Here is a 54,296-nt window from a genome sequence, read left to right as displayed (position 1 = left end):
TGATGTCGATGCTGTTTATGTTCTGCGGCTTTGCGGCCACAGCCGAGCAGGTGGTGATTGCCGCTTTGGGGGATTCGCTGACCCATGGCTATGGGCTGCCTGAGCAGGATGGTTTTGTGCCTCAGCTGAACCGGTGGCTACAGGCGCAGGGCGCGGATGTGCGCTTGATCAACGCTGGTGTGTCTGGGGACACCACCGCAGGCGGTGCGGCGCGGGTGGACTGGACCCTAACACCAGAAGTGGACGGGATGATCGTGGCGCTTGGTGGCAATGATCTGCTGCGGGGGATCGACCCGGCAGTGTCGCGCACCAATCTTGAGGCGATCGTCAAAGCGGCAGGCGCAGCGGATGTCGAAGTTCTGCTGATCGGGATGCAGGCGCCGGGGAATTATGGCGCCGACTATAAAGAGGCGTTTGATGCCATCTACCCGGATCTGGCAGAGACTTATGAAGCCACCTACGCCCCCAGCTTCTTCACCGGCCTGACCGCTGAGGGCGATCCGGACGCCGCCCGCCGCTATATGCAGCCGGACGGCATTCACCCAAATGCAGAAGGGGTCGCCATGATCGTCGAAAATCTGGGACCTTACGTACTGGAGCTTATCGTTGCGGCCCAGAAGTGATCAGACGACGGTCACGACAGTGCCAATCGGCACACGTTCATAAAGGTCGATTACGTGTTCGTTCATCATGCGGATGCAGCCGTTTGAAACCGCGTGACCAATGGTCTGCGGCTGCGTGGTGCCGTGAATGCGGAAATAGGTGTCGACGCCATTCTGGAACAGGTACAGCGCCCGCGCGCCCAACGGGTTGTCGCCGCCCCCGGGCTGGACATAGTCATTGTCCTTGAACCGAGCATAGGTAACGGGCTCGCGCTCGATCATCTCGTCGGTCGGGCGCCAGGTCGGCCATTCTTTCTTGACGTCGATGGTGGCGGTGCCGGTGAATTCCAGCCCGGCCTTGCCAACCCCGCAGCCATAGCGGATCGCCTTTCGCGGTTCGGTCACGTAGTACAAGTAGAACGACCGCGGCGCGACCAGCAACTGACCCGGCTGGAACTGCTTTTTGATGCGCACAAATTGCGGTGTGGGATCGTATTCGACAGCTTTCTTCTTTGCCGCCGCTACGCCCGGCACAAGGCTTGCGGCTGCGGTTGCGGTCAGAAAGGTACGGCGCGTGAACATGGCAGCTCTCTTCAAAACAAAAGACATATCTTGAGCCTAATGTCGGAATGATAGCCGATCCGGTCAATCGCCGGGATTACATAACTAAAATGTGATGTAATATGAGCGCCACACATTCTGCGGCACGAAAACGAAAGGGTGAGGATATCACCTCACCCTTTCAAAAGCTTAGGCCAGCTCGATATTGTCGGCGCTTTCGCGACCGTCACGACCCGAGCGCAGCTCGTATGTGACTTTCTGGTTGTCGGCCAGACCGGTCAGGCCCGAACGCTCGACAGCCGAGATGTGTACGAAGATGTCTTTGCCGCCATCTTCGGGTGCGATAAAGCCGTAGCCTTTGGTGGTGTTGAACCATTTTACGGTGCCTGCGGGCATATCCGTTGTCTCCTGTTTGGTGCTGCCCACGGAGTTGCGGCAGCCCGGCGTCGTTGTCTGGATCGAGTGACTGAGCGCCGGAATCGGAGACAGTAGGTCGAATAGAAAAACGTAAGCGCCATTGATATGGCATCGAGGTGGGGATGTGGCAAGGGTGTAATGTAGCAGTGCCGATGATCGCACATCGCTGTTTGTAAGCGACTTAGCTATATTGACACCACTGCCCTCGCCAAATTGTTAAGCTCAATCGTGCAGAACAGTGTAACGATTTGAGACCCAATCATAGAACAGAATACGGGGCAGTGCTTCCGGCCCCCGGATCGGTATCGCTTCGTCGCACGATGTGAAAAACCGGTTTGCAATACAGATTGTTTGCTCTGGGCGCTTATTTATCTTGTCGTCATTATCTTCTGGCCAGAGCCAATTGATAAGTGCAGTTTCGGCCTGGTCCAAGTCTTTGGCGGCAGATTTTCTTGTATTGCCTTCTTTTGTTCGGCGGCCGCTCTTCCCTTGGCTGCTGACTATTCCGTACCAGAACGCCCCTTCATTTTCGGTGGAAATCTTGTGGTGGGCTCGGAAACGAATATCCGGCCTTTCGGTCATGCCGATGTATTGAGCCAAACCCTCGGCGTCTTCCGCAAAGTAGATCAGTTTGGCGCCTACAGTTTGGTTCGAGATGTCTTCTTTGAAATGGTCGTATGAGTTGTAGGGACCGAACCAGTCAATGCACACTCCCAAGCTCGGGTCTTCATCCCAATAGGTTCTTGTTAGTTTGTTCAAAATAAACCTCGAAATTTGCGTACTTCTTGTCGTGAGGGGCACTGCCCCTCACGCTATATCCTAACGCGCAAACTTCTTGTGCTTCAAGCGCTTGGGCTCCAGCGCGTCCGGTCCGAGACGGCGCTTTTTGTCCTCTTCGTAATCTTCGAAGTTGCCCTCGAACCATTCTACATGGGCGTCGCCCTCGAACGCCAGAATATGCGTGCAAATCCGGTCGAGGAAGAAGCGGTCGTGTGAGATTACGACGGCACAACCGGCGAAATCGACCAGCGCGTCTTCCAGCGCGCGCAGGGTTTCGACGTCGAGGTCGTTGGTCGGTTCGTCGAGCAGCAGGACGTTGCCGCCCTCTTTTAGCAGGCGGGCCATGTGGACGCGGTTGCGTTCACCACCCGATAGCAGCGAGACCTTTTTCTGCTGGTCGCCGCCCTTGAAGTTGAAGGACGAGCAATAAGCGCGGGAATTGACCTGCGCGTCGCCCAGCTGGATGATCTCGGCGCCGCCGGTGATCGCCTCCCACACGGTGTCGTTGTCCTTGAGGTCGTCGCGGGACTGGTCGACATAGGACAGCTCGACCGTGTCGCCCAGCGTGATGGTGCCGCTGTCGGGCTGTTCCTGACCGGTGAGCATCTTGAACAGGGTCGATTTGCCGGCACCGTTGGGGCCGATAACGCCGACGATGCCGCCGGGGGGCAGGGCGAAGTCGAGCTTTTCGATCAGTTGCTTGTCGCCCATGTGTTTGGCGAGCCCTTCGACCTCGATCACCTTGCCGCCAAGGCGCTGGCCGTTGGGGATGACGATCTGGGCGCGGGTCAGCTTTTCGCGCTCGGACTGTTCGGCCAGCTCGTTATAGGCGTTGATCCGGGCTTTGGATTTAGCCTGACGGGCCTTCTGACCCTGACGCATCCATTCCAGCTCGCGCTGCAGGGTTTTCTGCTTGGACTTGTCCTCGCGCGCTTCCTGCTCGAGCCGTTTGGCTTTCTGTTCCAGCCATGCGGAGTAGTTACCCTCATAGGGAATGCCGCGGCCGCGGTCGAGTTCGAGGATCCAGCCGGTGATGTCATCCAGGAAATAGCGGTCGTGGGTGACGATCAGGATGGTGCCCTTGTAGTCGATCAGGTGTTGTTGCAGCCAGGCGATAGTTTCGGCGTCCAGGTGGTTGGTCGGTTCGTCCAAGAGCAGCATGTCGGGCGCTTCCAGCAGCAGCTTGCAGAGCGCCACGCGGCGTTTCTCACCACCCGAGAGGTTGGCGATGTTGGCATCGTCCGGCGGGCAGCGCAGCGCCTCCATCGAGACGTCGATCTGGCTGTCGAGGTCCCAGAGGTTTTCCGCGTCGATCGCGTCCTGCAGGGTGGTCATCTCTTCCATCAGCTCGTCCGAGTAGTTCTCGGCGATCTCCATGGCAATTTCGTTGAAGCGATCGACCTTGGCCTTTTTCGCGGCCACGCCCAGCATGACGTTTTCGCGGACGGTCAGCGATTCATCCAGCTGGGGTTCCTGCGGCAGATAGCCGACCTTGGCGCCCTCAGCCGCCCAAGCCTCACCGGTGAAGTCGGTATCCAGACCGGCCATGATTTTCATCAGCGTCGATTTACCCGCGCCGTTGACGCCGACGACACCGATTTTCACGCCGGGCAGAAAGCTCAAGTGGATATTTTCAAAGCACTTCTTGCCACCGGGATAGGTCTTTGAGACACCCTGCATGTGGTAGACATATTGATAGGCGGCCATGTCGCGTCCTCTGGGTCGGGGAAATTGAGTTGGGCGGTGTGATAGCGGATGCGGTTGGTGGGGGCAATGGAGGTTAGCTTTCAACCCGCAAGTCTAAACTTTGACAAAGTTCGCCCGTAAACCAAGCGCATTCTGGAAACGATTTCCATTCTCGGTTTAAAGGAACTCACAATATGCTGCAGGTGGTCTGATGCGGTTTCTTTTCCTCCTGATGTTTCCGCTGCTTTTGGCTGGCTGCATAGAAACTTATAGTTGGCACCAACGCATTCAGGCTGAAGTTTCCACCCCGTCAGGCCCGGTATCTGCGAGTGTCGTGCAGGGGATGAAAGTCAACTACTACCCCTACGGGTTGTTCGCTACCGCGACCGAGACTGAAGGCAAACTGACCGGAGAAGCGTTGGTGGTTGATCTAGGCGCCGAGCTTGGTCCGCGTCGCTATCTGTTTGCGTTGCTTCCGGGGCCCGGCCTTGCGCGAAGTGTGTTTTCTGATCTGGTCGAATACGGTACGGATACAGGCCGCAATCTTGCTCTGATCGTTAATCATAAGGATAAGCCACCAAAGTCATTTGAGGGCTTAAGGTGGGTGGGCTTCGCGGATTTTTCCGATCCTAAGAGCGTTTTTGCGGTTGATCCGAAAAACTTGTCAGCCAGCTATGGCAAGGGCTACGCGTTAACCAGTCTGACGCTGCAGATCACCGATGATCCGCTGACGTCTGGTGAGGTCGAGACGGTTTTGGGTTGGTGGCCCAATCGTCGGCACGGACCCTACAATGAGATGAAATACTTACAGCTGTCTGACGACTCACCAAGAGGATGGGAGGAATTGGGTGCATCAAAGTTCTGGTCTTTAGATTTAAGAAAGCAGTTTAACGAGCCAAGCGATGGCAAATAAAATCTCCAATGATCTGTTCGTATCTATCCTTTCTATGGAATTTTGCAACCGCGGTTACGAGGCGGCAATATTGGATGGCCTCATCGGCAGGATACAATCTGTCGGACAAAGGAAAAATGATGGGCGGAAGCTCTGATATGTCTCTGAACGACCTCATCGCTGGTTGGGCGCAGCCGGGTCGTGTCGAGTGGATCGGGCTACGGCCTGCGCGGCGAGAAGCGATGCGGTCGGTTGAAACCGCTTTGATTGCAGCAGGTGGCCTCGATGGCGACCGCGCCCGCGCTGGAAAGCGGGCGGTGACGCTGATCCAGCAGGAGCATCTGGCGGCGATAGGGTCTTATCTGGGGCGGGGGCCGGTCTTGCCCGATATCTTGCGGCGCAATCTAGTGGTTTCGAGGATCAATCTGGCGGCTCTCAAAGCGCGGGAGGTGCGGGTGGGGGAGGCCGTTTTGCGCTTTACCGTGATCTGTGCGCCGTGCAGTCGGATGGAGGAGGCGTTGGGTAAGGGCGGCTATTCCGCCGTGAGGGGGCATGGCGGGTGGTGTGCCGAAGTGGTGCGGCCTGGGCTGGTGAGGCTGGGCGATGCGGTTCAACCTGTTGATTGACAAGCCGCCTCAGTTCTGAACATCAGCGAGGGATGGAGCGACACGGCATTCCATATGCACGGCCGGGGCAGGTAATCGGTCTGTTCGGCGGGTCTTTTGATCCGCCGCATGAGGGGCATGTGCATGTAACGCTTGAGGCGATGAAGGCGTTCGGGCTGGATCGCGTGTGGTGGCTGGTGTCGCCGGGCAATCCGTTGAAAGAACGCGGCCCCGCGCCGTTGCGGCGGCGGATTCGGGCCGGGCAGGCTGTCATGCAGCACCCGCGCGTTGAGGTGACAGATATAGAGGCGCTGACCGGAACACGTGCCACCGCGGACACCTTGTCGGCGTTGCAGCGGCTCTACCCACATGTGAAGTTCGTCTGGCTGATGGGCGCCGATAATCTGGCGCAGTTCCACCGCTGGAAGGATTGGCGCCAGATCATGGACAGCGTGCCGGTCGGCGTGGTGGCGCGGCCGGGGGACCGAATCTCGGCCCGCATGTCGCCTGCGGCCCGGCTGTATGCGCGCTATCGCATCGACGGTCAGGCGCGGCATCTGCTGGGGCGCGCGCAGGCTCCGGCGTGGTGTTTCGTGAACGTGCCGATGGTGGATGTCAGCTCAACCGAGCTGCGCACGCGGGGCGAATGGGACGGCGGGGTGTTGCCTGAATAGCCACGATGGGCGCATAATCGCATTCAGTGGTTGTTTGCCTGTGATCTCTGGGATTTTAATTGACCCATGATTGATCGTCTTTCGCGTCGTTTGTTTCTTGCCGGGCTGGGGGCATCGGTTGTTTCAGGTCCGGCTCTGGCCGATGCCCCTGTCCGATCCTTGCGGCCTCTGCTTCGGAAGGACCTGTCTGGCGGGGCCGAACGGCTTGTTCGGGCTGCGGGGTTGCGCGGTGAGGTGGTCTTTGCCGTCTCGGATGTAGAAACCGGCGCTCAGCTTGAGGCTTTTGGCGGAGATCAAGGCCTGCCCCCCGCCAGCGTTGCCAAGGCGTTGACGGCGCTTTACGCGCTGGACGTTCTGGGGGGCGACTACCGGTTCGAAACCAAATTGATCGCCGATGGTCCGATTGAAAATGGCGTGCTGCAGGGCGACCTGATCCTTGTGGGCGGCGGAGACCCCCTGCTGGATACCGACGATCTGGCCGCTATGGCCGCCAATTTGCGCGAGGCCGGGGTTGCTGAGGTACGCGGCGCGTTCAAGGTTTATGACGGGGCGCTTCCCTATGTCTTCAGCATCGATTCGGGGCAGCCGGACCATCTGGGATACAGCCCGGCCGTCAGCGGCATTGCTCTGAACTTCAATCGCGTTCATTTCGAATGGAAGCGCGGCGGCACCGATTACGATGTGACTATGGATGCACGCACGGCCCGTTACAGGCCGTCCGTGGACATGTCGTCGATGCTAGTCGAAAAGCGGAGCCTGCCGATCTACACCTATCAGCCTAGCGCCCGGCAGGATCGTTGGACTGTGGCCAAAGGTGCGCTGGGCAATGGCGGCGCGCGGTGGTTGCCGGTTCGCAAACCTGCTCTTTATGCCGGGGACGTGTTCCGCACGCTAGCGCGGGTGAACGGGATTGTTCTGGGCCGCGTGCAGATCACTCGCGAAAAACCGCGAGGGACCGTTCTGGCAGTGCATCAAAGCGACCCGCTTGCGAGTATCCTGCAGGGAATGCTGAAATACTCGACCAATATCACAGCCGAAATGGTTGGAATGGCGGCCTCGAAAACGCGGGGGGCCGAGTTGCAGGGTCTGGCTGACTCAGCTGACGAGATGAACCGTTGGGCTTCTGTAACCTACGGTGTGCATGGCATCGCGATGGTGGACCACTCGGGGCTCGGCGATGCGTCACGCGTTGCGCCCGCAGATCTTGTGACAGCGTTGGTCAAGGCGCATAAGGACGGGGCACTTCAGCCGCTGCTCAAGAAATTCAAGCTGTTGGACAGTCAGGGGCGGCCGGTCAAGGATCACCCGATCAGGGTGGACGCCAAGACCGGCACGCTGAATTTCGTGTCGGGGCTGGGCGGGTTCATCACGGCGCCGGATGGATCAGAGCTGGCCTTTGCCATCTTTACCGCCGATGTCGACCACCGCGCGACCATCCCCCGCGCGCTGCGCGAACGCCCCGATGGCGCGCGCAGCTGGAACAACAGATCACGCAAGCTGCAACGTGCTCTGATCGAACGCTGGGGGATGTTGGCGGGCAGCTGAGGTCAGGTGGTGTGACGCGCCCGTGCGCCGCGCTCGATCGCGGCGGCGTGCAGACGGTCGATATTCAACTCATACCGGATTTCTTCCAGCAGGCGCAGCTCGGTCTCGGCAAGCGACCCGTCCGCCGCGGCCACATCGCAGGCCAGCGCGTAGGCGGTTTCGTGCAACCGCTCGGGCAGGTTGTCGCGGATCAGGCCGAACAGGGCATCCAGCCCGTCCTCCTGCTCGAACAGATCAAACACGGTTTGCGACACGCGACGGGTGCGGTCGATATCGTATTCGGCAAATACCGGCAGCATGTTGACCGCGCCTTCGATTTTGACCAGCTCGGCGGTGCGGATGGTCTCATCCGAGGCAGAGACCGCAACCATGATCGCGACAAGGCAATCCTGTGGGGACATCGGGTGGGGTACTTGTTCGGTCATGGTGTCGTCCTGATTGGGCTTTTGCGCCCGCACGATAGGAGGGCTGGCGGGCAGGTTCAACGGATTTTGCCGGATTGGGTCACAGAATAGGCAACGGCCCCCGCGTTTTGGTCTGGCGCAGCACGAAATTGCTGCGGGTGTCACGCACCAAACCAGACTTCAGCAACCGCTGCATGATGAAGTGTTCAAGGTCTTCGGGCGTTTTGGCATAGACCTTTAGGATGAAGTCATGATCCCCGGTGATCGAGGCGCATTCGACGATCTGCGGTTCGGTCTCAACCAGTCGCAGGAATGCGGTGATGTTGTCCTCCTGATGGTCTCGCAGGGCGACGTGGACATAGGCGATGGCGTCCAGTCCTACGGACTTGGCCCGTACCTGCGCGATATAACCCGACACCACGCCGGACGCCTCAAGATCGCGCACACGCCGCCAGCATTGCGAGGCCGACAGGCCGGTGCGGTCGGCAAGGTCCTGCATCGACAGGCGGCCATCGGTCTGCAGCTCTTGCAGAATGGCAATGTCAGCGGGTTGAAGCGTTTGTTTCATAAAAGGTAGCTCAGCGATATATATTTACCAAAGTACCGGCAAAACCACGTTACAACAAACCAAAATCATCAGGACGGGCGGCTATACTTTCCTCAAGGAGGAAAAAGTAATGCCAAAATCGACCAAATACGTCGCCAAGGTGGCTGATGCGCGCGGCCATATCGCCTATACGGCCGAGGAAGACGCGGTTTGGGCCGATCTTTATGCCGCGCAAGAGAAGAATGTGCAGCGCTACATGGCCCGCGATTACCTTGCAGGGCTGGAAAGGCTTGATCTGCCGAAAACCCGTGTGCCGTCCTGCGCCGATATCTCGGAACGCCTTTTGGATATGACCGGGTGGCGGGTGCAGCCGGTGCCCGCTCTGATCGGGTTCAAAACCTTCTTTGGCATGTTGGCAGACCGTGTTTTTCCCGCCGCATCCTTCATCCGCTCGCGCGAGGATTTCGATTATATTGAAGAGCCGGACATCTTTCATGAGATCTTCGGCCACACGCCCTTGCTGAGTGATCCGCGCTTTGCAGCCTTTAGCCATGCCATTGGCAAAGCCGGGGTGCAGGCAGGCGACAAGGATTATTCCTGGCTGATCCGGCTCTATTGGTTCTCGATCGAGTTTGGACTGCGTCGTCAGGACGGAGAGATCAAGGCGCTGGGGTCCGGGCTTGCGTCCTCGCCAACCGAGCTGGTCTATTCCGTGGAAAGCGACATTCCCGACCGCGATCCGTTCGATATCCTGACGATCCTGCGCACGCCCTATCGGATCGACATGCACCAGATGGGTTATTTCGTGCTAAACTCGCCTGAGGAGCTGTTTGCAGCCGCGGATCGAGACCTGCTGGCGGATGTGCGTCAGGCACAGTCCCTTGGGTTGCTGCCAAACAAGTTCCCGGAAAAAGCAACCGCAGCGGAGTGAACGGATCATGACCACATCAGGAGAAACCTGCAGCCTTTCGGATCGAACCTGTGTGCCCTGTTCCGGCGGTGTTCCTGCCTTGACCAGGGAAGAGGCAAACACCCACATGGCCGAACTGTCGTCTGACTGGAAACTGGACGCAGAGGCGAAAGAACTCAGCCGTCACTACAAGTTCAAAGGGTTCGCCAAGGCGACCTATCTGGCCAATCTCTGCGCTTGGCTGGCCGATCAGCAGGGACATCACCCGGACGTCTCCTTTGGCTGGGGCTATGTGGATGTCAAACTGACCACACATGAAATCGGTGGTCTCAGTGAGAATGATTTCATCTGGGCGGCCAAGCTGGACCAGTTGACCGCGTAAATCGGCCTTCCCATCAGGAAAAAACCCGCAGTTTATTGACTCATGCTGCACCGGCACAATAGGAGGGGCCGGTCGGTTGCAAAGGGCGGCCGGCGCTGTTTTTCCCGATGGAGCAAATCTGATGTCTGAACTGCGTGAAACCGCGATGTCGTCCAAGGCCTGGCCTTTCGAAGAGGCGCGCCGGTTGCTCAAACGCTATCAGAAGGGCGCTCCGGAGAAGGGGTACGTGCTTTTTGAGACCGGCTACGGCCCCTCGGGCCTGCCGCATATCGGCACATTCGGCGAGGTCGCGCGCACCACGATGGTCAAGCGCGCGTTCGAGGCATTGTCGGATATCCCGACCAAGTTGATCTGTTTCTCGGACGATCTAGACGGGATGCGCAAGGTGCCGACCAACGTACCCAACCCTGAGATTCTGGAACAGCATCTACAGCGCCCGCTGACCTCGGTTCCGGACCCGTTCGGCGAATATGACAGCTTTGGCGAGCACAACAACGCGATGCTGCGGCGTTTCCTGGACACGTTTGGTTTCGAGTATGAGTTCTACTCGGCCAAGGAGTTCTACGAATCCGGACAGTTCGACGAAATCCTCAAGCGCGCGGTCGAGCGCTATGAAGAAATCATGGCGATTATGCTCAAAAGCCTGCGTGAAGAGCGCCAGCAGACCTATTCCATTTTCCTGCCGCTGCACCCCGAAAGCGGACGGGTTATGTATGTGCCGATGAAAAAGGTCTGTGCCGAGACCTACACCGTGACCTTTGACGATGAGACGGGCAAGGAGTGGACCGTTCCTGTCACCGGCGGCAACGTGAAGCTGCAGTGGAAGCCGGACTTCGGCGCACGCTGGGCTGCGCTGGGCGTCGATTTCGAGATGTACGGCAAGGAACACGCGACCAACGAGAAAATCTATGACGCGATTTGTCGTGCGCTGGGCGGCCGTGCGCCCGAGCATTTCTCGTACGAGTTGTTCCTGGATGAAAACGGTCAGAAAATTTCAAAATCGTCCGGTAACGGTGTGTCGATCGACGAATGGCTGACCTATGCGCCGACCGAGTCGCTGGCGTATTTCATGTATCAGAAGCCCAAAACCGCCAAGCGGATGCATTTCGACGTCATCCCCAAGGCGTATGATGAGTATCATCAGCAATTGCGGGCCTATCCGGGTCAGGATCTGAAGGCGCAGTTGAATAACCCTGTCTGGCATATCCACGGCGGCAACGTTCCCGAGTCCACGCTGATCGTGCCCTTCGCGATGCTGCTGAACCTTGCGTCCGTTTCCGGGGCCGAGGACAAAGAGGCGCTGTGGGGCTTTATCCGCCGTTACGCACCCGAAGCGACAGCGGAAAGCCATCCCGATCTGGATCAGGCAGCAGGCTTTGCGGTGCGCTACTTCAACGACTTCGTGAAACCGACCCGCCAGCACCGCGCGCCGACGGATCAGGAACGCGAAGCGCTGGAGGCGTTGAAAGCTGCGCTTGGGGCTTATGACGGTCCGATTGAAGACGAAGCGCTGCAATCGGTTGTCTACTCCATCGGACGCGAGCGGTTCGACCCGATGCGCGGCTGGTTCACTGCGCTGTACGAAGTGCTTCTGGGCGCCTCGCAAGGCCCGCGTTTCGGCGGCTTCATCGCGCTTTATGGTGTGCCGGAAACGATTGCTCTGATCGACAAGGCCCTGGCCGGAGAGTTGGTCTGATTTGACCTGATACCGCGCGGGGCTACCCTCTGCTCAGGAGGTGGCCCCATGCGTCGTTTATTACTTGCCCTGTCCCTGAGCGCCAGTTTGGCCTCGGGCGCGTTTGCCCAAAGCGCCGAAATTGAGGCGAATATCGCGGCGCAGATCCAGGCGTTCAAGGCGGATGATTTCGCCACCGCTTTTACCTTTGCCAGCCCCACAATCCAGCAACTGTTCCAGACGCCCGAGAACTTTGGGGTGATGGTCAAACGCGGCTATCCGATGGTCTGGCGGCCCGCAGATGTGCGGTTTCTGGAACTGCGCGAAGTGGCAGGCTCGCTGTGGCAGAAGGTCATGATCACGGACGGTGCAGGCCGGGTGCATATCCTCGACTATCAGATGGTGCCGCTGGAAAACGGCTGGAAGATCAACGGCGTGCAGCTGCTGGGTAACTCCGATCCGGCCGCCTGATGCAACACCACCGTCACGGTGACATGAGCGGCGGTTAATTCCTTTTCGGTACTCAGGCTTTTGCGTTCGGGGCGGTGCCTCCGGGCACTGGGTTTATGCGCGCTGATGCGGCGCGATTGGGAAAGGGATTTCTATGAATAAGGCAATCACCGACGGCATCGAGTTCATGCCGCCTGCTTTCGCAAACGGTCTGAACGTGTGGTCCAGTGGCGATGGCACGCCGGGTTCGCCCACCTACGACGGGTCGGGCACCGGCGCGTTTGTTCCGGCCGATGCGGATTTCGGCGGTTGCCTTGAGATTCTGAAGGTCAGCACCACGCAGCGTCTGCGCTATATGGGGCAGACGCCGTTGCTGCCGGGTTGCTATCTTCAGGTCAAGGCGCGGGTCAAAGCGATCAGCGGCCCGCTGCCCGAAGTACGCATCGCCAGTTGGGCTGGCGGTGCCGGAGACGTTCAGGTCACCGGCGTGGTTGAGCAGGGCCCGGTCACACAGCTTTCCGGCTATGGCACGGTGCATGAGATCACCGCCATTGTCGGCACTGGCCAGCGCCCCGGCGTGGACATGCCGTGGGGCGTGCAAGCGCTGTACGGGCATTTTGGACTGGACATCGATGGTGCAAACGGGGCCGTCATCCGGGTCGATGATATCGAGATCACGGATGTCACCGGTGTGTTCCTGCGCAATCTGATCAGCCTCGTCGATGTTCGCGATTTCGGGGCCATCGGCGATGGTGTGGCGGATGACTCGGCGGCTTTTGAGGCTGCGGATCAGGCCGCAAACGGGCGCACGGTTTTCGTGCCCGAAGGCACCTACCTGCTGACACAAAACACATCGATGGCGTCCGAGATCGATTTCGAAGGCACGCTCACGATGCCCGACGACAAAATGCTGTTGCTGACCAAAAATTTCGACCTGCCGACCTACATAAACGCTTTTGGCAACGAAACGCTGGCTTTCAAAAAGGCGTTTCAGGCATTGCTGAACAACTCGGACCATGAATCGCTTGATCTGGGGGGGCGCAAGGTTTCGGTCAGCGAACCCATCGACATGGCCGCCGCGGTGCCGAACCGGCAAAGCGGATTCTCGACGCGCCGCGTAATCCGCAATGGCCAGTTCGACGTGCAAAGCAGTTCGGCCTGGGATACCGAGACGTTCACCTCGGTCGCGACCTACAACCCAAACGACCCCACCCGCCTGGTGAATGTGGCCAATGTGGCCAATATTCCTGTTGGCGCATTGGTACAAGGCAGCGGGGTCGGGCGTGAAATCTACGTCCGTTCCAAGAACGAGGGTGCGGGTGAGATCACGCTGAACGCACCGTTGTTCGATGCGGCCGGCACGCAGACCTTTACTTTCCAGTCCTTCAAGTACCTGCTGGATTTCAGCGGGTTCAGCACGCTGCGCAAGTTCGGGATGGAAGAAATCGAGTTCCAGTGCAGCGGCCGCAGCAGCGCGATCCGTCTGGCTCCGTCGGGCAGTACGTTCGCGGTGACGAACTGTTTCATCAGCCGTCCCAAGGATCGGGGCATCACGTCCATCGGAACCGGCTGCCAGGGTATGCTGATCGACAACTGCCAATTCCTGTCCACCGAAGAATCCTTCAACGTGGAGGATCGCAAGTCGATTGCGCTGAACTCTACCGCCAATGACGTCAAATTGCGTCACAACCGGGCGGTGCGGTTCCGGCACTTTGCCGTTCTGGGCGGCACTAACAACATGATCTTGGGCAATCACTTTTTCCAAGGCGATAGCATTCCGCAAGGCGTACGCAGTGCCGGTTTGGTCATGATCGGGACCTACAACAGTTCGACCATCTCGGGGAATTACATCGATAACTGTTATGTCCTGTGGTCCAACGAACGAGACGCAAACCCAGTTTACACCGCCGGATATTCGTTTAGTTCGATGGCCATCACCGACAATATCTTCTACTCCAGCGAAGTTGCGCCCTGGTTCAACTATCTTGTTATTCGGCCCTATGGTGCAGGGCACTTCCTGAACGGTGTTATCGTGACCGGGAACAAGTTCCGATCATCAAGTGGCAATATCACCCGGGTGGAACGGGTGGACACCACCTATGCCGATCTGAACAAATACGCGCACCGGGATGTGACGTTCGAGAACAATACGTTCCACGGAGTGGATCAGAAAGTGTCGAACCCGCTGCGGGTCAGGTATGCACAAGGTTCAGCATCGCAAGCCTGGACCGTTCAGACTTCGGCTCAGTTGCCGTTCGGTGGTCTTGCTCGCGGCTGTGATGCGGTCACGGTCCTGGGTCCGTTAAGAACTGCGTTCGGGTCGCTGACCTTTGCCAACCCGTATGTCGAGTTGGAGCAGGGCGCATCGAATGACGCGATTAACCTGCGCTGGCCCGAGGCGCTGAGCGGCGAGGTCTCCGCAATCGTGCGAATGGAGCGCTGATTTTACGGCTGGCCGTCCTGTCGCGGGGCGGCCAGTTCGCAGGCCTTAGAACTCATTCCAAATCGCCAGCTTCAGCCCCGTATCGCTGCGCGCATCATTGCGTTCAAGGCCCAGAACCCAGGTGGCGGAACTGTTTTTTGTTCGGATCATGACTGAAGGCCGGGCTCTCCAGAACAGCGAATGGTCGGGCGTATAGGCAGTTTCGATCTGTATAAGCGGGTTCAGCAGCCGATCACCGGACAGACCCGCCGTGATATCCAGCTTGCGATACAGGGCGTCATGTGTGCGCAATTCCAAAGCGGTATCGACGGCCACCCAGCCATTCCCCCAGCCGGTTTGGAACCCTTTGCCATATGAGAGGGTCAGCTTATACATGGCCCAGGCGTCCCGGTGCCGGTGATGGGCACCCGCGCCGAACTCGGCCGCAAAACGCCCCCATTTGTCGAAATCGGCCACCGGAAACCGGGCAAACAAAAGTGCGTGACCATAAAGGTCGCGGTTTTCCTCGAAATCCAACCCGATTGTAAGGTTCGGCCTGTACCCAAATTCTGCGTAAAGGCCTGTTTTGTAGTCATACGTGCCGTCGGGGTCCTTGAAGGCGGTGACCGAGGCTGCGGTGAATGCCGAACCCTTTTCCCGCAGCCACGCCCCAGACCACGCCGGAGCGGCGGCAAGCAGCAAGGACAAAAGAAGGACGATCCGGCACATGCGCGCAGAATCTGTCAGCATGGTTAACGGATGGTTAGTAATCTGTTCATTTTTTGGAAACCTACAAAGAAGTCTCGCCCGCAAAGGAAACACGAGACCTTTGCAATTCCTGTGTTAAGCTTGTGAAACGATAAGGAGAATCCAGATGCCGAAGATTTCGAAGAGCGCGAGCGTCCAGACAGTTATCACCACCTTTGAAATGACGCCGGGTACCTGCCACGATCTGCTGGAGGCGCTGACCGACGCCTATGCCGAGTTCATCTCGAAACAGCCGGGTTTCGTTTCAGCAGGGCTTCATGTGAACGATGCCCAGACGCGGATCGCCAATTATTCCCAGTGGGAACGCCGCGAGGATTTTCTGGCCATGCTGCGCACTCCGGAAATGCGCGACCGCAACCGCAAGATCAACGAGCTGTGCAAAAGCTTTGAGCCGGTGATGTACGATGTGGCTGAAACTTTTGGCAGTTCCTGACTTGGATCAAAGCGTTAACGCCCAGTCCCGCACAAGGTGAATGTAGGAAAACGGAGGTGCGCGCCATGTATCATAACATTCTTGTTCCCATTTCTTTCGATGCCGAACGGGATATTTCCGGTCCACTGAAACTGGCCGAGATTCTATCGACGCCGGACGCCCAGGTGACCTTGCTGCATGTCGTCGAGCACATCCCGAATTATGCGATCTCTTACATGCCGCCCGAATACCTGACCGAAGCCCGCAAAGCGATTCAGACCGAGCTGGACGAGCTGGCGGCGAAACTGCCCAACGCGACGGGCGTGGTGATCGAAGGGCATTCCGGGCGCACCATTCTGGACTGGGCAGAAGCCCACAAGCCGGATCTGATCATCATGGCATCGCATCGGCCGGGCATGCAGGATCTTCTGCTGGGCTCTACCGCGAACCATGTGGTCCGCCACGCCGCCTGCGCGGTTCACGTGGTGCGCTGATCGGGCATAAGGTCAGCAGAGGCAAGGCGCCAGGCCTTGCCAAAGCCACCGTTCAACAGGGCCTCGGAAATCTCGAAACGAACAAAGCCGAAATCGGTAAAATCGACATAAAGCTTCGCTTTGGGGCGCAGGGCCAGATACCTTGCGCGCAGGTGGCCGTGTTCTGAACTGTCACGCGTAACGAACCGGGCCTCGGCGTGTAAGGTCAGGCGCGGGTGGGTCAGGGGATCGCCTGTCTCTCCCGGCTCTCCGATCAACAGTGCGCAGGCCGGATTGGCGCGCAAAGCCCGCGTATGATCCGCCAGGGTCGAGATCAGGGTTATCGGCCTGCCAGCCTCATCCGTTGCCAGCGCGATACGCGATACCGACGGCACCGCCTTATCCGGCTGTAGGGTGGCGAGGGCACCATAAGTCGCACCCTCAATCAGGTCGCGGGCCAAGCCGCGGGCCGTGTCATCGACCGGACGAAAAGGGTTGGCTTCAACCATGTTTGATGTGCCCCGTGGTGTCTGCAACGGGCTGAGCATAGCTGCTTCACCCGGCCGGTACGAGGTCTTGTTACAGGTATTGCCCGAGCCTCGGTTTCGCCACAAATCCGGGTTAGGGGAAGGATATGCCAGTCGATCAGCCCAAGCCCGAAACGGAACCGACAACACCCAAGGTATCGAGGCGCCAGAAACGTGCGGACGCCTTGCGCAAGCGCGCGCTGTCTCCGGTCCGGATACTGATCATGATTCTCATGCTGCCATTGACGATCCTGAGCATCGTCGTAGCCGTTTACCTGCGCACATCCGGCTTTGAACGTGAAGAGGCCCTGATCCATTTGATTGCCCTCGCCGGATGTGACGCGGTTGAAAAGGTTGTGCCGGGCCCGTTTCTGGCCGGAGGACCGGGGTATCATCCACGCAACGACCCCGACGGCGACGGCGTCGCCTGCGAAACCATCGCGCCCGCCCCAGTTTCTGGCACGGTCCCGCAGCAGACTGGCTCGCGGCCATCACGAACCGTCGGAACCGCCAAATTCGTGCGTCCCTGATTGGCTCTTGCGCGGGTTCTGCGCGATTCACCGATGCTGTGTTACACTGCGCCGGACGTGCCGCTTATGGCCGTCTTTGGGGGATTTCGCCCTGAAAGGGAGGAAAGAAATGTTTGCACGTATTACTCAGTTCAAAATGAAGCCCGGCATGCGGGATGCCGCCGAGGCGAAAATGAATGAGCTTAAAGATCAGATTATGGGCATGAACGGGATGCACAGCTTCACCAATGCCATGAATGAGGACGGTACCGGTTACGTTGTTGCGGTTGTCGAAAGCGAGGAGACATCGAACGCGAACGCGCCCAAAGTGGCCGAGTTGTGGGGAAATTTCGCAGAATTCCTTGAAGGTCCGCCATCCCCTGCCGGGTTTGACGTGGTTGTCCACTGGGATAAGGCCCTTTAAACGCTTGCATATTTCCGGGTGATCGCCGAGATTCGGGCGATGACCCGCGATGACTTCAACACCTTCTGCGCCAGCCTCAAAGCCACCAGTCATGTGGTGCAATGGGGCAATGCGGATGTGTGGAAAGTGGGCGGCAAGGTCTTTGCGATCTGCGGCTGGAACGATGGCAAGGACGCCTTCACCTTCAAGGCCACCGATCTGGCGTTTGAGGTGCTGGGCGATGAGCCCGGCATCCGCCCAGCGCCCTATCTGGCCTCGCGCGGGATGAAATGGCTGCAGGTCTATGAGGAACGCGGCATGTCCGACGCATCCCTGCGCGACCATATCGTGACATCCTATGATCTGGTCGTGGCCAAGCTGACCAAAAAGATGCGGGTCGAGCTGGGGGTTTAACCCTTCATCGCCTGCAGCAACTCCAGCAGACGTTTGCGGTCGTCATCATCGGCATAATCCCCGGTCGCCAGACGTTGCGCGATGTTCAGGCGCAGGCGTTCGTGCTGAGTGCGCACCTCTTCGCCTGCGGTCTCGGCGAGGGTTTTCATGATCACCGCCACCGCCTGCTGCCGCTTGGTGGTGGGGTTGGCGATGTAATCGACAAGGCTTTGCTGACCGGAATCGAGGATGTTTTCGGCCAAATCGCGCAGCTGCTCGCCATTGGGCAGCAGCGGGGTAGGCGCATCTTCGGGCGGCAGGATTTCCGGCACGCTGCGCGGGGTCTCGGCCAACGCGTTTGCACCGTCGACGAACGCCTCGGTGATCATCCGAGTGATCCTGATCGCGCGCGGGTCTTTGAACAGGGCCGAGGCGATGGCCACGCCGTAATCCGTATAGACCCACGGATTGACCCGCCGCCCGCCGCGGCCCTTGGGTTTTGAGATCACATTCTGTGATTGCAAATCGGCGACCTCGGCATCGGTGAGCTGAAAGCGGTAGCCCTCGAACAGGTCCTTGTTGCGTGAGACGGCCTGATTGAAGGCGCTGACCGATTTTCCGTAGAACTGCGCCAGATCTTCGGCCAGCACCACACGGGCGCCGCGCACCCGGTGAATGGCGCTTTGGACCTCATGCGTGCTGGGTAGGGTGTTCGTCATGGCATCCGTTTGGAATCACAATTTGTGATTTCAAACGTGGAGGAGTGCGCGCTGGGCTGCAAGGGTAGAGTGGGGGGATTATCAGCCAACACATCTTGCGACGGGAGGCTTGGTTTTTCTCGCCCTCGACCACCTAGGGCTGGTCAACATCTTGTAGGTAATTTTCTACAGGTTCAATCTGTTGTGGTGGCGCCCACATCTGGGGTAACATGGGTAGCATAAGCAGTTGATTCTGCGATGGGCAATCGAAATAGGTGGGCAAATGATAAAGGCAAAGAAGCAGTCCTTGACCACTCCAGAGGCTGTCAGTCTTTTCCGAGAAATGATCGGTTATCGTCGTATTTATTGCGAGGATACAGAGTTCTTTCGGATGACCGATGTTTGGAACTGGCTGGCTGACGGTGAAGGTGAAGTCAAAATCAAAGCATACAGGACTGAAAGCGCGGAAGACTACAAACGTAAGGCAGGCGTCGTAGCGTTTGGGGAACGCTCAATACTTGTGGTCGATAAAAAGTTGCTCGAAAACGCTGACAACGGATGCAAGCTGTCCAATTTTATGTTGGCTCATGAATTTTCGCACTTGGCGCTAGATCATCACGCCCAAGGGGCCGTTGTTAAGAATTTTCAGCTCTTTGCAACGGCGAGCGGTAATGCCAACATTCCTCCAACAAAGGAGGAATACGAGGCAAACTTGGCGGCAGTTTTCTTCCAATGTGGGGTCGCACTGCTCGACCCGACTTTGGACCCGTTGACGCTTGCCCACCGAGCGCACTCCGACGTTACAGAAGTAAAGAAGGCGACAAGAATGTGCCGCTTGGACGTTTTTCGTGACGAGTTGAAGCGGCAAGCTTACGGTGTAGAACGGGTTGTCCTGTAACAACTGAATGGCAGCGGAGGCATCTCTTTTGTCTACCGCTTCCGCCGCTTCACATTCCCACCTCGCTGCCCCGGCCTGCCAGCCGTTGACCGTCCGCGTGATTTCACCGCGTCCTCCGAGGCTTTCTCGACCGCCCATTGGCGCGCCATGGGGTCGTCGGCGACGGCCAGATCGACCGCTTCCAGACGTTTGATCTCATCCCGGATATTGGCGGCCTCTTCGAATTCGAGGTTCTCGGCGGCTTTGCGCATCTTCTCGCGCAGACCGTCCAGATGGGCCTCGAGATTCGAGCCGTGCATCGGTTTGTCGATGGTGGCGGTGACGCGGTTCATGTCGACATCGCCTTCGTAGAGACCGGCCAGAACGTCCTCGACATTCTTCTTCACGGTCTCAGGCGTGATGCCGTGTTCTTCGTTATAGGCGAGCTGTTTGGCGCGGCGGCGGTTGGTTTCGCCCAAGGCGCGCTCCATCGAGCCGGTGATCTTGTCGGCATACATGATCACCCGGCCATCCGCGTTCCGCGCAGCACGGCCGATGGTCTGAATCAGGGATGTTTCCGAGCGCAGGAAGCCCTCTTTATCCGCGTCCAGAATGGCGACCAGCCCGCATTCGGGGATATCCAATCCTTCGCGCAGCAGGTTGATGCCGACCAGTACGTCGAAGGCCCCCAAGCGAAGGTCGCGCAGGATTTCGATGCGTTCCAGCGTATCGATATCCGAATGCATGTAGCGGACTTTGATGCCCTGCTCGTGCAAGTATTCGGTCAGGTCCTCGGCCATGCGTTTGGTCAGCGTTGTCACCAGCGTGCGGAATCCGTTGGCGGCCACCTTGCGCACCTCGTCCAGCAGGTCGTCCACCTGCATCGACACCGGGCGGATTTCAACCTCTGGGTCCAGTAGACCCGTGGGGCGGATCACTTGTTCGGTGAAGACACCGCCGGTCTGTTCGATCTCCCACTTCGCCGGGGTGGCCGAGACAAAGACGGATTGCGGGCGCATGGCGTCCCATTCCTCGAACTTGAGGGGTCGGTTGTCCATGCACGAGGGCAGGCGGAACCCGTGTTCCGCCAGCGTGAACTTGCGCCGATAGTCGCCACGGTACATGCCGCCGATCTGCGGGACGCTGACATGGGACTCGTCGGCGAAGACAATCGCGTTGTCCGGAATGAATTCGAACAGGGTTGGCGGCGGTTCACCAGGCGCGCGACCCGTGAGGTAGCGCGAATAGTTCTCGATCCCGTTACAAACGCCGGTGGCCTCGAGCATTTCCAGATCGAAGTTCGTACGCTGTTCCAGCCTTTGAGCTTCCAGCAGCTTGCCCTCGCCGACCAGCTGATCCAACCGGATGCGGAGTTCCTTTTTGATCCCAATGATCGCTTGATTCATCGTTGGCTTCGGCGTGACGTAGTGCGAATTCGCATAGACCCGCACCTGCTCCATCGTTGCCGCGCGTTCGCCGGTCAGCGGGTCGAACTCGGTGATGGTTTCCAGTTCCTCGCCGAAGAACGAGAATTTCCAAGCACGGTCCTCAAGGTGGGCCGGCCAGATTTCCAGGGAATCGCCACGCACCCGGAAGGACCCGCGCTGGAAAGCCTGATCGTTGCGGCGGTACTGTTGGGCAACCAGATCAGCCATCACCTGCCTCTGGTCATACTCATGACCCACCTTCAGATCCTGTGTCATCGCTCCATAGGTCTCGACCGAACCGATACCGTAGATGCACGAGACAGAGGCGACGATGATCACGTCATCGCGTTCCAGCAGCGCCCGCGTGGCCGAGTGACGCATCCGGTCGATCTGTTCGTTGATCTGCGATTCTTTTTCTATGTAGGTATCGGACCGCGGCACATAGGCTTCGGGCTGGTAGTAGTCATAGTACGAGACGAAGTATTCCACCGAGTTCTCAGGGAAGAAGCCTTTGAATTCTCCATAAAGCTGCGCCGCCAGCGTCTTATTTGGCGCCAGGATGATCGCAGGCCGCTGCGTTTCTTCAATCACCTTGGCCATGGTGAAGGTCTTGCCCGTCCCGGTCGCACCCAGCAGGACCTGATCTCGCTCACCATCATTCACACCGCCTGCCAGCTCTTTGATCGCCGTCGGCTGGTCGCCAGCCGGTGCGAACTCGGTGTGCATGACGAACTCCTTGCCGCCTTCCAGCTTCAGGCGGGCGCGGACATCTTCGGCGGTCAGCTGGGTCTTGTCGGAATGAGCGTAAGCCATCAGGGGAGATTCCTTTCGCGCCTGATTTTGATCTGTTTTTGTTCTTGTTCAAGGGGGCATTTCAAACGCTCTAAGTTGCGACAATTGCGGACTTGTCCACGCCGCGCGTCTGGCGCATAAACACCCCCAGCCAAGTGAGTACGGAGAGGCGACATGCGCGCACGGATTTACCAGCCTTCGCGAAACGCGATGACCTCGGGGATGGCCAAAACCCGCAAGTGGGTTCTGGAGTATGCCCCTGCCTCGTCGCGCGAGGTTGATCCGCTGATGGGCTGGACCTCGTCGAACGACACGCAGACCCAGGTGCGCCTCAAGTTCGACACCAAGGAAGAGGCGCTGGATTACGCCAAGGACAATGGGATCGATGCGCAGGTCAGCGAACCGCACAAGCGCAAGCCCAACCTGCGCGCCCGTGGCTATGGCGAGAATTTCGCCACCGACCGGCGTGCGCCCTGGACCCACTGAATTGATCGACATCCGCGAGGCTGATCCGACCTCAGACGCGCTGCGCCCGGTGGTCGAGTCGCATTTTGCCCATAGCGAAACCGCCGGCCCTGCGGAAAGCAATCACACCATGGATGCCAAGGCGCTGGCCGGGCCGGGGATTCGGTTCTGGGCCATGTATGAAGCCGATCAGCCAGTTGGGTGTGGTGCGCTCAAGGCGTTGCCGGATGGCACGGCCGAGGTGAAATCGGTGCATATTCTGGCGCAGGTCCGCGGGCGCGGTCTGGCGCGCAAGATGATGATACATCTGGCCGATCTGGCCCGAACCGACGGGATCTCTGCGTTGGTTCTGGAAACCGGCGCGGCGCATCTGCCAGAGTATGACGCGGCCCGAAAACTCTATGAGGCGCTGGGATATTCCTATTGCGGGCCGATCTACGGATACGAGGCCGATCCAAACAGCGCCTTCATGCGCTTGGGTCTTGAACCCCGCCCGTAAAAACCGCAAGAAGGGCGCAGCGGTCCCGTAGCTCAACTGGATAGAGCAGCTGACTTCTAATCAGCAGGTTGAGGGTTCGAGTCCTTCCGGGATCGCCAGTTATCATTCGCAACTCGAAAATACTCCGCTTGATCCGCGTGATTTTGCGTTGTGCCTCTTTGTGTCGAAAAAAATATTGCAACCGGTTGCAAAAGGAAACATTGTATCGCCAAATCAAAGAATCGGGAGAACCGTATGCTGAGAATCGGACTGCTTGGCGCCGGGCGCATTGGCCGGGTACACGCACAGGCCATTGCCGCGCATCCTCAAAGTCAGCTTTGCGCGGTTTCCGACGCGATTTCCGAAGCGGCTGAAAACCTTGCTGCAGAGCAGGGGGCGACGGCTCGTGACTCGCAAGACATCATCGCGGACCCGTCAATTGATGCGGTGCTGATCGCGACGCCGACGGATACTCATTCTGATCTGATCGAAGCCGCCACACAGGCGGGCAAGGCGGTTCTGTGTGAAAAACCTGTAGATCTAAGCCTTGAGCGGGCGCTGGCGTGTCAGGCGGTTGCAGCCGAAACTGGCTGCCCGGTCATGGTCGGGTTCAACCGCCGGTTTGACCCCAGTTTCTCGACCCTGAAGTCGGCCGCCGACAATGGTGAGATCGGTACGACCGAGATGCTTTCGATCACCTCTTTCGACCCCGCCCCGCCACCGATCAGCTACGTCAAGGTTTCGGGTGGTCTGTTCCGGGACATGATGATCCATGATTTCGACATGGCGAATTATCTTATGGGCCAGCTGCCCGAACGGATTTCCGCCGTTGGCTCCTCGATCGTCGACCCCGAGATTGGGCGTGCCGGAGATGTGGATACTGCAGTGGTCACAATGACTTATGCGGATGGCAAGATCGTGGTGATCAAGAACTCGCGGCGGGCGGTCTATGGCTATGATCAGCGGATCGAGATGCTGGGCTCGGGCGGGTTGCTGCAAGCTCATAATGTTCTGGAAAACGCCGTGGTCAAATCGACGGCCGATGGCGTGACCGGCGCCAAGCCGACCTACTTCTTCTTAGAACGTTACATGCCCGCCTATCGCGCAGAATGGGACGCGTTCGTTCAGGCCGTGCTGAACGGCTCGGCAATGCCGGTGACACTGGAGGATGGCGTTGCCGCGCTGGCGATGGCCGAGGCCGCAACCCGCTCGGCACAATCCGGGCAACCGGTCGCAATGGCTGACGTTTTGAAACCGGTTGCAAAATGAGTCGATATCCGGAAACTGGAACAAGCTCTGCCAGTTTTAGGAGCGGAAAAGATTCGGTGGATCCGAATGATTGGGGCTGATGCCCCGACAAAAGACAGACTTTTTTATGGGAGGAAACTAATGAACAAGTTCGTAAAAGGCGCACTGGCTGCCGGTGCTCTGGCCCTGGCCACGCCCGCATTTGCGCAGGAAATCGTGGTTGTGTCGCACGGTCAGGCAAATGACGCGTTCTGGAATGTCGTCAAGAACGGCGTTGAGCAGGCGGGCAAGGATGTCGGCGTCAACGTGGAATACCGCGCGCCTGAGACTTTCGACATGGTGGCCATGTCGCAGCTGATCGATGCTGCCGTGAACCAGGAGCCGGACGGGCTGATCGTTTCGATCCCCGACGCGGACGCGCTTGGCCCGTCAATCGAACGCGCGGTTGCGGCCGGCATCCCGGTGATCTCGATCAACTCGGGCGCCGAAGTTGCCAAGGACCTGGGCGCACTACTGCATGTCGGTCAGGATGAGTACGACGCGGGCAAGGCCGCAGGTGAAGCGCTGGCGTCGATGGGCGGCAGCAATGCGATCTGTGTGAACCACGAAGTGGGCAACGTGTCGCTGGATTTGCGCTGTGAAGGTTTTGCCGAGGGCTTTGGTGGCAACGTCACCGTTCTGCCGACCTCGAACGACCCGTCCGAGATTGAATCGAAAGTGGCCGCCGCATTGGCCGCAGATGAAAGCGTCGACACCGTTATGGCTCTGGGTGCCAGCTCGGCCGGTGAGCCTGCTGTTGCAGCCGTCAAAGCCTCGGGCCGTGACGTGAATGTTGCCTCGTTCGACTTGTCGGCCAATTTCCTGCAGTCGGTTGTTGACGGCGACGCGGCCTTTGCCATCGACCAGCAGCAATACCTGCAGGGCTATCTGTCGGTGAACTTCATGGGTCTGCACGCCAAATACGGTCTGATGCCGGGTGGCGATGTTCCTTCGGGCCCGAACCTGGTGACTGCCGACAAGGCTGGTCAGGTGATCGAACTGTCGTCGCAGGGCATCCGCTAAACGCCCCGGACAGTGACAAAAGAAACGGCGCCCTGCGCGCCGTTTCCATCTAAATGGGAGAAGAACATGAGTCAGTCAGCGCCCGTCGCAGCCGACGAAAGGGTCAAGAGCGAACCGTTTCTGACCAAATTAATGAAACGCCCCGAGCTTGGTGCCATGGCCGGTGTCATTCTGGTGTTCATCTTCTTCGCGATTACCGCGGACAGCTCGATGTTCACCCTGGCCGGGGTGATGAACTTCATGACGCCTGCGGCTCAGCTGGGTATTCTGGCCATTGGCGCGGCGTTGCTGATGATTGGCGGAGAGTTTGACCTGTCGATTGGTTCGATGGTCGCCTTTTCCGGCCTGTTCTTCGGCGTCTGTGTGGTGACCTGGCAACTGCCGCTGATCGCCGCGATCCCGATGACGTTTGTTTTTGCGGCCTTTGTTGGCGCGATCAACGGCAATATCGTGATCCGCTCGGGCCTGCCGTCCTTTATCGTGACGCTGGCGTTTCTGTTCATCCTGCGGGGGTTGTCTCTGGTCGGGTTGAAAATGGCGACCGGGGGATCGACCCAGTTGCGCGGTGTGCGTGACGCGACCGAAAATGATTGGTTGGCGCCGTTCTTCTCGGGCGAGGCATTTGGCAGCCTGTTTAGCTGGATGGCCGCCAATGGCATCGTTGACACATTCAAAAGCGGAGCGCCGAAAGTGCCGGGTATCCCGGTCGAAATCCTTTGGTTCATCGTCATGGCGCTGGCCGCAACATATGTACTGCTGCGCACCCCGGCGGGGAACTGGATTTTTGCCTCGGGCGGCGACAAGACAGCGGCGTCCAACTCGGGTGTTCCGGTGAGCCGCGTCAAAGTCTCTCTGTTCATGCTGACGGCCTGCTGCGCCGCGCTGGTGGCGATCATCACGGTAATGGACGCGGGTTCGACCGATGCGCGCCGCGGCTTCCAGAAAGAATTCGAGGCGATCATCGCGGCCGTGATCGGGGGCTGTCTGCTGACTGGTGGCTATGGATCGGCTATCGGGGCGTTCTTCGGCTCGATCATCTTTGGCATGGTCGTCATCGGCCTGACCTATACCGACTTTGATCAGGACTGGTTCCAGGTCTTTTTGGGCGCCATGCTGCTGATCGCCGTTCTGTTCAACAACGCGATCCGTAAACGCGTAACCGGGGAGCGCTGATATGACCGAAGATACCAAGTTCCACCACGGCGATGCGACCGATGCGGCGCCTATCGTTGAAATGAAAGACATCGAAAAGCACTTTGGTAACATCATCGCCCTGGCCGGTGTCAGCTTTGACGTCAAACCGGGGGAATGCCACTGCTTGCTGGGTGACAACGGTGCGGGCAAGTCGACCTTCATCAAGACCATGTCCGGGGTGCACAAACCCACCAAGGGCGAGATCTATTTCGAAGGCAAACCGCTGCATTTCGATACCCCGCGCGATGCGATGGAGGCAGGCATTGCGACCGTGTTCCAGGACCTTGCGATGATCCCGCTGATGAGCGTGACGCGGAATTTCTTCATGGGGCGCGAGCCAACCAAAGGTAAAGGTCTGTTCAAGCGGTTCGATGTGGAACAGGCCAACGACGTCTGCATGGAAGAGATGCGCAAGATGGGCATCAACCTGCGTGGGCCGGATCAGGCTGTCGGTACGCTTTCCGGCGGTGAGCGGCAGACCGTTGCGATTGCGCGCGCGGTTTATTTCGGTGCCAAAATCCTGATCCTGGACGAACCGACCTCGGCTTTGGGTGTGCGCCAAACGTCGAATGTTCTGGCGACCATTGACCGAGTGCGCAGCCAGGGCGTTGGCGTTGTCTTCATCAGCCACAACGTGCGCCACGCACTGGCGGTGGGCGATCGGTTTACCGTGCTGAACCGGGGCAAGACTCTGGGTACGGCGAAACGCGGCGAGATCACGCCCGAGGAACTGCAGGACCTTATGGCCGGTGGTCAGGAAATGGCCGAGCTGGAAGGGTCTCTGGGCGGAACGGTTTAAAACCGTTCCCCCCATTTGGGTCCGGGTGGCCCAACCTTACGAAATTGCAGGATTGGCCAATACGGCCTTGTGTTGAAAAGGGATCACTATGGGCAAGACAGTCCGACTGACCGCAGCGCAAGCTTTGGTGCGCTATCTGGGCGCGCAGATGAACGAGGCCGGAGAGCCGTTCATCGCAGGTGTCTGGGCCATTTTTGGCCATGGCAACGTCGCGGGGCTGGGTGAGGCATTGCACGCCGTCAAAGACAGCCTGCCGACGTATCGCGGCCATAACGAACAAACCATGGCGCATTGCGCGATTGCCTATGCCAAGCAGATGCGCCGCACACGGGCTATGGCTGTAACGTCTTCGATCGGGCCGGGGGCCACAAACATGGTCACGGCGGCGGCGCTGGCGCATGTGAACCGACTGCCGGTTCTGTTCCTGCCGGGTGACGTGTTTGCAACCCGAGGCCCCGATCCGGTGTTGCAGCAGATCGAAAATTTCGGTGACGGCACGCTCAGCGCCAATGACTGTTTCAAGCCCGTCAGTCGCTACTTCGACCGAATTTCCCGGCCCGAACACCTTCTGACCGCCTTGCCGCGCGCCTTCCGGACCATGACCGATCCGGCCGATTGCGGACCGGTGACGCTGGCTTTCTGTCAGGACGTGCAGGCCGAGGCCTATGACTATCCCGAAAACTTCTTTGAACCACGCGTTTGGTATCAGCGCCGCATCCGCCCTGATGAGGGCGAACTGGCCCGTGCCGTTGCGGCGATCAAGGCGGCCAAATGCCCGGTTATCGTCGCCGGGGGCGGGGTGCATTACTCGGGCGCAACCGATGCGCTGCAGAGCTTTGTGGAAACGCACAACATTCCGATCACCGAGACACAGGCCGGCAAATCCGCTCTGGCCTGGGATCATCCGTTGAACCTTGGTCCCATCGGCGTCACTGGCGGCGAACCCGCCAACGATGTCTGCGCCGAGGCCGATCTGGTGCTGGGCGTTGGTACGCGCTTTCAGGATTTCACCACCGGCTCATGGGGTCTGTTCTCGAACCCCGAGCGTGAGATGATCAGCCTGAATACCGCCGCCTACGACGCCGAGAAACACGGCGCCATGCCGCTGCAGTCCGATGCCCGTGTCGGGCTTGAGGAGTTGGGATCTGCCCTGCAGGGATTCCGTGCCGACCCTGTGGCCGACACTTTGAAAGCGGACTGGTTCGGCAAGGTCGACAAGCTGACTGACGCGCCGGGTGATGGCAACGCTTTGCCCACCGACATGCAGGTGGTTGGCGCGGTGCAGCGCGCCTCGCATGACGATACGGTTGTGATGTGTGCGGCGGGCACCATGCCAGGGGAACTGCACAAACTGTGGAAAGCACCGCGCCCTGGCGCCTATCACATGGAATACGGCTTTAGCTGCATGGGGTATGAGATCGCGGGCGCCATGGGCATCAAGATGGCCCAGCCGGATCGTGACGTGATCTGCTTTACCGGCGACGGCACCTACATGATGGCGAACTCGGAAATGGCCTCGGCGGCAATGATGGGGATTTCCTTCACCGTTGTGATCACCGACAACCGCGGCTTTGGCTGCATCAACCGGCTGCAAATGGGCACAGGTGGGGCAGAGTTCAACAACCTGCTGGATCACGCGGTTCACGAAACGCCCTCGGCCATCGACTTTGCGGCCCACGCAGCGGCGATGGGGGCAACCTCGGTCAAGGTCAGTTCGATTGCCGAGCTTGAAGACGCACTAGCCAAACGCGGTGACATCAAAGGGCCTTACGTGGTGGTCATCGATACCGACCCGTACCCCTCGACTGAATACGGCGGCACGTGGTGGGAAGTGGCCGTGCCCGAGGTCAGCATCCGCCCCGAAGTGAATGAAAAACGCGCGGCCTATGAAGTCGCCATCAAGGAAAGAAACACCAAATGAGTGTGAAAATCGGGATCTCTCCGATCGCATGGCAGAATGACGATCTGCCGGATCTGACGGCGGCCTATACCATGGAGCAGGCGCTGAAAGAGGCGCGCGAGATCGGCTATATCGGTGTCGAACGCGGCCAGCGGATGCCCAGCGATACCGAAGGGCTGCGCGCTTATCTGGATGGCAACGATATCGCGCTCTGCGGCGGCTGGTGTTCGGGCAATACGCTGGTGAATGACTTCGCGACCGAGCGTGAGGCTGTCCGCGAGCAGGTCGAGCAGTTCGTGGCGTTGAACAGCCCCTGCATCGTCTATGCCGAGTGCTCCAACACAGTGCAGGGTCAGATCGGGACGCCGGTCAATGACCGCCCCAAACTGTCCAAGGATGAGGTTCTGGCTTACGCGGCCAAGCTGACCGAGCTGGCGAAATGGATGGCTGATCAGGGTATGCCGATGGCCTATCACCACCACATGGGCACGATCATCGAAAGCGAGGATGACGTAAACTGGCTGATGGAGGGGACGGGCCACGAGGTGAAGTTGTGTTTCGACACCGGCCACCTGCTGTTCGGTGGCGGCGATGTCATGGCGACCCTGAATCGCTGGGGCGACCGGGTGCACCACGTGCATTTCAAGGATATCCGTCCGCCCATCGTGCAGGACACGCGCGAAAATAATCGCAGCTTCCTGGATGCGGTGATCGCCGGGGCCTTTACCGTGCCCAGCGATGGCTGCATCGATTTCCAGGCGGTCGCAAATTCGCTCAAGGCGATGGATTACGAGGGCTGGATCGTGGTCGAGGCCGAACAGGACCCGGCCAAGGCACCGCCTTATGAGTTTTCCAAGATGGGCTACGCCCACATCGTCGATGTCTGCGGACAGGCAGGATTAGAGATCACTGCGTAACTCGCCAGGCAAAGACGCAACACCAAAAGCCATGAGAAGGGAGCATGTCATGGTGCATCAAGACCTTGGATATGTCGGCTATTTCGACCGGGAATCCTGCGATCTGGATGAGTTCAAGGTGTTGACCTCTCAGAACCTTTCGGCTGATGCGGTGCCCCATGCCGCGTCGGTTGAAAAGAACGTACCTGTCTATGACATGCAGACCCTGCGCCGGGTGCTGGGGCGGGCCGACGAACGTCAGGGTTTGCTGGCGGAATGGGGCTGGGTTCTGAGCAAATCAGCCGGAGTGATCGTCCTAAAAGCGGCGTACCAAGATACTTCGGTAATCGATCGGGCCACCGAAGTGTTCCGCCAGGTCATCGACGAAGAACGTCAAAGTGGTGCGGGAGAGGGCGATCACTTTGCCGCCTCGGGCGCGAATGACCGGATTTGGAACGCGCTGCAAAAGCAATGCTTGCGCGACCCGGAAGGCTTTGCGCTGTATTTCGCGAACACAGCGATTGCAGCCGTCTGCGAGGCATGGCTGGGCCCGAACTATCAGATGACCGCGCAGGTCAATCAGGTGCGTCCGGGGGGTAAAGCGCAGCAGGCGCACAGGGATTACCACCTGGGGTTCCAAAGCGCCGACAGCGCCGCCCGATATCCCGCCCATGCCCATCACCTGACCGCTGCACTGACGTTGCAAGGCGCCGTTGCCCATTGCGATATGCCGGTGGAAAGCGGCCCAACCAAGTTGCTGCCGTTTTCGCAGCTTTATCCACCGGGCTATTTGGCATTTCACGATCCCACCCATCGGGACCATTTCGAAGACAGCTATATCCAGCTGCCGCTGTCAAAAGGCGATGCGGTGTTCTTCAATCCCGCACTATTCCATGCTGCCGGAGAAAACAGCAGCGCAGATATCGACCGCATGGCGAACTTGCTGCAAATTTCCTCGGCCTTCGGGCGCGCGATGGAAGCGGTGGATCGTCGTGCCATGTCGCTGGCGGTGTTCCCCCATCTGATCGCGTTGAAACAGCGCGGTGACCTGAGCGCCTCGGAACTTGATGCGGCGATTGCGGCCACCGCCGAAGGCTATCCCTTCCCGACCAATCTGGATACGGACCCTCCGATCGGGGGCAACGCGCCGGAAAGCCAGGCGGATATCCTGTGCCGGGCGGTTTCGGAAGGCTGGAGCGAGACGCAACTGACCGAGGCGCTTTCGGCCCTGGAGGCAAGGCAAGCTGCCTGAAACAACATAGGGGTGCGCCGTTCGCCCACCCATCAAGGAGACGACACCATGGCAGACCTGCTCAAGAAACCGTTCGGAACCCGCGGCAAGGTCCACGACATTACTCCGGCCAGTGCAGGGTGGCGATATGTCGGTTTCGGCCTCTATCACCTGCGTGCGGGCGATACTGCAGCTGAGGCGACCGGCGACCGCGAGGTTGTTCTGGTCATGGTCGAAGGCAAGGCACAGATCACCGGGGCCGGGCAGGATTGGGGCGTTCTGGGCGACCGGATGAACGTGTTCGAAAAGACGCCGCCGCATTGCCTGTACCTGCCGAACGGAACCGAGTGGGAGGCCGTCGCCGAAACCGACTGCGTCATCGCTGTCTGTTCTGCGCCCGGCAAAGGCGGGCATCAGGCCCGGCGTATCGGCCCCGATGGCATCACTCTGACCGAGCGCGGCAAGGGCGTAAACACGCGCTACATCAACAATATCGCGATGGAGAACGAGGATTATGCCGACAGTTTGCTGGTGACCGAGGTGTTTACGCCCAACGGCCACTGGTCGTCCTACCCCAGCCACCGCCATGATGAGGATGACTATCCTCGCATCACCTATCTGGAGGAGACCTATTATCACCGCCTCAACCCGGCCAACGGGTTCGGCATCCAGCGGGTCTATACCGATGACGGCCAGTTGGATGAGACGATGGCCGTGTCCGATGGCGATGTTGTGACCGTCCCGCGCGGCCATCACCCTTGCGGCGCGCCCTATGGGTTTGAGATGTATTATCTGAACGTCATGGCCGGGCCTCTGCGGAAATGGCGCTTTGTTGCGGCCCCTGAGGTCGAATGGATCATGGAGCGTGACGGATGACCCGAGATTTTGCCACCTATCCCAGCCTGAGCAGCAAGACGGTCTTCATCACCGGCGGGGCAGGGGGTATCGGTGCGGAAACGGTCCGCGCTTTTGCGGCCCAAGGGGCCAAGGTCGGATTTCTGGATATCAATGCCGACGCCGGACATGCGCTGCTGGCGGAACTGGACGGCGAACACGCCTTTGCCCAATGCGACCTGCGCGATATCGAGGAGCTGCGTGTGGCCCTGGGCCAGCTGTCGGAGGAACTGGGCGCCGCACATGTTCTGGTCAACAACGCCGCCCATGATGACCGGCACGACTGGCGCGAAGTGACACCGGACTATTGGGACGAACGCATGGCGACCAATATCCGCCACATGTTCTTTGCCATCCAGTCCGTCGCGCCCGCAATGATCGAACGGGGTGGTGGATCGATCATCAACCTCGGCTCGAACTCGTGGTGGGAGGCCAGCGCGGGCTTCCCGGCCTATGCCACCGCCAAGTCCGCCGTGCATGGCCTGACCCGGACTATGGCGCGCGAACTGGGAGATCACCGTATCCGCGTGAACACGGTGGTGCCCGGCTGGATCATGACCGAGCGTCAGAAGGACCTCTGGGTCACGCCCGAGGCGCTGGCAAAACAGGTCGACCGCCAATGCCTGCCCGATCCGATTGACCCGGTCTATGTGGCGCGAATGGTGGTATTTCTGGCCTCGGATGATGCCGCCATGTGCAGTGCGGGGAATTTCATGGTTGAGGGTGGCTCGATCTGACCGTCCCATATTCTGAGGTTTAGCATGTCCCAACCATTCGAACTGGCAGCCTGTGCCGAAATGCTTTGGCTGGATAAGCCAATCGATTGGCGCGCCGCACGCCTGACGGAAATGGGATTCGGTGTAGGCCTGTGGAACTGGCCTGAGTGGGATCTCAATAAACTCGAACGCGTCGGCGCGAATTTCACGATCATGAACGGCTATCTCGAAGGCCGTCTTGCGGATGACGAAGGCGCAGATATGTTGCTGAAATCTGCGCGCGAAACGGTGCAGATCGGCAAACGTTTGGGTGTGGATCGTCTGAACTTGCACGGAACGGGATTAGGCGATGGCGGTATCCCAATCTGGCAGCATGAAACCCTAACTGGAGAGATGTGGTTAAAGGCGCGAGAGACGTTGAACCGCATCTGCGATCTGGCCGAAGCGGAGGGTGTGGTGTTCACGCTGGAAAACCTGAACCTGTTGGATCACCCCGGGTGTCCCTTTGGTTCAACAGCGGATGTGCTGGCGCTGGTCTCAGCCATTGATCGCCCTCAGTTGCGTATCAACCTCGACCTCTACCACACACAAATCGGCGAGGGTGATCTTATCCGATGGTGCGAGAAGTGCTTGCCTTGGATCGGAGAAGTTCAAGTTGCCGATAACCCGGGCCGATGTGAGCCCGGGAGCGGTGAAGTCAACTATGCCGCTGTTGCGCGGGCGTTGAATGATATGGGCTATCGTGGACCCGTAGGAATGGAGGCCTTTGCGGCAGGCGATCCGGAAGAAGCGCTCGAAGCCTTCCAGAGCGCTTTTACTCTTTGACGGCTTATATTTGCGGCGGCGCGCCAAAGGCACGAATAACCGCGCGCGCAGCGGCTTCGACTGGGTCGTGGGTCTCTTTCAGGATGGTGACGCGGTCGAACCTATCAGGGTCGCGGTTCACCGCTTCGCGCAGTGCGACGCCGAAGGCCATGCGCAGCTCGGTCCCGATGTTGAACTTGCAGATCGAGGTCTCGCGGGCGAGGCGTTTGCGTTGTTCAACCGGCACGCCTGAGCCGCCATGGATCACCAGCGGCACATCGGTCATGGCGTCGATCTGACGGATGCGGTCCTCGTCCAGACCGCCTTCCTTGTTCTGCTGCAAATGGACGTTGCCGACCGAGATCGCCATCGCATCCACGCCGCTTTCCCGCGCGAACTGTGCCGCCTCGGCCGGGTCGGTGCCGTTTGAGCCTTCACCGCCGGAATAGCCGACAAAACCGATCTCACCTTCGCAGGAAATTCCGGCTGCATGGGCCATTTCCGCAATCGCGGCTGTCTCGTCGATGTTCTGCTGCAGCGGTTTGCGTGAGCCGTCGAACATCAACGAGGTGAACCCGCTGTCGAGCGCGATCTTACATTCCTCAAACGTATAGCCGTGGTCCAGATGGGCGACCACAGGAACCGAGGCGTTCTCGGCCAGATGCCGGAACATCTTGCCCAGAACGGGCAGCGGTGTGTGTTCGCGGCAGCTGGGGCCCGCCTGCAGGATCACGGGGGCGTTTTCGGCCTCGGCCGCGGCCACATAGGCGCGCATGTCTTCCCAGCCAAGAGTGACTAGACCACCTACGGCATAGCCTTGTTCATAAGCGGGGGTCAGGACGTCTTTCAGCGTGACAAGGGTCATTTGAATTTCGCGATCATGTCTTTGATGCCGGGGATCGTTTCGATCTGATAGGCGTGTGTTGGTTGGAAATACTGGACCAGTGAGCGCTGGCTGAGACCGCCCAAGATGGTGAAATAGTACATCTCGTATCCCGGCAGCACGCAGCAGGGGTGGTACCCCTTGTCGATGCAGATCGTGGAGCCATCGACGATGTGATAGGCATCCCCAGGTTCGTTATCCTCGCGCTGCAACATCTGCAGGCCCGACCCCCAGTTGGGTTTGAAGCGGAAGTTGTAGGTCTCGTCGTGGCGGCTTTCATCCGGCAAGCGGTTGGTGTCGTGCTTGTGGCTGGGGAAGCCGGACCAGCCGCCCTGACCAACAGTGTACAGCTCACTCACCAACAGGCGTCCAACCTTAGCATGCTGTTTCTGGCCAAGGATGTGCTTAATCTTGCGATGGGTTTTGGTGTCGTCGCTGCCGTATTGCACAAGGTCATGTTCTCGCACATCGAAGGGCTCCAGCACCTTGTCGTATTTGGCGCCCGCGATGAACACCTCGGCCTCGTCCGAGACACAAACCATCCGCGCCTTGGCCCCGACCGGGACGTAAACACCTTCGGGTTCGCCATCCCAGACATCCTCGCCCCGGTTGCCTAGTTTGGCGAATTGTACGCCTTCGACATCAACATCCACGCTGCCGGTGGCGGGCGCGATACAGGTTTCATAGCCCGGTACTTGATATTCGAACGCCTCGCCACGGCGCAGTTTGACGATATTGAAATAGTTCAGCGGCACCGTGGGGTCGTCGGTATCAACGATGGGTTTGTTCTGGTTGTCATAGGGCGCGATATGCATGGGAGCCTCCTATGTGGTCGGGCCGGGGTGATCGGCAAGGAATGAGTCCAGTTGTGTTGTTGTTGGCATCGCCTGGGCGCAACCGGGTTGTGACACAACGATCGAGGCACATGCTGACCCGCGCATGACCGCGTCTTTCAGCGAATGCCCCGCCGCGATCGACGCCAACAGACCAGCCATGAAACTGTCGCCCGCGCCGTTGGGTTTGATGGCGGTGACAGGGTAGATGCCGGTGCAGATTTCCTGACCGTCCACCAGCGTAACCGCACCTTGTTCACCTTTCTTGTAGATGACGATCCGGCCCGGTTTTTCCGCCAATTTCTTGGCCTTGGCGAAACCCTTTTCAATACCCCCGGCCATGAAACCGAACTCTTCGTCATTGCCGACGATCAGGTCACTGGCCTCTCCGGCGCGCGACAAGACGTCGGCGGCCACTTCGGGCGAGGGCCAGCTATATGGGCGGTAATCGATGTCGAAGATCACCGGCAACCCGGCGGCACGGGCATTGTCAAAGGCGCGAAAGGTGGCGCTGCGTGACGGCTCGGCAGCAAAGACGGTGCCCGCCGAGATCACGGCGGAGAAGGCGGAATAGTCGACCTTGTCCATGTCCTCTTCGGTGACCTGAAAATCGACGGCCCCATTGCGATAGATGACGTTTTGGAAGTTCTCGATCCGGCTTTCATAGACCGCCAGCGACATGCGGTATTCGCCGCCCACAAAGCGAATGTTAGACGTGTCGACGCCATAGTGGCGCAGGCGATTCAGGCAGAATCGGCCAATGGCATCGTCTGAGACCGAGGTGACCAGCGACGCCTGACTACCCAGCTTGACCAGACCGGCACAGATATTGGCCGACGATCCGCCCAGATCGGCGTGGAACGTATCAGCATCTTCGCTTTTGACGCCAATGGGATCGGCGAACATGTCCATGCCCGCACGCCCGAACACGGCGAACCGGTTTCCTTTGATGCCGTCTATCAAAGCGCTCACGTCATATCCCTCCGGCAAGCTGGGGTCGGCTTAGTTTGGACCTTGCGTTGAATCGATTCACACGATACTCATTTTGCAACCGGTTGCAAATAATATGTTCGGAGCCGTGACAGATGCCTGAAATTGGAATTGGAATTGTAGGTGGCGGCTATATGGGCAAGGCCCATTCGGTTGCCATGTCGGCTGTGGGGGTGGTGTTCAACACGGCGCTGCGTCCGCGTCTTGAGATGATCTGCGCCTCAAGCCCCGAAAGCGCCGAACGGTATCGGGCGGCCTATGGGTTCCGTCGCGCGACCGAGGATTGGCGAGTGTTGGTCAACGACCCGGCGGTCGAGGCCGTCGTCATCGCCTCGCCCCAGAACACCCACCGCCAGATCGCCGAAGCGGCCTTTGCCCTGGGCAAGCCAGTGCTGTGCGAAAAACCGCTGGGCGCGTCGATGGCGGATGGTGCGGCAATGGTAGCGGCTGCCGAGGCGGCCGGTGTCGCCAACATGGTCGGCTTCAACTATGCCCGCACCCCCGCCACGCAATACGCGCGCAATCTGATCACCGAGGGGGAATTGGGTGACATCACATGGTTCCGGGGCGAGCATACCGAAGATTTCTATGCCGACCCCGAGGCCCCGGCCACGTGGCGCACAACCGGCATAGCCAACGGCACGATGGGCGATCTGGCACCGCATATGATCAACGGCGCGCTGGCGTTGATGGGGCCGATTGCCGAGGTCATGGCCGAGGTCGAGACAGTCCATCATACCCGCCCTGGGGGCACGGTGGACAATGACGATCAAGCGCAGATCATGTGCCGGTTCGAAAGCGGCGCGATGGGTAACATCCATGTCAGCCGCGTCGCGACGGGCCGCAAGATGGGATACGCCTACGAGGTGTCGGGCACCAAAGGCGCGTTGCGGTTTGATCAGGAGGACCAGAACGCCCTGTGGTTCTATCGCCACGAAGGTCCCGAGGCACAGCGCGGCTTTACCAAGATCCTGACCGGCCCGGCGCATCCGGACTACGAACCCTTCTGTCAGGGTCCGGGCCACGGCACCGGATATCAGGACCAGATCATCATCGAGGCCAAGGATTTCCTGCAGGCGATCCATACCGGGCAGCCGATCTGGCCCACCTTCCATGACGGGCACGAGGTCAACCGTGTAGTTGCTGCGGCGCTGATGTCGTCACAGCAGCGGCAATGGCAAAACATCAGCGATTTCTAATCGCAAACGGCAAAACACGTAAGAGAGACAAATACCATGGCAAAGCTGAAATGGGGCATGATCGGTGGTGGCGAAGGCAGCCAGATCGGGCCCGCACACCGTCTTGGGGCTCAGGCAGACGGCAGGTTCGAATTTGCAGCCGGTGCGCTGGATCACCGCCCTGACGTGGGCCGGGAATATGCGCAGCGGCTGGGCGTGGCTGCAGACCGCGCCTATGGCGACTGGCAAGAGATGCTGGCCGGTGAAAAAGACCGCGCCGACCGGATTGATCTGGTGACAATTGCCACGCCGAACTCGACCCACTTCGAGATTGCCAAGGCGTTCCTTGAGGCCGGGTTCAATGTGCTGTGCGAAAAGCCGATGACCATGACCGTGGAAGAGGGAGAAGAGATCGTCCGCGTGGCCGAGGCCTCGGGCAAAATATGTGCGGTCAACTATTGCTACTCTGCCTATCCGATGGTGCGGCAGGCCCGAGCGATGGTGCGGGCGGGCGATATTGGCAAGGTACGTCTGGTCGTCACCAATTTCAGCCACGGCCACCACGGCGACGCCACCGATGCCGACAACCCGCGCGTGCGCTGGCGCTATGATCCGGCGATGGCGGGCGTCTCGGGCCAGTTCGCGGATTGCGGTATCCACGCGCTGCACATGGCCAGCTTTGTCTGCGATGATGAGGTGAAGACCCTGTCCGCCGACATGGCCTCGACCATTTCCAGCCGCGAGTTGGAAGACGACGCCATGATCAATTTCCGGATGGAGGGTGGCACTGTGGGCCGCCTGTGGACCTCATCCGTGGCCATAGGCCGGCAGCATGGGTTCGACATTCAGGTGTTTGGTGAAACCGGTGGTCTGCGTTGGGCTTCGGAACAGCCCAACCAATTGATCTACACCCCCGTTGGTGGACGCACTCAGATCATCGAAAAAGGCGAGGGCGGTCTGCATGACGAGGTGCAGCGCCTGTCCCGTGTTGCAATCGCGCATCCCGAAGGATTTCCGCTGGCCGTTGCGAACATTTATTGTGATCTGGCCGATGCGATCCGGGGCGAGGCCCGTGACGGTCTGCCCGGCGCGTCCGACGGGGTCCGCTCGATCGCCGCAGTGCACGCGGCCGTGGCATCGGGCAAAGCGGACGGTGCCTGGAAAGACGCGCGCCCGCCGATGTTCCGTTGATCAGGGGCGGGGCCGCAACGTGCCCCGCTCAATCACCCGGCAAGGGAAAATCCGTGCTTCTGGATAACGTTTGGGGTCTTTCAGCATTTCCTCGACCAGATCGACTGACGAGGTGATGATCTGCTTGATCGGTTGGTGAATAGTGGTCAGGTCGATGCTCTCCCACCGCGCCATCTCCATGTCGTTCAGACCAATGATGCCGATTTCGGTGCCCGGTTTCAGCCCGTGATCGCGTAGGGCCGATAGCGCGCCGATGGACAGAATGTCGTCCCCGCAGAAATACCCCTCGGCGGGGGTTTCCGTCAGCAGGCGCAGCATCTCAGCGCGCCCGGCCTCAAAGGAGTAGGCCCCGGCGAAGGAATGCGAGACCTCAAGGTCGGGGTGCTTTTCAACCTCTTCCATGAAGCCGCGATACCGGTCCATTGCCGAGGTCGCATCCTGCGGCCCGCCCAGATACCCCACGCGTTTATAGCCGCGCGCCAGCAGCTCTCGCGCCGCCATGCGCCCGCATTCCACGTTGTCGATCCCCACGACGTGCACTTCGGGCGAGGTGGCCGACCGGCCGAAGGTATGCACCACCGGCACGCCGGCGTCATGAAACGCCTTGGCAAAGCTGGGCGGCAAGGTCGATGAAGCAACGATGGCGGCATCTACCGAATATTGTCGCAGCATCCGCACCGAATTGGCCGGTTCGGTCTCGTCCGTCAGGTTCACGATCAGCGGCCGGAGCCCGCGTTCCTGCAAGGCGCGGGTGAACTGGTCGAACACCTCAAGGAAAATCGGGTTGTGAAAGTTGTTCGAGATCAGGCCGATCAGCTTGGTCCGCCCGGTGGTCAGCGACGAGGCCAGCGCGTTGGGGCTGTAGCCCAGCTCTTTCGCGGCCTTTTCAACCTTGCTGCGGGTCTTGGCGGAAACCGAAGCGCCCTCGGTAAAGGTGCGCGAAACGGCCGAGCGCGACACGCCCGCCAATGCGGCGACATCTTTCAGGGTGACACTCATGGCTGATGTCCATCGAAAAGAGGAAGGCTGACAAGCGATTTCATGGTGGAATACTACGCGCCAACGGCCAAAACTTGCAATCGGTTGCAAGCGTCGGATTCAAATTACGCCAAGCCCGTGTCATTTGTGCGATTTGATGGGGGGATGGTGAGTGATGAGAGACTTGAACTCCCGCCGCCTTGTAAAAAAACCGTGACGTACATGCAGTTTTGTAACCGTGTAACCGGCCCTAAAATGGGCCGGATGACGTGGTGTAACGACGAAGATATCTAATCCGAATACCGTCCATCGCAAAAGAGTTCCCACTCAAGTCTGGCCCCATCCGAGGTTTTTAACCGCATCAATCGAGTGTGGAAATCTTCACCCTTATCGATGAAGTCGACAGAGATTTCCATCTCTACAATATCCTCAGGCTGGATACCTCGAAGTATTTCGGGGTTCTGATCCTCTCGAATACATCCAAACTCACCCTCAACACCAATGGTCTTAAACTCCAATTTGATTGGATCAAAAGCTGGCTTGATCGGCATCAAGCAAATAGCTCCTCGTTGCTGAATAACTACTCCTGAGGCACCTAATTTCACGGCAACTACCTTGTGAAATACGCCAACCCGAACGATCGCACCCTTTCTGATAAATTGTTCCCCACTTGCAACTCTTTCTTGTCGCGCCCTTAATCTTTCTTCCTGTGCGATCTGTGCCAAGTTCTCAATTCGGATTTCGTCAACCGGGTAGGCATCTCGAAGTAATTTCAATCCCGCACGACCAATACCTGGCACTCTCAGTATTTCAGCATCGTTCAATAGGGAAACGTCTGCAGGAGACCGAATTTCTGTCCCTTCCAAAACAAGCTCGACAATTCTCGTCAGCTTTTTCTCGCGCAAATCCAAAATAGTAGCCTCGCTTTCAGCACTTTGCATTCGGTATATGGTGAAAGAAGCCAACGCAATGAGACAACAAGAACAAGGCTGCTACAGCAGAGTAACGCGGATCGTCGCGCAGCAGGTCATCAAACGCCATACGCTGTTCGTAGTGGCTGTATGCGATCTGGTCCGGTGCCAGTGGATGGCGGGCAGGTGTGGTGCGGCCCCATTCGCTGTTCAGCTTCTGCTCAGCAAGGCGATTTGATGTTGAAGCTGTGCCACGGCACCTGATAGCAGCTTGAGCGCTTGGCGGTAATCGCCACCCAAAGCGGTGTTCAGCTCAGTCTTGCCGATGATTTCCCGTAGGTCTTTAGGCACTACAAGCCGGGCATGATACCGACCAGAACGGTTGACGAGGTTGCGAACTTTGCCTGCCATGGGAACACCTTTTGCAACCAAAACTGTAACCTTCAAACGGACATACGTCCTTGTTTGCAAGGGTTTTCGTTTGTTTCAAAAGGTTAGGATGGTGGGTGATGAGAGACTCGAACTCCCGACATCTTCGGTGTAAACGAAGCGCTCTACCAACTGAGCTAATCACCCGTGACGGTGCATGTAGCCAAGCCAGCGCGCGGGCGCAAGAGGGTCTGGCACAAATTCTTTGATGCAACGCCGGGTCAGGTGGATTTTGTTGATCCTGCCCCTCGTATATTCCGTTCATTTTCCGCAGGCTGCGCCCGTGGCCAAGGGGAAAGGCGCTTGCGTGTCATAGGTGCCCTCAGATATCCCCAAAGGGACTGCAACCTTCCAGACGGGAGAGCACATGATCCTGTCCCTTGCCCGCCGATGTGTAATCGCGGCTTTGGTTTTGGGCACCTTGACGCTGGCCCCGATCCGGGCCGGAGCAGGAGAGATTTTGGTTTTCGCTGCCGCCAGTCTGAAAAACGCTCTGGACGAGATCGCGCCGATCTTCGAACAGCAATCCGGGCATGAGGTGACGGTGTCCTATGCGGCCTCGTCCGTGCTGGCGCGGCAGATTCAACTGGGGGCACCTGCGGATTTGTTCATATCTGCGAATGTGGATTGGATGGATGTTCTGCAGGACCAGAACTTGATCGACGCGGACTCGCGGGTGGATTTACTGGGCAATGAGCTGGTTCTGATCGGCGGTGCGGGTCAGGATCAGATCGGCCGGATGCAGCCGGATGTCGACCTGTCCGCAAAGCTGGGGGGCGGGCATCTGGCGATGGCGCTTGTCGACGCGGTGCCGGCGGGGATTTACGGCAAGACGGCGCTTCAGAATCTGGGGCTGTGGGAGGGTGTTCAGACTCGGATCGCCCAAACCGACAATGTCCGCGCGGCGCTTGCACTGGTTGCGGCAGGGGCCGCGCCGCTGGGGATCGTCTATCAATCGGATGCGCAAGTCGAAGACCGGGTTCAGGTTGTGGCCTCGTTCCCGCCTGATCTGCACCCGCCGATCATTTACCCGGCAGCGGTGACCGCGTCTGGCACAACCGAAGCACAGGCGTTTCTGGATCACCTGCAATCGGACGCCGTGCAGGCAATCTTTACAGAACAGGGCTTTGCCCTGCCGGGGCGCTGACGTATGGGATGGTTGGGTCCGGCAGAGCTTGAGGCGCTCAGACTGTCTTTGCGTGTGTCCTTCTGGGCGACGCTGGTGACCTTGCCGTTTGGCGTCTTTGTGGCTTATGCGCTGGCCCGCTGGCGGTTCCCCGGTCGTCAGCTGCTTAATGGGCTGGTACACCTGCCGCTGATTCTGCCGCCGGTGGTGACCGGGTACCTGCTGCTGTTGACCTTTGGTATCCAGGGGCCAATGGGCAGGTTGCTGGCCGAGTTCGGCATCGTCGTAGCCTTTCGCTGGACCGGCGCGGCGTTGGCCGCGGGAATCATGGCCTTTCCTTTGATGGTGCGCGCCATCCGCCTGTCGATCGAGGCGGTGGACCCGAAATTGGAACAGGCCGGGGCAACGCTGGGCGCGTCGCGGCCCTTTGTGTTTGCCACCGTCACCCTGCCGATGATCCTGCCCGGCGTGATCGCTGGTGCCATCCTTGCCTTTGCCAAAGCGATGGGAGAGTTCGGGGCCACGATCACCTTTGTCTCGAACATCCCCGGTCAGACCCAGACCCTGCCCTCGGCAGTCTATGCCTTCCTGCAGGTACCGGGGGGCGAGGGCGCGGCGACGCGATTGGTGATCGTTTCGATCATCATCGCCATGGGCGCACTGTTGCTGTCGGAATATGTCGGTCGTCGTGCGGCCGCGCGGGTGTCCGGGTCATGAGTCTGTCTGTCCACCTGCAGCACGATCTGCCTGACCTTACGCTGGATCTCAGCTTTGATGCGCCCTCAGGCGTAACGGTTCTGTTCGGGCGGTCCGGTTCGGGCAAGACCACCGTAGTCAATGCGGTGGCCGGTTTGTTGCGCCCCCAGGCGGGGCGCGTTGCCGTGGACGGGTGGGAGCTGTTCGACACCGAGAAGAACCTATGGCTGCCGCCACACCGTCGGCGTTTGGGGTATATCTTTCAGGAAGGCCGCCTGTTCCCGCATCTGACTGTGCGACAGAACCTGTCCTATGGGCGCTGGTTCGCGCCAAAACGGGCGCGTCGCGAGGACCCGGACAAGGTGATCGAGATGCTAGGCATCGGCCATCTGCTGGATCGCCGCCCCGCGGGCCTGTCGGGCGGGGAAAAGCAGCGTGTCGCCATTGGTCGCGCCCTACTGGCCAGTCCGCGGCTGATCCTGGCAGATGAACCTCTTGCCGCGTTGGACGACGCGCGCAAGGCCGAGATCCTGCCCTATTTCGAACGGCTGCGGGATGAAGTTTCGGTTCCGATTCTCTACGTTACCCATTCCGCGGCCGAAGTCGCGCGGCTGGCGACCTCGGTTGTTGCTTTGCAGGATGGCAAGGCGGTGCGGCACGGTCCGGCGTCCGAGGTGATGGCTGATCCGTCGATCGCCCCGGCGGGCGTGCGGGCCGTGGGGGCGGTGCTGAAGGTCCGGGTTCGGGACCATCACGCCGATGGGTTGACCGAACTGGATGCTGGCGGTGCGCGACTGTTCCTGCCACGCATCCCGCATCAGGTGGGGGAAGAGCTGCGCATCCGCATTCCGGCGCAGGAAGTCATCCTGTCCAACAAACGGCCCGAGGGGTTGTCGGCCCTGAACATGCTGGAAGGTGCGGTCGATACGATCCGCGCGGGCGACGGGCCGGGGGCCATCGTTTCGGTCCAGACCCCGGCAGGGCCGGTGTTGGCCCGCGTCACCCGTCGCTCGGTCGAGGCGCTGGGGCTGGAGCCGGGCAAGCCGTGCTATGCGGTGATCAAGACAGTTGCCTTGGCACCGCAGGACGTTGGCGGGCGGCTGGGCACTCGCTAAACCCGGACTTTACTCATCATCCGGGCCCCCTATGATTTATGGAAATGCCCGAGTGTGTTTCAGGCCAAGGATTTGTTGATATGCGGTTTCTCAGAATTTCAGGCGCAGTTGTTCTGCTTTTGCTACCAACGCTGGCGCAAGCCGTCGGAATTGGTTTTGCCGTCAGGCCCGGATATCGTGCGACGGTCACGCAGTTGAAAAATGGTAATTACCAGGTGGCCACACATGGCTCGTCCGCGGCAATCGCCTATTGGTGCGGCATTGGGGATTTTGCCATCCGCACACTCAGGCTGCCGACAACTCAGCGCATTTACGTGGCCAAAGCCTATGACAAGCAGACACGGACCGTGCAGTTTTCGCTGACACCACCCGAGGGCGGTGACACTTCAAAGAGTTATTCGATCACGGTCAGCCGTGTGGGTGAAAACATGTCGGCATCCGGGGCGCGGAGCCATTGCTTTGACAACATCATGGATTTCGATTTCTAGGCGAAATCAGACCCACTTGGCCATCGGCGGCAGGCTCATCAGCACCGCATCCGGATCGTGGCCGGTTTCAAGCCCGAACTTGGTGCCCCGATCGTAAACCAAGTTGTACTCGGCATAGAGGCCGCGATGGACCAGTTGGGTGTTCTTGTCATCGTCGTCGAAGCCCTGCACGCGGCGCTTTTCGACCAAGGGTAGAAAAGCGGGCAGGAAGGCCCGACCGATATCCTGTGTCAGCGCAAAATCCGCCGCCCAGTCACCGGTGCAGTAGTCATCCATGAAAATGCCGCCAACGCCTCGGGCGCGTTTTCGGTGAGGGATATAGAAGTATTCATCAGCCCACTCTTTCAGGCGCGGGTAGTGTCCCGGCCCGTGCGGGTCCAGATGCGCCTTTTGCGTGGCGTGGAAATGGGCTGTGTCCTCATCATATTCGATGCAGGGGTTCAGGTCCGACCCGCCGCCGAACCACCACGCGTGCGGGGTCCAGAACATGCGGGTGTTCATATGCACTGCCGGAACATGCGGGTTCTGCATATGCGCCACCAGCGAAATGCCCGAGGCCCAGAAACGCGGATCATCAGCCATACCCGGAAGGCCCTTGCGTGCGGCCATCGCCTGCTGTGCCCGCTCACCCAGCGTGCCGTAAACGGTCGAGATATTGACGCCGACCTTTTCGAACACCCGTCCGCCGCGCATAACCGACATCAACCCGCCGCCCGCGTCCGAGCCGTCCTCGGACTGTCGCGTGGTCTCCTTGACCTCGAACCGACCGGCGGGGGCGTCCGAAAACGGCCCGGTGTCGTGGCTGTCTTCCAGCGCTTCGAACGCGGTGACGATTTCATCACGCAGTTGGCGGAACCAGGCAGAGGCGGTGGATTTCTCGGTGTCGAACATGGGGATCAGTGGGCCGGGGCTGCGACGGGGTCCAGCAGGGTGCGGCCGCCGTCAATGGTCAGAATTTGCCCGGTGATGAACCCGGCGGCGTCCGAGGCCAGATATTGCGCCGTCTCGGTCAGTTCCGAGGGTGCGGCGATCCGGGCCAAAGGGGTGTGTTTCTCGATATCGTCGCGGAAATCGCGGTTCTCTTTCAGGGTGGACTGCAGCGAGGCACTCATCACCGAGCCCAACGCGATGGAATTCACCCGGATACGGTTCGGGGCCAGCGCCACGGCCAACGAGCGGGTCATCTGGTCCAGCGCGGCGGTCGATACGGAATAGGCCATCAGGTCAGGGTGCGTACGCCGGGCAGCAATCGATGAAAGGTTGATGATCGACCCGGCAGGATTTTCGTCATCGTCTCCGGCTTGCTTGATCATCCGTTTGGCGACCAACTGGCTCAGCCGCAAGGCAGGCATCAGGTTCTGGTTCAGCAAGGTGCGGACCGAGTCATCTTCGGTATCCAGTGGATCGGACGGGATCACCTGTCGCGCGCCGTTGATCAGGATGTCCACCTGATCGAACGCGTCGAGGGTGGCCGACAACAAATTGGCGATGGTCAGCTTTTCGCGCAGGTCTCCGGCGAAGAACCGGATGTTGCTGTCATCAGCCTGCTCGCCCAGTTCCTCGGTCAGCCGTTTTTCGTCCATATCGGCAAACATCACATTAGCGCCTGCATCGGCAAAGTGGCGTCCGATGGCCAGCCCGACACCGTTGGCCCCGCCGGTCACGATTGCGGTTTTGCCAGCTATGGAAAAGGACATGCGTATTCTCCTGAGTTGCGGCGCAGGTTAGCCGGGATCACCGCCGAGGGCGAGAGGCATGAAAGACCTTGAACCGATTGTCGCCGGTCACTTCTTCGACATGGGCAAAAGCGGCGGTCAAAGCGGCCTCGTAGGGTAGGTGGCGGTTGGCCACCATCCACAGAGAACCGTTGCGGGTCAGGTTCTTGGCGGCCGACCGGATGAAGCCTTGTCCCAGTTCGGGTTCGGCACTGCGGCCGGTGTGGAAGGGCGGGTTCATCACCACCGTGTCAATCGGCTCAGACGCCCGCCAAGTGACCGCATCCGCCCAGTGAAACTGAGCGCGCGGGTCGGCCACATTGGTTCGGGCGCAGGTCAGGGCGGTGTGGTCGGCCTCGACCAGATGCAGGGCTTTCAGGCCCGTGGCCTGCAGTAGCCCGGCAGAAAGGTATCCCCAACCCGCGCCAAGGTCAGCGACCCGAGCGCCCAACTTGTCGGGCAACGCCGCCAGCAACAGCGCCGAAGCCGGATCAATGCCATCTGCCGAGAACACTCCTGGCGCGGTCTGAAAGCCGTCTGCGGTCTGATGATCGGGCTCGGCCCAATCCGCAAAGGCTTGCGGATCTGACTGGAACCAGAAAATCTTGCCATGGGCCTTGGAGATCGGCCCCTCGACCGCGACGCGTTTTCGGATGTCTTTCAGCAGGCTATCCACGCCATCGGTCTTGGCACCGTCCACGACGACGACTCCACTGGCGCGACAGCATGCCTGTTGCACCATCGAACGCGCCAACGCCTTGGCGCGCGGCAGGATCACGATGGCGTCCTGACAGGGGGCGTCCGCCTCGGGTACGACCGGAAACCCCTGATTGGCAAAGTGATCGTGAAACGGTTTGAACGGCTGCACCACCTGCGTCTCGCGCGGCAAGGCCGACAGATCACTGGTTGCGGTCGGCCCAAGTACCGCCAGCGGTTGAGTCAGCGAAAGGCCGCTTTGCAGGGCAAGATCAAGACGAGGGGACATGAGCGAATTCGAAAGAGAAGCGCGGGCTTACTCTTCCCGCTCCATTGTGCATTGTAGCGGGTGCTGATGCCTGCGGGCAAAATCCATGACCTGACCCACTTTGGTTTCGGCGATCTCGTGGCTGAACACACCCACAACCGCGACGCCTTTCTTGTGGACGGTCAGCATGATCTCGAACGCCTGTGCGTGGGTCATGCTGAAGAAACGCTCCAGCACATGCACCACGAACTCCATCGGGGTGTAGTCGTCATTCAGTAGCAGAACCTTGTACAGCGGCGGGCGCTTGGTCTTGGGGCGCGTCTGTACCAGGACCGACGACTCCGGGTCGTCGTCCTCCGGTTTGTCAGACATGATCCATTGGTGTTCAAGCATCGCGTTCTACTGTCCGATTCAGGCTTCGGTTTATCTGTGCGCTTATATAACGTCGTACCAGCCAGAGAAAAGAGCCAGCAGGACGTATTCGACATGGGTCAAAACCTTACCACAATCGGCTTCGATGCGGATGATACTTTGTGGCACAACGAGCGTTTTTTTCAGCTGACGCAGGCCCATTTCACCGATTTGTTGGCTGATCACGCCGAGAAGGACCATCTGTTGGAGCGGCTTCTGGCGGCCGAAAAGCGCAACATCCGGCATTACGGGTACGGCATCAAAGGTTTTACCCTATCGATGATCGAAACTGCGATCGAGGTGACCGAGGACCGGGTCCCGGCCTCGGTCATTCGCCAATTGGTCGAAGCCGGGCAAGAGATGCTGGCCCACCCGATCGAGCTTCTGCCCCACGCGCGCGAAGCGATCGAGGGTGTCGCGGCGACTCATCAGGTGGTGCTGATTACCAAGGGCGACCTGATCGATCAGGAACGCAAACTTGCGCAGTCCGGGTTGGGTGAACTGTTCGACGGGGTCGAGATCGTGTCTGAAAAGACGCCGCAGACCTACCACCAGATTTTCGATCAGTACGAGGGCGGGCCTGCATCGGCGATGATGGTTGGCAATTCGATGCGGTCCGACGTGGTGGCCCCGATTCAGGCAGGGTGTTGGGGCGTGTATGTTCCGCACGGGCTGGTCTGGGAGGTCGAGCAGGCCGAAACGCCCGCCGACAACCCCCGATACCGCGAGTTGCAGGATCTGGGCCAGCTGACGAACCTTGTGCAGCGGCTCGGTTGATGTTGCCGAATGGTCTCAGTTTCGAAAATTCGTTGCGGTGCTGCGGCAATTTCTGGTCACATTCGAGGATGTTGTGGGGCGGGCAGCCTGTTTGGCCATATGTTGTAGGCTGCGCGACGGGCAACCAAACAGCGATTTGATGAGCTTTTGGTTTATTTCATTGGGCCCCTGTGCTAGCCTTAACGATAATAAAATAATTACAAGCTGACCGGGAAAACCCGGCGGCCCGAGGTAGACAGAGGCAAAGATCGTGCAGGTTCGGCGGACAGTTCCGGCCCGAATGGGCTTATTTCTTATAGCATGCGTGTGGCTGCTCTCCTTTGCGCCGTTGCAGGGGGTGGCCGCGCCTTACGCGGCGATGGTGATCGACGCGCGCACCGGTGAGGTGCTGCATTCGCGCAACGCCGATACACGGCTGCACCCGGCTTCGCTGACCAAGATGATGACTCTCTACATCGCGTTCGAAGCGGTGCGGAACGGCGAGATTGACTTGGACACGCAGGTTCGTATCACCAAAAAAGCAGCGTCCGAGCCGCCCTCGAAATTAGGGCTGCGCACGGGGCAGACTATTGCCTTTCGTTATCTGATCCGCGCTGCGGCGGTGAAATCGGCCAACGACGCCGCCACTGCCATCGGCATCGCCATCAGCGGGTCCGAGGCTGCCTTTGCCCGCCGCATGACACGGACGGCCAAGGCCATGGGCATGAGCCGCACGACCTTCAAGAATGCGCACGGCCTCACCGAATCGGGCCACCTGTCCACAGCGCGGGACATGACCACGCTGGGGCGCCATCTGCTGTATGATTACCCGCAATATTACAACCTGTTCTCGCGCCAATCGACTCATGCGGGGATCAAGACGGTTCCAAATACGAACCGCCGTTTGCTGGCGGCCTATAAAGGCGCGGACGGAATCAAAACCGGCTACACCCGCGCTGCGGGTTTCAACCTTGTGGCCTCGGCCAAGCGCAAGGACGAACGGATCATCGCCACCGTGTTCGGCGGCAAATCCGGTGCATCGCGCAATGCCAAAGTGGCCGAGCTGCTGGACATGGGCTTCCGCCGCGCCCCATCGCGGGCGCCGATCCGTAAACCGGCCCGTCCTGTTTACGCAGGAAATGCCGGGCTGGGCGCGACCGTCGCAGCCCTGACCGGTGCGCCGAAAACCAGCCTGCGGCCGGTGCTGCGCCCCGGACCTGGTGCCGCCGTGCAGGTGGCCGGCACCGTTGCGGCGACCGCCGCCAAGAATGGTGCGCGTATTCAGAACGGTATCGCCGCAGCTATTGCTGCAGCGGATGTCCAGTCGCCGACCGACGACACCACGCGCCCCGCCGCGCGGCCTGAGGATCTGGTTCTTGCTTCAACCGACCCGACCGTACAGCCCGAGCCCGAACAGGAAATCGTCACGCGCCTGTCCACATCCGGCGGGCATCTGTGGGGCGTCAATGTGGGCCGCTATACCACCCGATACGAGGCGGAGAAGGTTTTGCTGAAAACCGCCCTGTCGGAAATGACCACTCTGGAAGGAACCCTGCGCAAGGTGAACCAAAGCTCGCGCGGGTTCGAGGCGACGTTCCAGGGCATGACCCGCGAACAGGCCGATCTGGCCTGCCGCAGGCTTCAGGCCCGGAATGTCACATGTTTCATGATCGGGCCGTCATAAGACCCGACATACTCTCTCCTTATGAGTCTGGGCTGCGAGGAAACTCGCAGCCTTTTTTTGTCAGGAGGCCTTAGTCGAACACGTGGCCATGCTGGTATTGTTCGTCCTGCCCGGCGGCGGCCGTCAGGGCTGCCACGTTATCCTTGGTGAAGAACCCGTCATAGTGGTGGCAACGCTCAATATACTCAGTGATCAGCAGCGTGTTTTTCGAGTGTTTCGAGAAGATCTGCTTCAGGTTCGGATCGTCTTTGCATTCGCCGACCACATGCGCCAAGAACGGCACGCCCTTGTCTTTAAGCGTGTTGACGACAAAATCGACGTTCTTTTCGCCCGCGTTGTGATCGCCGTCCTGAATCTCGACAGCCATGTGATGCAGACGGCGGCCGAAGTTGCGAACAAAGTCCTCGGTCGGCATTGGCAACTGCTCAAAGGAATTCACGAAGGATGGGGTGTTGTTCGCGGTGAAGACTTTGGCGGGCGATTTCTTGTCATCATCCACGTTGGCGTTCCGGTTCACATTGGTTGACGAGTTCATGTCGAAGATGTTGTAGGCCCCCCAGAAATAATAGGGCACCATTGTCAGGAACTCGAGGATCGCGTCCTCACGCTCACCGGCTAGAATTCGGGTGGCCAGGTGGTCGATTCCCAGCATCAAGGGTGAGATTTTGCTGTCCGACCCAAATGCGGCGGCCTGATCCAGCTGCGCCTGTTCCGCATCGCTCAGCAGTACGCGATCCCCCAGCCCAAAGCTGTCGGTGTCGTTGAAATCGAGTGTGGAGTACCCAACCCGATTGCAGGTGAAATCCGACGGTGTGGTAAAGCAGAACCCATTTTGCGTGTAGAACGGGTTCTCGGTATCGCCTTCATACTCAAAGCGGATGTTCTGGGCTTCGAGTGTCTTGGTTAGGGTCTTCAGGTCGGTTGCGCCGTAGATCTCTCCGACATAGCGGGTCTGCGGCGTGCCGCGCGCCAATGGGTACATTCGGTTGATGCGCGGGATGAAGTCCTCAAAGCTGGGGTTCAGCGGGGCCATCACGATCATGGCAGGATAGTCGGAATGCGAATGCAGGACCGAGAACTTGTGGGTCTGACCCATATAGGTGGCCGTGTGGCGATACGGGGTCATCACATACAACTCGATCAGCGTATCGAACAGCGCCGTGGTTTCTACCTGCAGTACGATCGCCCGCATCGGGCCGACCTGATCGGCAACGCCGGAACTGGTACGCCTTTCGTAGATCATCGGCAGGTACTCGTTGAAGAAGTCCGAGTTCTTCTTGTCCCCGCGGGGCTGGTACGACATCAAATCGAAAGACATTAACACACCTCCATGCGCATACCCGGTGGTAGTCGGGCGCAGCCTTGTTTGGATTTCAAATAATCAGAACATGCACTTGCGGTCATGCTAGGGTCTGAAATCCAAGCGGGCAACAGTAAGAAGGTGGGGCGATGGTTTTGCGATCACATGGCTATCGGGTGAATTTTGTCACCTCGACCCCGCCTGCGACCAGGTTCTCGCGCACCGATCGGGAAATTTGTACCGCCGTGGGTCCGTCACCATGCAGGCAAATCGTGTCGATCGAGGTTTCCAGCCGTTTGCCGGTTTCGGTAATGATGGCGCCTTCGCGAACCATGTTCAGGATTCGCGGCCCCGCAAGGTCCGGGTCATGGATGACCGCACCGGGCAGGCTGCGATCCAACAGTGTGCCGTCATCATTATAGGTGCGGTCGGCAAAGATCTCGCCAACCCATTTGCAGCCCAGTTCGCGCACGGCCTCTTCCTGTTTGGTGACGGCCAGAACCATGATGATAATGTCCGGGTCCACGTCCAGCGCGCCCTGATAGCAGGCCCGCGCCATGTCGGTATCGACCGAGCACATGTTGGCCAATGCCCCGTGCAGTTTTAGATGCCGCACTTCGGTCCCAACCGCCTTGGCCATCCCCATTGCCGCGCCGAGCTGAAAGCGCACCAGATTGCGTAAGCTGCCATGGGGCACCTTCATATTACGGCGACCAAACCCTTGCAGGTCGGGAAAACCGGGATGCGCGCCAATGCCCACTCCGTTCTCGGCCGCCAGTGCCATCGTCGTTGCCATCACGTCCGGGTCGCCCGCGTGAAAGCCGCAGGCGATATTGGCCGAGGTGATGATCTTCAGCAGGCTCTCATCATCGCCCATCTTCCAGGGGCCAAAGCTTTCCCCCATATCGGCATTCAGATCGACGCTGGGCATCGGCAATACTCCTTAGTCGGTGGCAGAGATCATTCCGCCGATCAATTGGTAGGACAATAGGTCCGGGATGTCATGCGGATCACGGACCAGAGGTTCGACTCGCGCCCGCAGCCGCGCTAGTTCGGCCAGATAGGCCGCGTGCAGGGCGACGGCCTCGTCCATCGTCACGAATTCAAACTGTATCTGTCCGCCCGCCGGGGTCTGCGCCGCGCGGGGCAAGTCGCAGGGCAGGACTGTGGCAATGCGGGGGTAACCTCCGGTGGTCTGACACTCGGGCAGAAGGATAAAGGGATTGCCGGTTCCGGTCATCTGGATGTCGCCGGGAGTGATGACCTCGGACAATATGTTCAACTGGCCCTTGGCGGCGAAACCTTCGCCATCGCTCTCCATCTGCATTCCCATCCGGTTCGCCCGCGCCCCGCGCCGAAACAGCGTCCGGGCAAAACGGTTCAGCGTGTCCTGATCGAACAGGGGGGTCTGAAAACTGGCAACCACGCGCAAGGGGCCTCCGGCGAACCGCTCATCAGGTCGCAGCTTCATGCCAGCGCTGCCCAAGAGTGGGCCGGTTGGCAGGATGTCACCCGCCTGCACTGCGCGCCCGACCTTCGCGGTCAGGTGGGTCGAACGCGACCCCAGAAACAGTGGTGCATCGATTCCACCTCCGACATGCAGATAGCCATAGGTTCCCTGCGTCACCGCACCGATGGTTAGCTTCTGCCCAGTCTCGATAGTATGAGAGGCATTCCAGACAACCGGACTGCCGTCGATACTCGCCTGCATCGGTGCCCCGGTCAGGGCGATGTTGACAGGTTGAGTGGCCTCAAACGTGCCGCCCATTCCCGCCATTTCCAATGCGGCAAAATCTGGGCCGTGCCCCAACAGGGCGGCACCTTCGTGAAGCGCCAGCTGATCCGCCGCGCCAGACCGCGACAGGCCTTGATCCAGATATCCCGTGCGCCCCTGATCCTGCACCGTGCAGGCCGGTCCGATCTGATGCACCAGCAAGCTCATGCGGGTATCTCCGTGCAGGTCGCGCCGCCCGCGCCATCATTGGTTGCGCGGATAGCTTCCAGTTCGTCCCGGCTGACCGGAAGAAACTGCATCTCATCCCCGGGTCGCAGGGCAAAGCTCTGTTCCGCTTCGGATCGGAAACACCGAAACGCGGTCTGGCCCACATGCCGCCACCCGGTAGGCGTTGGGCCTGAAAACAGCACGAATTGCGAGATCGCCAAAACCAGCGCGCCTGCAGGCACCATTGGGGTCAGTTCCTTGAGGCGCGGTATGTTGAACTCGGGACCCAATGGGCCGAGATAGGGCTGACCGGGTGCAAAGCCGATGGTCAGAACGCGCACACGAGTATTGCTAAGGCGTTTGATGGCTTCGGCTGGCGATAGCCCCGCTGCGGTGGCGGCTTCATCCAGTTGTGGCGCAAGCTGGCCACCATAGACGGTCGGCACCTTCCACAGACGACGCCCGGCGGGCAGCGATGCCTGATACCAGTCCTGCTCCTTCATCATCTGCTCAAGACGCGCCTGGATCTCAGAGTGTGGCAGGCGAAGTGGATCAAACCGGACATAGGCCGAAGCAAGAGAGGCCGAAGTCTCCTCCACCCCCTCCCAATTCCGGGAGTCGATGGCATTGCGGAACGCGAGGGCGGCGCGATTGGAAGGTTCGGCCATCGTATCGGCAAACGAAACCAACAGACCATCCAGGCCAACGGTTCGTATGCGCGGGAAAGGGGCAGCCTGCTTGGGTATCATATCACAATGCGTTCGGACGTTTCTTTGCCGCGAGGTGATCTTATCCGGAGCCAATGCGCAAGCCCCGGACCCGACCCCGAGTCTCTTTCCACGTCCAAAATGCGAGTCGAGTCGGCAAAATCGGCCGAAAACTGAATCGGTTTCTAGCGACCGAGTCGGGCTGGCCTTGTGGGTGCGGCGGGCGGACTCACTATATATAGAGTGGGTGCGGACGTGACCGGATAAAGGCTCTGTGTTGCATCACGGGTATTTGAGTGATTTGGCAGGGGGTGCTCTGCTGATGTGACGTATAACTATCAGAAAATGCTTGATAAATAAAGAAAATGCAAAAAAAACGCGCGGGATGTGATTTTCCACTTGCGGCTAGTGTTGGTTATACTTAGAACCCCCTTCACCGGCGCTGCTGAGGCGCTCGGGACACACCGGTGAGACGGTGGGA

60 protein-coding genes and 2 tRNA genes (1 of these 62 running past the window's edge) are annotated in these 54,296 nt (G+C 59.4%); 37 read left to right on the top strand and 25 right to left on the bottom strand.

Annotated elements, in window-relative coordinates:
* On the top strand, positions 1–623 hold the 3' portion of the coding sequence (locus ACR0KW_RS13305) for an arylesterase (protein WP_480805420.1). It extends 16 nt beyond the left edge of the window; only the last 623 of its 639 coding nucleotides appear in the window; the start codon falls outside the window, past its left edge; the stop codon is at positions 621–623.
* Here ACR0KW_RS13305 and ACR0KW_RS13300 read toward each other — a convergent pair whose 3' ends face one another.
* From ACR0KW_RS13300 to ettA, 4 genes are all read right to left on the bottom strand, one after another.
* Entirely contained in the window at positions 624–1,184 is a 561-nt protein-coding gene (locus ACR0KW_RS13300) for a L,D-transpeptidase (protein ID WP_480805419.1), read from the bottom strand.
* Positions 1,185–1,352: 168 nt separating this feature from the next.
* Positions 1,353–1,559 (bottom strand): cold-shock protein, encoded by a 207-nt coding sequence (locus ACR0KW_RS13295; RefSeq protein WP_170378838.1) that lies wholly within the window; start codon positions 1,557–1,559, stop codon positions 1,353–1,355.
* A 243-nt stretch (positions 1,560–1,802) separates the two neighbouring features.
* On the bottom strand, positions 1,803–2,339 hold the full coding sequence (locus ACR0KW_RS13290) for a hypothetical protein (protein ID WP_480805418.1): 537 nt from the start codon (positions 2,337–2,339) through the stop codon (positions 1,803–1,805).
* 60 nt (positions 2,340–2,399) lie between these two features.
* Positions 2,400–4,067, bottom strand: a complete 1,668-nt coding sequence (gene ettA / locus ACR0KW_RS13285) for an energy-dependent translational throttle protein EttA (RefSeq protein ID WP_480805417.1) — start codon at positions 4,065–4,067, stop codon at positions 2,400–2,402.
* Positions 4,068–4,257: 190 nt separating this feature from the next.
* Here ettA and ACR0KW_RS13280 point away from each other — a divergent pair, with 190 nt between their 5' ends.
* The 4 genes from ACR0KW_RS13280 to dacB all read left to right on the top strand — a co-directional run bounded on the left by ACR0KW_RS13280 (position 4,258) and on the right by dacB (position 7,762).
* Positions 4,258–4,959, top strand: coding sequence for a hypothetical protein (locus ACR0KW_RS13280; protein ID WP_480805416.1), 702 nt, complete (start codon positions 4,258–4,260; stop codon positions 4,957–4,959).
* Between the two features lie 137 nt (positions 4,960–5,096).
* The gene (locus ACR0KW_RS13275) at positions 5,097–5,564 is read left to right on the top strand and encodes an MOSC domain-containing protein (RefSeq protein ID WP_480805415.1); all 468 of its coding nucleotides are present in this window, start codon (positions 5,097–5,099) and stop codon (positions 5,562–5,564) included.
* A gap of 32 nt (positions 5,565–5,596) precedes the next feature.
* Positions 5,597–6,217: a nicotinate-nucleotide adenylyltransferase gene (locus tag ACR0KW_RS13270; RefSeq protein WP_480805414.1), complete on the top strand. Its 621-nt coding sequence runs from the start codon at positions 5,597–5,599 to the stop codon at positions 6,215–6,217.
* 66 nt (positions 6,218–6,283) lie between these two features.
* Positions 6,284–7,762 (top strand): D-alanyl-D-alanine carboxypeptidase/D-alanyl-D-alanine endopeptidase, encoded by a 1,479-nt coding sequence (gene dacB / locus ACR0KW_RS13265; RefSeq protein WP_480805413.1) that lies wholly within the window; start codon positions 6,284–6,286, stop codon positions 7,760–7,762.
* A 2-nt stretch (positions 7,763–7,764) separates the two neighbouring features.
* Here the strand turns inward: dacB and ACR0KW_RS13260 are convergent, their stop codons facing one another.
* Both ACR0KW_RS13260 and ACR0KW_RS13255 read right to left on the bottom strand, forming a co-directional pair.
* A complete protein-coding gene (locus tag ACR0KW_RS13260; protein ID WP_170327101.1) occupies positions 7,765–8,187 on the bottom strand; it encodes a tellurite resistance TerB family protein in 423 nt (140 codons plus the stop codon).
* Between the two features lie 79 nt (positions 8,188–8,266).
* On the bottom strand, positions 8,267–8,734 hold the full coding sequence (locus ACR0KW_RS13255; protein WP_480805412.1) for an Lrp/AsnC family transcriptional regulator: 468 nt from the start codon (positions 8,732–8,734) through the stop codon (positions 8,267–8,269).
* Between the two features lie 109 nt (positions 8,735–8,843).
* Here ACR0KW_RS13255 and phhA point away from each other — a divergent pair, with 109 nt between their 5' ends.
* The 5 genes from phhA (at position 8,844) to ACR0KW_RS13230 (ending at position 14,573) form a co-directional block, all read left to right on the top strand.
* Positions 8,844–9,644, top strand: coding sequence for a phenylalanine 4-monooxygenase (gene phhA / locus ACR0KW_RS13250; RefSeq protein WP_480805411.1), 801 nt, complete (start codon positions 8,844–8,846; stop codon positions 9,642–9,644).
* Positions 9,645–9,651: 7 nt separating this feature from the next.
* Positions 9,652–10,005: a 4a-hydroxytetrahydrobiopterin dehydratase gene (locus tag ACR0KW_RS13245; RefSeq protein WP_480805410.1), complete on the top strand. Its 354-nt coding sequence runs from the start codon at positions 9,652–9,654 to the stop codon at positions 10,003–10,005.
* Between the two features lie 121 nt (positions 10,006–10,126).
* Positions 10,127–11,701: a lysine--tRNA ligase gene (locus tag ACR0KW_RS13240; RefSeq protein ID WP_480805409.1), complete on the top strand. Its 1,575-nt coding sequence runs from the start codon at positions 10,127–10,129 to the stop codon at positions 11,699–11,701.
* A gap of 48 nt (positions 11,702–11,749) precedes the next feature.
* A complete protein-coding gene (locus ACR0KW_RS13235) occupies positions 11,750–12,151 on the top strand; it encodes a DUF4864 domain-containing protein (protein WP_480805408.1) in 402 nt (133 codons plus the stop codon).
* A 133-nt stretch (positions 12,152–12,284) separates the two neighbouring features.
* Positions 12,285–14,573 carry a glycosyl hydrolase family 28-related protein gene (locus ACR0KW_RS13230; RefSeq protein ID WP_480805407.1) on the top strand — a complete coding sequence of 763 codons (2,289 nt, stop codon included), beginning with the start codon at positions 12,285–12,287 and terminating at the stop codon, positions 14,571–14,573.
* A gap of 45 nt (positions 14,574–14,618) precedes the next feature.
* On the opposite strand, the gene ACR0KW_RS13225 is transcribed toward ACR0KW_RS13230, so the two are convergent.
* Positions 14,619–15,302: a hypothetical protein gene (locus ACR0KW_RS13225; protein ID WP_480805406.1), complete on the bottom strand. Its 684-nt coding sequence runs from the start codon at positions 15,300–15,302 to the stop codon at positions 14,619–14,621.
* A gap of 124 nt (positions 15,303–15,426) precedes the next feature.
* Between ACR0KW_RS13225 and ACR0KW_RS13220 the strand changes: the two genes are divergently transcribed.
* Both ACR0KW_RS13220 and ACR0KW_RS13215 read left to right on the top strand, forming a co-directional pair.
* The gene (locus ACR0KW_RS13220) at positions 15,427–15,753 is read left to right on the top strand and encodes an antibiotic biosynthesis monooxygenase family protein (RefSeq protein ID WP_170327094.1); all 327 of its coding nucleotides are present in this window, start codon (positions 15,427–15,429) and stop codon (positions 15,751–15,753) included.
* A 65-nt stretch (positions 15,754–15,818) separates the two neighbouring features.
* A complete protein-coding gene (locus ACR0KW_RS13215) occupies positions 15,819–16,226 on the top strand; it encodes a universal stress protein (RefSeq protein WP_170327093.1) in 408 nt (135 codons plus the stop codon).
* Here ACR0KW_RS13215 and ACR0KW_RS13210 read toward each other — a convergent pair.
* Positions 16,211–16,714 (bottom strand): HugZ family pyridoxamine 5'-phosphate oxidase, encoded by a 504-nt coding sequence (locus ACR0KW_RS13210; RefSeq protein WP_480805405.1) that lies wholly within the window; start codon positions 16,712–16,714, stop codon positions 16,211–16,213. The two genes, ACR0KW_RS13215 and ACR0KW_RS13210, sit on opposite strands and share 16 nt — an antisense overlap.
* A 125-nt stretch (positions 16,715–16,839) precedes the next feature.
* Here ACR0KW_RS13210 and ACR0KW_RS13205 point away from each other — a divergent pair, with 125 nt between their 5' ends.
* The 3 genes from ACR0KW_RS13205 to ACR0KW_RS13195 all read left to right on the top strand — a co-directional run bounded on the left by ACR0KW_RS13205 (position 16,840) and on the right by ACR0KW_RS13195 (position 18,058).
* Positions 16,840–17,262 carry an excalibur calcium-binding domain-containing protein gene (locus ACR0KW_RS13205; RefSeq protein WP_480805404.1) on the top strand — a complete coding sequence of 141 codons (423 nt, stop codon included), beginning with the start codon at positions 16,840–16,842 and terminating at the stop codon, positions 17,260–17,262.
* 109 nt (positions 17,263–17,371) lie between these two features.
* Positions 17,372–17,665 (top strand): hypothetical protein, encoded by a 294-nt coding sequence (locus tag ACR0KW_RS13200; RefSeq protein ID WP_170445934.1) that lies wholly within the window; start codon positions 17,372–17,374, stop codon positions 17,663–17,665.
* Between the two features lie 39 nt (positions 17,666–17,704).
* A complete protein-coding gene (locus ACR0KW_RS13195) occupies positions 17,705–18,058 on the top strand; it encodes an MmcQ/YjbR family DNA-binding protein (protein ID WP_480805403.1) in 354 nt (117 codons plus the stop codon).
* On the opposite strand, the gene ACR0KW_RS13190 is transcribed toward ACR0KW_RS13195, so the two are convergent.
* Positions 18,055–18,756: an ORF6N domain-containing protein gene (locus tag ACR0KW_RS13190; protein WP_480805402.1), complete on the bottom strand. Its 702-nt coding sequence runs from the start codon at positions 18,754–18,756 to the stop codon at positions 18,055–18,057. The genes ACR0KW_RS13195 and ACR0KW_RS13190 overlap by 4 nt on opposite strands.
* Positions 18,757–19,042: 286 nt before the next feature.
* Here ACR0KW_RS13190 and ACR0KW_RS13185 point away from each other — a divergent pair, with 286 nt between their 5' ends.
* Entirely contained in the window at positions 19,043–19,633 is a 591-nt protein-coding gene (locus ACR0KW_RS13185; RefSeq protein ID WP_480805401.1) for a hypothetical protein, read from the top strand.
* Between the two features lie 32 nt (positions 19,634–19,665).
* On the opposite strand, the gene uvrB is transcribed toward ACR0KW_RS13185, so the two are convergent.
* On the bottom strand, positions 19,666–21,852 hold the full coding sequence (gene uvrB / locus ACR0KW_RS13180) for an excinuclease ABC subunit UvrB (RefSeq protein WP_480805400.1): 2,187 nt from the start codon (positions 21,850–21,852) through the stop codon (positions 19,666–19,668).
* A 153-nt stretch (positions 21,853–22,005) separates the two neighbouring features.
* On the opposite strand from uvrB, the gene ACR0KW_RS13175 reads away from it, so the two are divergent.
* The 13 genes from ACR0KW_RS13175 (at position 22,006) to ACR0KW_RS13115 (ending at position 33,539) form a co-directional block, all read left to right on the top strand.
* A complete protein-coding gene (locus ACR0KW_RS13175) occupies positions 22,006–22,317 on the top strand; it encodes an ETC complex I subunit (RefSeq protein WP_170327085.1) in 312 nt (103 codons plus the stop codon).
* Between the two features lies 1 nt (position 22,318).
* Complete coding sequence (locus ACR0KW_RS13170; protein ID WP_480805399.1) at positions 22,319–22,795, top strand: GNAT family N-acetyltransferase; 477 nt, start codon at positions 22,319–22,321, stop codon at positions 22,793–22,795.
* A 21-nt stretch (positions 22,796–22,816) separates the two neighbouring features.
* Positions 22,817–22,893 (top strand) — tRNA-Arg (locus ACR0KW_RS13165).
* A gap of 136 nt (positions 22,894–23,029) precedes the next feature.
* Entirely contained in the window at positions 23,030–24,043 is a 1,014-nt protein-coding gene (gene iolG / locus ACR0KW_RS13160) for an inositol 2-dehydrogenase (RefSeq protein ID WP_480805398.1), read from the top strand.
* A gap of 120 nt (positions 24,044–24,163) precedes the next feature.
* Complete coding sequence (locus ACR0KW_RS13155) at positions 24,164–25,084, top strand: sugar ABC transporter substrate-binding protein (protein WP_170327081.1); 921 nt, start codon at positions 24,164–24,166, stop codon at positions 25,082–25,084.
* A 66-nt stretch (positions 25,085–25,150) separates the two neighbouring features.
* Positions 25,151–26,257: an ABC transporter permease gene (locus ACR0KW_RS13150; protein WP_480805397.1), complete on the top strand. Its 1,107-nt coding sequence runs from the start codon at positions 25,151–25,153 to the stop codon at positions 26,255–26,257.
* A gap of 1 nt (position 26,258) precedes the next feature.
* Positions 26,259–27,077: an ATP-binding cassette domain-containing protein gene (locus ACR0KW_RS13145; protein WP_170327079.1), complete on the top strand. Its 819-nt coding sequence runs from the start codon at positions 26,259–26,261 to the stop codon at positions 27,075–27,077.
* An 88-nt stretch (positions 27,078–27,165) separates the two neighbouring features.
* The gene (iolD, locus tag ACR0KW_RS13140; protein ID WP_480805396.1) at positions 27,166–28,998 is read left to right on the top strand and encodes a 3D-(3,5/4)-trihydroxycyclohexane-1,2-dione acylhydrolase (decyclizing); all 1,833 of its coding nucleotides are present in this window, start codon (positions 27,166–27,168) and stop codon (positions 28,996–28,998) included.
* Positions 28,995–29,894 carry a myo-inosose-2 dehydratase gene (gene iolE / locus ACR0KW_RS13135; protein ID WP_480805395.1) on the top strand — a complete coding sequence of 300 codons (900 nt, stop codon included), beginning with the start codon at positions 28,995–28,997 and terminating at the stop codon, positions 29,892–29,894. Before iolD ends, iolE begins: the two co-directional genes overlap by 4 nt.
* 49 nt (positions 29,895–29,943) lie before the next feature.
* On the top strand, positions 29,944–31,125 hold the full coding sequence (locus tag ACR0KW_RS13130; RefSeq protein ID WP_480805394.1) for a phytanoyl-CoA dioxygenase family protein: 1,182 nt from the start codon (positions 29,944–29,946) through the stop codon (positions 31,123–31,125).
* A gap of 48 nt (positions 31,126–31,173) precedes the next feature.
* Entirely contained in the window at positions 31,174–31,980 is an 807-nt protein-coding gene (gene iolB / locus ACR0KW_RS13125) for a 5-deoxy-glucuronate isomerase (protein WP_480805393.1), read from the top strand.
* Positions 31,977–32,735, top strand: a complete 759-nt coding sequence (locus tag ACR0KW_RS13120) for an SDR family NAD(P)-dependent oxidoreductase (RefSeq protein WP_480805392.1) — start codon at positions 31,977–31,979, stop codon at positions 32,733–32,735. Before iolB ends, ACR0KW_RS13120 begins: the two co-directional genes overlap by 4 nt.
* 24 nt (positions 32,736–32,759) lie before the next feature.
* Positions 32,760–33,539: a TIM barrel protein gene (locus ACR0KW_RS13115; protein ID WP_480805391.1), complete on the top strand. Its 780-nt coding sequence runs from the start codon at positions 32,760–32,762 to the stop codon at positions 33,537–33,539.
* Positions 33,540–33,543: 4 nt separating this feature from the next.
* On the opposite strand, the gene ACR0KW_RS13110 is transcribed toward ACR0KW_RS13115, so the two are convergent.
* The 3 genes from ACR0KW_RS13110 to ACR0KW_RS13100 are packed head-to-tail and all read right to left on the bottom strand — an operon-like array spanning position 33,544 to position 36,206.
* Positions 33,544–34,383 (bottom strand): class II fructose-bisphosphate aldolase, encoded by an 840-nt coding sequence (locus ACR0KW_RS13110; RefSeq protein WP_480805390.1) that lies wholly within the window; start codon positions 34,381–34,383, stop codon positions 33,544–33,546.
* A complete protein-coding gene (locus tag ACR0KW_RS13105) occupies positions 34,380–35,216 on the bottom strand; it encodes a 5-deoxy-glucuronate isomerase (RefSeq protein ID WP_480805389.1) in 837 nt (278 codons plus the stop codon). The genes ACR0KW_RS13110 and ACR0KW_RS13105 overlap by 4 nt, the downstream gene beginning before the upstream one ends.
* Positions 35,217–35,225: 9 nt before the next feature.
* Positions 35,226–36,206, bottom strand: a complete 981-nt coding sequence (locus ACR0KW_RS13100) for a PfkB family carbohydrate kinase (RefSeq protein ID WP_480805388.1) — start codon at positions 36,204–36,206, stop codon at positions 35,226–35,228.
* Between the two features lie 113 nt (positions 36,207–36,319).
* On the opposite strand from ACR0KW_RS13100, the gene ACR0KW_RS13095 reads away from it, so the two are divergent.
* Both ACR0KW_RS13095 and ACR0KW_RS13090 read left to right on the top strand, forming a co-directional pair.
* Complete coding sequence (locus tag ACR0KW_RS13095) at positions 36,320–37,423, top strand: Gfo/Idh/MocA family protein (RefSeq protein WP_480805387.1); 1,104 nt, start codon at positions 36,320–36,322, stop codon at positions 37,421–37,423.
* A 36-nt stretch (positions 37,424–37,459) separates the two neighbouring features.
* Complete coding sequence (locus tag ACR0KW_RS13090) at positions 37,460–38,593, top strand: Gfo/Idh/MocA family protein (protein WP_480805386.1); 1,134 nt, start codon at positions 37,460–37,462, stop codon at positions 38,591–38,593.
* Here ACR0KW_RS13090 and ACR0KW_RS13085 read toward each other — a convergent pair whose 3' ends face one another.
* From ACR0KW_RS13085 to ACR0KW_RS13070, 4 genes are all read right to left on the bottom strand, one after another.
* Positions 38,594–39,592 (bottom strand): LacI family DNA-binding transcriptional regulator, encoded by a 999-nt coding sequence (locus tag ACR0KW_RS13085; RefSeq protein ID WP_480805385.1) that lies wholly within the window; start codon positions 39,590–39,592, stop codon positions 38,594–38,596.
* A 269-nt stretch (positions 39,593–39,861) separates the two neighbouring features.
* The gene (locus tag ACR0KW_RS13080; protein ID WP_480805384.1) at positions 39,862–40,512 is read right to left on the bottom strand and encodes a hypothetical protein; all 651 of its coding nucleotides are present in this window, start codon (positions 40,510–40,512) and stop codon (positions 39,862–39,864) included.
* A gap of 180 nt (positions 40,513–40,692) precedes the next feature.
* On the bottom strand, positions 40,693–40,893 hold the full coding sequence (locus ACR0KW_RS13075; protein WP_480805383.1) for a DUF6538 domain-containing protein: 201 nt from the start codon (positions 40,891–40,893) through the stop codon (positions 40,693–40,695).
* A gap of 89 nt (positions 40,894–40,982) precedes the next feature.
* Positions 40,983–41,058: transfer RNA gene (locus ACR0KW_RS13070), tRNA-Val, on the bottom strand.
* 220 nt (positions 41,059–41,278) lie between these two features.
* On the opposite strand from ACR0KW_RS13070, the gene modA reads away from it, so the two are divergent.
* The 4 genes from modA to ACR0KW_RS13050 all read left to right on the top strand — a co-directional run bounded on the left by modA (position 41,279) and on the right by ACR0KW_RS13050 (position 44,336).
* Entirely contained in the window at positions 41,279–42,058 is a 780-nt protein-coding gene (gene modA, locus ACR0KW_RS13065) for a molybdate ABC transporter substrate-binding protein (protein ID WP_480805382.1), read from the top strand.
* Positions 42,059–42,061: 3 nt separating this feature from the next.
* Complete coding sequence (modB, locus tag ACR0KW_RS13060; RefSeq protein WP_480805381.1) at positions 42,062–42,754, top strand: molybdate ABC transporter permease subunit; 693 nt, start codon at positions 42,062–42,064, stop codon at positions 42,752–42,754.
* Positions 42,751–43,848 (top strand): molybdenum ABC transporter ATP-binding protein, encoded by a 1,098-nt coding sequence (modC, locus tag ACR0KW_RS13055; protein ID WP_480805380.1) that lies wholly within the window; start codon positions 42,751–42,753, stop codon positions 43,846–43,848. The genes modB and modC overlap by 4 nt, the downstream gene beginning before the upstream one ends.
* Before the next feature lie 80 nt (positions 43,849–43,928).
* Complete coding sequence (locus ACR0KW_RS13050) at positions 43,929–44,336, top strand: hypothetical protein (RefSeq protein WP_480805379.1); 408 nt, start codon at positions 43,929–43,931, stop codon at positions 44,334–44,336.
* A gap of 6 nt (positions 44,337–44,342) precedes the next feature.
* Here the strand turns inward: ACR0KW_RS13050 and hemF are convergent, their stop codons facing one another.
* Genes hemF through clpS form a run of 4 tightly spaced genes read right to left on the bottom strand, consistent with a single transcriptional unit; the run spans position 44,343 to position 47,408 of the window.
* A complete protein-coding gene (hemF, locus tag ACR0KW_RS13045) occupies positions 44,343–45,227 on the bottom strand; it encodes an oxygen-dependent coproporphyrinogen oxidase (RefSeq protein WP_480805378.1) in 885 nt (294 codons plus the stop codon).
* 5 nt (positions 45,228–45,232) lie between these two features.
* Positions 45,233–46,033, bottom strand: a complete 801-nt coding sequence (locus ACR0KW_RS13040) for an SDR family NAD(P)-dependent oxidoreductase (protein ID WP_170327058.1) — start codon at positions 46,031–46,033, stop codon at positions 45,233–45,235.
* Positions 46,034–46,070: 37 nt separating this feature from the next.
* Positions 46,071–47,036, bottom strand: coding sequence for a class I SAM-dependent methyltransferase (locus ACR0KW_RS13035; protein ID WP_480805377.1), 966 nt, complete (start codon positions 47,034–47,036; stop codon positions 46,071–46,073).
* 27 nt (positions 47,037–47,063) lie between these two features.
* Positions 47,064–47,408, bottom strand: coding sequence for an ATP-dependent Clp protease adapter ClpS (clpS, locus tag ACR0KW_RS13030; RefSeq protein WP_480805376.1), 345 nt, complete (start codon positions 47,406–47,408; stop codon positions 47,064–47,066).
* 93 nt (positions 47,409–47,501) lie between these two features.
* Here clpS and ACR0KW_RS13025 point away from each other — a divergent pair, with 93 nt between their 5' ends.
* A complete protein-coding gene (locus tag ACR0KW_RS13025) occupies positions 47,502–48,203 on the top strand; it encodes an HAD family hydrolase (RefSeq protein ID WP_480805375.1) in 702 nt (233 codons plus the stop codon).
* A gap of 280 nt (positions 48,204–48,483) precedes the next feature.
* Positions 48,484–49,866, top strand: coding sequence for a D-alanyl-D-alanine carboxypeptidase family protein (locus ACR0KW_RS13020; RefSeq protein ID WP_480805374.1), 1,383 nt, complete (start codon positions 48,484–48,486; stop codon positions 49,864–49,866).
* 70 nt (positions 49,867–49,936) lie between these two features.
* Here ACR0KW_RS13020 and ACR0KW_RS13015 read toward each other — a convergent pair whose 3' ends face one another.
* The 4 genes from ACR0KW_RS13015 to ACR0KW_RS13000 all read right to left on the bottom strand — a co-directional run bounded on the left by ACR0KW_RS13015 (position 49,937) and on the right by ACR0KW_RS13000 (position 53,857).
* Complete coding sequence (locus ACR0KW_RS13015) at positions 49,937–51,184, bottom strand: hypothetical protein (protein ID WP_480805373.1); 1,248 nt, start codon at positions 51,182–51,184, stop codon at positions 49,937–49,939.
* Positions 51,185–51,335: 151 nt separating this feature from the next.
* On the bottom strand, positions 51,336–52,097 hold the full coding sequence (locus ACR0KW_RS13010) for a LamB/YcsF family protein (RefSeq protein ID WP_480805372.1): 762 nt from the start codon (positions 52,095–52,097) through the stop codon (positions 51,336–51,338).
* A 12-nt stretch (positions 52,098–52,109) separates the two neighbouring features.
* Positions 52,110–53,108 carry a 5-oxoprolinase subunit C family protein gene (locus ACR0KW_RS13005; RefSeq protein WP_480805371.1) on the bottom strand — a complete coding sequence of 333 codons (999 nt, stop codon included), beginning with the start codon at positions 53,106–53,108 and terminating at the stop codon, positions 52,110–52,112.
* Positions 53,105–53,857 carry a 5-oxoprolinase subunit B family protein gene (locus tag ACR0KW_RS13000; RefSeq protein WP_480805370.1) on the bottom strand — a complete coding sequence of 251 codons (753 nt, stop codon included), beginning with the start codon at positions 53,855–53,857 and terminating at the stop codon, positions 53,105–53,107. The genes ACR0KW_RS13005 and ACR0KW_RS13000 overlap by 4 nt, the downstream gene beginning before the upstream one ends.
* Between the last annotated feature and the right edge of the window lie 439 nt (positions 53,858–54,296).

This window comes from Ruegeria sp. CG11, from assembly GCF_056537245.1.
Note: the sequence above shows the minus strand (reverse complement) of the source record. Positions and strands in the feature narration are given on the sequence as shown.

Coding starts and splice junctions, on each gene's coding strand:
- ACR0KW_RS13130 (WP_480805394.1), top strand. CDS start 29,944: ATGGTGCATCAAGACCTTGGATATGTCGGCTATTTCGACCGGGAATCC.
- ACR0KW_RS13110 (WP_480805390.1), bottom strand. CDS start 34,383: ATGACCCTTGTCACGCTGAAAGACGTCCTGACCCCCGCTTATGAACAA.
- ACR0KW_RS13085 (WP_480805385.1), bottom strand. CDS start 39,592: ATGAGTGTCACCCTGAAAGATGTCGCCGCATTGGCGGGCGTGTCGCGC.
- ACR0KW_RS13020 (WP_480805374.1), top strand. CDS start 48,484: ATGGGCTTATTTCTTATAGCATGCGTGTGGCTGCTCTCCTTTGCGCCG.
- iolD (WP_480805396.1), top strand. CDS start 27,166: ATGGGCAAGACAGTCCGACTGACCGCAGCGCAAGCTTTGGTGCGCTAT.
- ACR0KW_RS13105 (WP_480805389.1), bottom strand. CDS start 35,216: ATGCATATCGCGCCCTATGACAACCAGAACAAACCCATCGTTGATACC.
- modB (WP_480805381.1), top strand. CDS start 42,062: ATGGGATGGTTGGGTCCGGCAGAGCTTGAGGCGCTCAGACTGTCTTTG.
- ACR0KW_RS13155 (WP_170327081.1), top strand. CDS start 24,164: ATGAACAAGTTCGTAAAAGGCGCACTGGCTGCCGGTGCTCTGGCCCTG.
- ACR0KW_RS13095 (WP_480805387.1), top strand. CDS start 36,320: ATGCCTGAAATTGGAATTGGAATTGTAGGTGGCGGCTATATGGGCAAG.
- ACR0KW_RS13190 (WP_480805402.1), bottom strand. CDS start 18,756: ATGACGAACACCCTACCCAGCACGCATGAGGTCCAAAGCGCCATTCAC.
- ACR0KW_RS13215 (WP_170327093.1), top strand. CDS start 15,819: ATGTATCATAACATTCTTGTTCCCATTTCTTTCGATGCCGAACGGGAT.
- clpS (WP_480805376.1), bottom strand. CDS start 47,408: ATGCTTGAACACCAATGGATCATGTCTGACAAACCGGAGGACGACGAC.
- ACR0KW_RS13115 (WP_480805391.1), top strand. CDS start 32,760: ATGTCCCAACCATTCGAACTGGCAGCCTGTGCCGAAATGCTTTGGCTG.
- ACR0KW_RS13300 (WP_480805419.1), bottom strand. CDS start 1,184: ATGTTCACGCGCCGTACCTTTCTGACCGCAACCGCAGCCGCAAGCCTT.
- ACR0KW_RS13050 (WP_480805379.1), top strand. CDS start 43,929: ATGCGGTTTCTCAGAATTTCAGGCGCAGTTGTTCTGCTTTTGCTACCA.
- ACR0KW_RS13235 (WP_480805408.1), top strand. CDS start 11,750: ATGCGTCGTTTATTACTTGCCCTGTCCCTGAGCGCCAGTTTGGCCTCG.
- ACR0KW_RS13240 (WP_480805409.1), top strand. CDS start 10,127: ATGTCTGAACTGCGTGAAACCGCGATGTCGTCCAAGGCCTGGCCTTTC.
- ACR0KW_RS13245 (WP_480805410.1), top strand. CDS start 9,652: ATGACCACATCAGGAGAAACCTGCAGCCTTTCGGATCGAACCTGTGTG.
- ACR0KW_RS13175 (WP_170327085.1), top strand. CDS start 22,006: ATGCGCGCACGGATTTACCAGCCTTCGCGAAACGCGATGACCTCGGGG.
- ACR0KW_RS13255 (WP_480805412.1), bottom strand. CDS start 8,734: ATGAAACAAACGCTTCAACCCGCTGACATTGCCATTCTGCAAGAGCTG.
- ACR0KW_RS13230 (WP_480805407.1), top strand. CDS start 12,285: ATGAATAAGGCAATCACCGACGGCATCGAGTTCATGCCGCCTGCTTTC.
- ACR0KW_RS13200 (WP_170445934.1), top strand. CDS start 17,372: ATGTTTGCACGTATTACTCAGTTCAAAATGAAGCCCGGCATGCGGGAT.
- modA (WP_480805382.1), top strand. CDS start 41,279: ATGATCCTGTCCCTTGCCCGCCGATGTGTAATCGCGGCTTTGGTTTTG.
- ACR0KW_RS13120 (WP_480805392.1), top strand. CDS start 31,977: ATGACCCGAGATTTTGCCACCTATCCCAGCCTGAGCAGCAAGACGGTC.
- ACR0KW_RS13015 (WP_480805373.1), bottom strand. CDS start 51,184: ATGTCTTTCGATTTGATGTCGTACCAGCCCCGCGGGGACAAGAAGAAC.
- ACR0KW_RS13295 (WP_170378838.1), bottom strand. CDS start 1,559: ATGCCCGCAGGCACCGTAAAATGGTTCAACACCACCAAAGGCTACGGC.
- iolE (WP_480805395.1), top strand. CDS start 28,995: ATGAGTGTGAAAATCGGGATCTCTCCGATCGCATGGCAGAATGACGAT.
- modC (WP_480805380.1), top strand. CDS start 42,751: ATGAGTCTGTCTGTCCACCTGCAGCACGATCTGCCTGACCTTACGCTG.
- iolG (WP_480805398.1), top strand. CDS start 23,030: ATGCTGAGAATCGGACTGCTTGGCGCCGGGCGCATTGGCCGGGTACAC.
- ACR0KW_RS13270 (WP_480805414.1), top strand. CDS start 5,597: ATGGAGCGACACGGCATTCCATATGCACGGCCGGGGCAGGTAATCGGT.
- ACR0KW_RS13005 (WP_480805371.1), bottom strand. CDS start 53,108: ATGAGCTTGCTGGTGCATCAGATCGGACCGGCCTGCACGGTGCAGGAT.
- ACR0KW_RS13195 (WP_480805403.1), top strand. CDS start 17,705: ATGACCCGCGATGACTTCAACACCTTCTGCGCCAGCCTCAAAGCCACC.
- ACR0KW_RS13205 (WP_480805404.1), top strand. CDS start 16,840: ATGCCAGTCGATCAGCCCAAGCCCGAAACGGAACCGACAACACCCAAG.
- ACR0KW_RS13035 (WP_480805377.1), bottom strand. CDS start 47,036: ATGTCCCCTCGTCTTGATCTTGCCCTGCAAAGCGGCCTTTCGCTGACT.
- hemF (WP_480805378.1), bottom strand. CDS start 45,227: ATGTTCGACACCGAGAAATCCACCGCCTCTGCCTGGTTCCGCCAACTG.
- ettA (WP_480805417.1), bottom strand. CDS start 4,067: ATGGCCGCCTATCAATATGTCTACCACATGCAGGGTGTCTCAAAGACC.
- ACR0KW_RS13145 (WP_170327079.1), top strand. CDS start 26,259: ATGACCGAAGATACCAAGTTCCACCACGGCGATGCGACCGATGCGGCG.
- ACR0KW_RS13150 (WP_480805397.1), top strand. CDS start 25,151: ATGAGTCAGTCAGCGCCCGTCGCAGCCGACGAAAGGGTCAAGAGCGAA.
- ACR0KW_RS13010 (WP_480805372.1), bottom strand. CDS start 52,097: ATGCCCAGCGTCGATCTGAATGCCGATATGGGGGAAAGCTTTGGCCCC.
- ACR0KW_RS13275 (WP_480805415.1), top strand. CDS start 5,097: ATGTCTCTGAACGACCTCATCGCTGGTTGGGCGCAGCCGGGTCGTGTC.
- uvrB (WP_480805400.1), bottom strand. CDS start 21,852: ATGGCTTACGCTCATTCCGACAAGACCCAGCTGACCGCCGAAGATGTC.
- ACR0KW_RS13080 (WP_480805384.1), bottom strand. CDS start 40,512: ATGCAAAGTGCTGAAAGCGAGGCTACTATTTTGGATTTGCGCGAGAAA.
- ACR0KW_RS13280 (WP_480805416.1), top strand. CDS start 4,258: ATGCGGTTTCTTTTCCTCCTGATGTTTCCGCTGCTTTTGGCTGGCTGC.
- ACR0KW_RS13210 (WP_480805405.1), bottom strand. CDS start 16,714: ATGGTTGAAGCCAACCCTTTTCGTCCGGTCGATGACACGGCCCGCGGC.
- ACR0KW_RS13075 (WP_480805383.1), bottom strand. CDS start 40,893: ATGGCAGGCAAAGTTCGCAACCTCGTCAACCGTTCTGGTCGGTATCAT.
- dacB (WP_480805413.1), top strand. CDS start 6,284: ATGATTGATCGTCTTTCGCGTCGTTTGTTTCTTGCCGGGCTGGGGGCA.
- ACR0KW_RS13225 (WP_480805406.1), bottom strand. CDS start 15,302: ATGCTGACAGATTCTGCGCGCATGTGCCGGATCGTCCTTCTTTTGTCC.
- ACR0KW_RS13040 (WP_170327058.1), bottom strand. CDS start 46,033: ATGTCCTTTTCCATAGCTGGCAAAACCGCAATCGTGACCGGCGGGGCC.
- ACR0KW_RS13000 (WP_480805370.1), bottom strand. CDS start 53,857: ATGATACCCAAGCAGGCTGCCCCTTTCCCGCGCATACGAACCGTTGGC.
- phhA (WP_480805411.1), top strand. CDS start 8,844: ATGCCAAAATCGACCAAATACGTCGCCAAGGTGGCTGATGCGCGCGGC.
- ACR0KW_RS13220 (WP_170327094.1), top strand. CDS start 15,427: ATGCCGAAGATTTCGAAGAGCGCGAGCGTCCAGACAGTTATCACCACC.
- ACR0KW_RS13090 (WP_480805386.1), top strand. CDS start 37,460: ATGGCAAAGCTGAAATGGGGCATGATCGGTGGTGGCGAAGGCAGCCAG.
- ACR0KW_RS13260 (WP_170327101.1), bottom strand. CDS start 8,187: ATGACCGAACAAGTACCCCACCCGATGTCCCCACAGGATTGCCTTGTC.
- iolB (WP_480805393.1), top strand. CDS start 31,174: ATGGCAGACCTGCTCAAGAAACCGTTCGGAACCCGCGGCAAGGTCCAC.
- ACR0KW_RS13025 (WP_480805375.1), top strand. CDS start 47,502: ATGGGTCAAAACCTTACCACAATCGGCTTCGATGCGGATGATACTTTG.